54 protein-coding genes and 1 tRNA gene (1 of these 55 running past the window's edge) are annotated in these 56,714 nt (G+C 61.5%); 20 read left to right on the plus strand and 35 right to left on the minus strand.

Annotated elements, in window-relative coordinates; all coding sequences use genetic code 11:
• Positions 1-9: 9 nt before the first annotated feature.
• The 5 genes from EDE08_RS03225 to EDE08_RS03245 form a co-directional block, all read right to left on the minus strand.
• Entirely contained in the window at positions 10-345 is a 336-nt protein-coding gene (locus EDE08_RS03225; RefSeq protein ID WP_131867085.1) for a hypothetical protein, read from the minus strand.
• Complete coding sequence (locus tag EDE08_RS03230) at positions 342-2,381, minus strand: hypothetical protein (RefSeq protein ID WP_131867087.1); 2,040 nt, start codon at positions 2,379-2,381, stop codon at positions 342-344. Before EDE08_RS03230 ends, EDE08_RS03225 begins: the two co-directional genes overlap by 4 nt.
• 482 nt (positions 2,382-2,863) lie before the next feature.
• On the minus strand, positions 2,864-4,555 hold the full coding sequence (locus EDE08_RS03235) for a terminase large subunit (protein ID WP_131867089.1): 1,692 nt from the start codon (positions 4,553-4,555) through the stop codon (positions 2,864-2,866).
• A 205-nt stretch (positions 4,556-4,760) separates the two neighbouring features.
• A complete protein-coding gene (locus EDE08_RS03240) occupies positions 4,761-5,117 on the minus strand; it encodes a hypothetical protein (protein ID WP_131867091.1) in 357 nt (118 codons plus the stop codon).
• 33 nt (positions 5,118-5,150) lie between these two features.
• Positions 5,151-5,513, minus strand: a complete 363-nt coding sequence (locus tag EDE08_RS03245) for a hypothetical protein (protein ID WP_131867093.1) — start codon at positions 5,511-5,513, stop codon at positions 5,151-5,153.
• Between the two features lie 148 nt (positions 5,514-5,661).
• Here EDE08_RS03245 and EDE08_RS03250 point away from each other — a divergent pair, with 148 nt between their 5' ends.
• Positions 5,662-6,399, plus strand: coding sequence for a hypothetical protein (locus tag EDE08_RS03250; protein ID WP_131867095.1), 738 nt, complete (start codon positions 5,662-5,664; stop codon positions 6,397-6,399).
• Positions 6,400-6,462: 63 nt separating this feature from the next.
• On the opposite strand, the gene EDE08_RS03255 is transcribed toward EDE08_RS03250, so the two are convergent.
• The 3 genes from EDE08_RS03255 to EDE08_RS03265 are packed head-to-tail and all read right to left on the minus strand — an operon-like array spanning position 6,463 to position 10,874.
• Positions 6,463-8,076 carry a hypothetical protein gene (locus EDE08_RS03255; protein ID WP_131867097.1) on the minus strand — a complete coding sequence of 538 codons (1,614 nt, stop codon included), beginning with the start codon at positions 8,074-8,076 and terminating at the stop codon, positions 6,463-6,465.
• 13 nt (positions 8,077-8,089) lie between these two features.
• Positions 8,090-9,493, minus strand: a complete 1,404-nt coding sequence (locus tag EDE08_RS03260) for a hypothetical protein (protein ID WP_131867100.1) — start codon at positions 9,491-9,493, stop codon at positions 8,090-8,092.
• Position 9,494: 1 nt separating this feature from the next.
• Positions 9,495-10,874 carry a hypothetical protein gene (locus EDE08_RS03265; RefSeq protein WP_131867102.1) on the minus strand — a complete coding sequence of 460 codons (1,380 nt, stop codon included), beginning with the start codon at positions 10,872-10,874 and terminating at the stop codon, positions 9,495-9,497.
• Between the two features lie 74 nt (positions 10,875-10,948).
• Here EDE08_RS03265 and EDE08_RS03270 point away from each other — a divergent pair, with 74 nt between their 5' ends.
• Entirely contained in the window at positions 10,949-11,455 is a 507-nt protein-coding gene (locus tag EDE08_RS03270) for a hypothetical protein (protein WP_131867104.1), read from the plus strand.
• Here the strand turns inward: EDE08_RS03270 and EDE08_RS03275 are convergent.
• The gene (locus EDE08_RS03275; protein WP_131867106.1) at positions 11,452-13,353 is read right to left on the minus strand and encodes a hypothetical protein; all 1,902 of its coding nucleotides are present in this window, start codon (positions 13,351-13,353) and stop codon (positions 11,452-11,454) included. The genes EDE08_RS03270 and EDE08_RS03275 overlap by 4 nt on opposite strands.
• 94 nt (positions 13,354-13,447) lie before the next feature.
• Positions 13,448-14,410 carry a phage adaptor protein gene (locus EDE08_RS03280; protein WP_131867108.1) on the minus strand — a complete coding sequence of 321 codons (963 nt, stop codon included), beginning with the start codon at positions 14,408-14,410 and terminating at the stop codon, positions 13,448-13,450.
• Positions 14,411-14,618: 208 nt separating this feature from the next.
• Here EDE08_RS03280 and EDE08_RS03285 point away from each other — a divergent pair, with 208 nt between their 5' ends.
• Entirely contained in the window at positions 14,619-14,828 is a 210-nt protein-coding gene (locus EDE08_RS03285) for a hypothetical protein (protein WP_131867110.1), read from the plus strand.
• 225 nt (positions 14,829-15,053) lie between these two features.
• A complete protein-coding gene (locus EDE08_RS03290; RefSeq protein WP_131867112.1) occupies positions 15,054-15,347 on the plus strand; it encodes a hypothetical protein in 294 nt (97 codons plus the stop codon).
• A gap of 53 nt (positions 15,348-15,400) precedes the next feature.
• Here EDE08_RS03290 and EDE08_RS03295 read toward each other — a convergent pair whose 3' ends face one another.
• The 10 genes from EDE08_RS03295 to EDE08_RS03335 form a co-directional block, all read right to left on the minus strand.
• A complete protein-coding gene (locus tag EDE08_RS03295; RefSeq protein WP_131867114.1) occupies positions 15,401-15,763 on the minus strand; it encodes a RusA family crossover junction endodeoxyribonuclease in 363 nt (120 codons plus the stop codon).
• A gap of 1 nt (position 15,764) precedes the next feature.
• Positions 15,765-15,836 (minus strand) — tRNA-Met (locus EDE08_RS03300).
• 24 nt (positions 15,837-15,860) lie between these two features.
• Positions 15,861-16,043: a hypothetical protein gene (locus tag EDE08_RS03305; RefSeq protein WP_131867116.1), complete on the minus strand. Its 183-nt coding sequence runs from the start codon at positions 16,041-16,043 to the stop codon at positions 15,861-15,863.
• A 259-nt stretch (positions 16,044-16,302) separates the two neighbouring features.
• Positions 16,303-16,521 carry a hypothetical protein gene (locus EDE08_RS03310; RefSeq protein WP_131867118.1) on the minus strand — a complete coding sequence of 73 codons (219 nt, stop codon included), beginning with the start codon at positions 16,519-16,521 and terminating at the stop codon, positions 16,303-16,305.
• Positions 16,508-17,224 (minus strand): DUF932 domain-containing protein, encoded by a 717-nt coding sequence (locus EDE08_RS03315; RefSeq protein WP_131867120.1) that lies wholly within the window; start codon positions 17,222-17,224, stop codon positions 16,508-16,510. Before EDE08_RS03315 ends, EDE08_RS03310 begins: the two co-directional genes overlap by 14 nt.
• 384 nt (positions 17,225-17,608) lie before the next feature.
• Positions 17,609-17,779 carry a hypothetical protein gene (locus tag EDE08_RS38210; protein ID WP_165935670.1) on the minus strand — a complete coding sequence of 57 codons (171 nt, stop codon included), beginning with the start codon at positions 17,777-17,779 and terminating at the stop codon, positions 17,609-17,611.
• A gap of 253 nt (positions 17,780-18,032) precedes the next feature.
• On the minus strand, positions 18,033-18,362 hold the full coding sequence (locus tag EDE08_RS03320) for a hypothetical protein (RefSeq protein ID WP_131867124.1): 330 nt from the start codon (positions 18,360-18,362) through the stop codon (positions 18,033-18,035).
• 439 nt (positions 18,363-18,801) lie between these two features.
• Complete coding sequence (locus EDE08_RS03325) at positions 18,802-19,185, minus strand: YopX family protein (protein ID WP_131867126.1); 384 nt, start codon at positions 19,183-19,185, stop codon at positions 18,802-18,804.
• A 495-nt stretch (positions 19,186-19,680) separates the two neighbouring features.
• On the minus strand, positions 19,681-19,977 hold the full coding sequence (locus EDE08_RS03330) for a hypothetical protein (RefSeq protein ID WP_131867128.1): 297 nt from the start codon (positions 19,975-19,977) through the stop codon (positions 19,681-19,683).
• 418 nt (positions 19,978-20,395) lie between these two features.
• A complete protein-coding gene (locus EDE08_RS03335) occupies positions 20,396-21,064 on the minus strand; it encodes a hypothetical protein (RefSeq protein ID WP_131867130.1) in 669 nt (222 codons plus the stop codon).
• A gap of 185 nt (positions 21,065-21,249) precedes the next feature.
• Here EDE08_RS03335 and EDE08_RS03340 point away from each other — a divergent pair, with 185 nt between their 5' ends.
• Positions 21,250-21,462 carry a hypothetical protein gene (locus tag EDE08_RS03340; protein WP_131867131.1) on the plus strand — a complete coding sequence of 71 codons (213 nt, stop codon included), beginning with the start codon at positions 21,250-21,252 and terminating at the stop codon, positions 21,460-21,462.
• 227 nt (positions 21,463-21,689) lie between these two features.
• Here the strand turns inward: EDE08_RS03340 and EDE08_RS03350 are convergent, their stop codons facing one another.
• The 7 genes from EDE08_RS03350 to EDE08_RS03380 form a co-directional block, all read right to left on the minus strand.
• Positions 21,690-22,583, minus strand: a complete 894-nt coding sequence (locus EDE08_RS03350; RefSeq protein WP_131867135.1) for a replication-relaxation family protein — start codon at positions 22,581-22,583, stop codon at positions 21,690-21,692.
• Positions 22,584-22,656: 73 nt separating this feature from the next.
• Positions 22,657-24,672, minus strand: coding sequence for a type IV secretory system conjugative DNA transfer family protein (locus EDE08_RS03355; protein ID WP_131867137.1), 2,016 nt, complete (start codon positions 24,670-24,672; stop codon positions 22,657-22,659).
• 79 nt (positions 24,673-24,751) lie between these two features.
• On the minus strand, positions 24,752-25,603 hold the full coding sequence (locus EDE08_RS03360; RefSeq protein ID WP_131867139.1) for a hypothetical protein: 852 nt from the start codon (positions 25,601-25,603) through the stop codon (positions 24,752-24,754).
• Between the two features lie 643 nt (positions 25,604-26,246).
• On the minus strand, positions 26,247-27,338 hold the full coding sequence (locus tag EDE08_RS03365; RefSeq protein ID WP_165935669.1) for a tyrosine-type recombinase/integrase: 1,092 nt from the start codon (positions 27,336-27,338) through the stop codon (positions 26,247-26,249).
• A 100-nt stretch (positions 27,339-27,438) separates the two neighbouring features.
• A complete protein-coding gene (locus tag EDE08_RS03370) occupies positions 27,439-28,089 on the minus strand; it encodes a sulfite oxidase-like oxidoreductase (protein ID WP_131867142.1) in 651 nt (216 codons plus the stop codon).
• A 33-nt stretch (positions 28,090-28,122) separates the two neighbouring features.
• Entirely contained in the window at positions 28,123-29,343 is a 1,221-nt protein-coding gene (locus tag EDE08_RS03375) for a cytochrome P450 (RefSeq protein WP_131867143.1), read from the minus strand.
• A 50-nt stretch (positions 29,344-29,393) separates the two neighbouring features.
• Complete coding sequence (locus tag EDE08_RS03380; protein WP_028178369.1) at positions 29,394-29,603, minus strand: ferredoxin; 210 nt, start codon at positions 29,601-29,603, stop codon at positions 29,394-29,396.
• Positions 29,604-29,739: 136 nt separating this feature from the next.
• Here EDE08_RS03380 and EDE08_RS03385 point away from each other — a divergent pair, with 136 nt between their 5' ends.
• Positions 29,740-30,387, plus strand: a complete 648-nt coding sequence (locus EDE08_RS03385; RefSeq protein WP_061878162.1) for a TetR/AcrR family transcriptional regulator — start codon at positions 29,740-29,742, stop codon at positions 30,385-30,387.
• On the opposite strand, the gene EDE08_RS03390 is transcribed toward EDE08_RS03385, so the two are convergent.
• The 3 genes from EDE08_RS03390 to EDE08_RS03400 form a co-directional block, all read right to left on the minus strand.
• Positions 30,384-31,034, minus strand: a complete 651-nt coding sequence (locus EDE08_RS03390) for an aspartate/glutamate racemase family protein (RefSeq protein WP_131867144.1) — start codon at positions 31,032-31,034, stop codon at positions 30,384-30,386. The genes EDE08_RS03385 and EDE08_RS03390 overlap by 4 nt on opposite strands.
• A 10-nt stretch (positions 31,035-31,044) precedes the next feature.
• On the minus strand, positions 31,045-32,460 hold the full coding sequence (locus EDE08_RS03395; protein ID WP_131867145.1) for an amidase: 1,416 nt from the start codon (positions 32,458-32,460) through the stop codon (positions 31,045-31,047).
• Between the two features lie 110 nt (positions 32,461-32,570).
• Positions 32,571-33,347: an SDR family oxidoreductase gene (locus EDE08_RS03400; RefSeq protein WP_131867146.1), complete on the minus strand. Its 777-nt coding sequence runs from the start codon at positions 33,345-33,347 to the stop codon at positions 32,571-32,573.
• A 154-nt stretch (positions 33,348-33,501) separates the two neighbouring features.
• Here EDE08_RS03400 and EDE08_RS03405 point away from each other — a divergent pair, with 154 nt between their 5' ends.
• Complete coding sequence (locus tag EDE08_RS03405; RefSeq protein ID WP_131867147.1) at positions 33,502-34,575, plus strand: tartrate dehydrogenase; 1,074 nt, start codon at positions 33,502-33,504, stop codon at positions 34,573-34,575.
• A 204-nt stretch (positions 34,576-34,779) separates the two neighbouring features.
• Here the strand turns inward: EDE08_RS03405 and EDE08_RS03410 are convergent, their stop codons facing one another.
• The 4 genes from EDE08_RS03410 to EDE08_RS03425 form a co-directional block, all read right to left on the minus strand.
• Positions 34,780-35,853: a malate/lactate/ureidoglycolate dehydrogenase gene (locus EDE08_RS03410; protein WP_131867148.1), complete on the minus strand. Its 1,074-nt coding sequence runs from the start codon at positions 35,851-35,853 to the stop codon at positions 34,780-34,782.
• A gap of 11 nt (positions 35,854-35,864) precedes the next feature.
• On the minus strand, positions 35,865-36,776 hold the full coding sequence (locus EDE08_RS03415) for an NAD(P)-dependent oxidoreductase (RefSeq protein ID WP_131867149.1): 912 nt from the start codon (positions 36,774-36,776) through the stop codon (positions 35,865-35,867).
• Positions 36,777-36,788: 12 nt separating this feature from the next.
• On the minus strand, positions 36,789-38,039 hold the full coding sequence (locus tag EDE08_RS03420; RefSeq protein ID WP_131867151.1) for a Zn-dependent hydrolase: 1,251 nt from the start codon (positions 38,037-38,039) through the stop codon (positions 36,789-36,791).
• 142 nt (positions 38,040-38,181) lie between these two features.
• The gene (locus EDE08_RS03425; RefSeq protein ID WP_061878154.1) at positions 38,182-39,099 is read right to left on the minus strand and encodes a LysR family transcriptional regulator; all 918 of its coding nucleotides are present in this window, start codon (positions 39,097-39,099) and stop codon (positions 38,182-38,184) included.
• Positions 39,100-39,219: 120 nt separating this feature from the next.
• Here EDE08_RS03425 and EDE08_RS03430 point away from each other — a divergent pair, with 120 nt between their 5' ends.
• The 6 genes from EDE08_RS03430 (at position 39,220) to EDE08_RS03455 (ending at position 44,798) form a co-directional block, all read left to right on the plus strand.
• Complete coding sequence (locus tag EDE08_RS03430) at positions 39,220-40,035, plus strand: putative hydro-lyase (protein WP_131867153.1); 816 nt, start codon at positions 39,220-39,222, stop codon at positions 40,033-40,035.
• Between the two features lie 89 nt (positions 40,036-40,124).
• The gene (locus EDE08_RS03435; protein ID WP_131867155.1) at positions 40,125-41,369 is read left to right on the plus strand and encodes an ABC transporter substrate-binding protein; all 1,245 of its coding nucleotides are present in this window, start codon (positions 40,125-40,127) and stop codon (positions 41,367-41,369) included.
• A gap of 196 nt (positions 41,370-41,565) precedes the next feature.
• Positions 41,566-42,399 (plus strand): branched-chain amino acid ABC transporter permease, encoded by an 834-nt coding sequence (locus EDE08_RS03440; protein WP_245524680.1) that lies wholly within the window; start codon positions 41,566-41,568, stop codon positions 42,397-42,399.
• Complete coding sequence (locus tag EDE08_RS03445) at positions 42,399-43,382, plus strand: branched-chain amino acid ABC transporter permease (RefSeq protein ID WP_131867159.1); 984 nt, start codon at positions 42,399-42,401, stop codon at positions 43,380-43,382. Before EDE08_RS03440 ends, EDE08_RS03445 begins: the two co-directional genes overlap by 1 nt.
• On the plus strand, positions 43,379-44,110 hold the full coding sequence (locus EDE08_RS03450; protein ID WP_131867161.1) for an ABC transporter ATP-binding protein: 732 nt from the start codon (positions 43,379-43,381) through the stop codon (positions 44,108-44,110). The genes EDE08_RS03445 and EDE08_RS03450 overlap by 4 nt, the downstream gene beginning before the upstream one ends.
• Complete coding sequence (locus EDE08_RS03455; RefSeq protein WP_131867163.1) at positions 44,094-44,798, plus strand: ABC transporter ATP-binding protein; 705 nt, start codon at positions 44,094-44,096, stop codon at positions 44,796-44,798. The genes EDE08_RS03450 and EDE08_RS03455 overlap by 17 nt, the downstream gene beginning before the upstream one ends.
• A 148-nt stretch (positions 44,799-44,946) precedes the next feature.
• Here EDE08_RS03455 and otnC read toward each other — a convergent pair whose 3' ends face one another.
• Complete coding sequence (otnC, locus tag EDE08_RS03460) at positions 44,947-45,621, minus strand: 3-oxo-tetronate 4-phosphate decarboxylase (protein ID WP_165935668.1); 675 nt, start codon at positions 45,619-45,621, stop codon at positions 44,947-44,949.
• Positions 45,622-45,695: 74 nt separating this feature from the next.
• Here otnC and ltnD point away from each other — a divergent pair, with 74 nt between their 5' ends.
• The 7 genes from ltnD to EDE08_RS03495 all read left to right on the plus strand — a co-directional run.
• Positions 45,696-46,640, plus strand: coding sequence for an L-threonate dehydrogenase (ltnD, locus tag EDE08_RS03465; protein ID WP_283810540.1), 945 nt, complete (start codon positions 45,696-45,698; stop codon positions 46,638-46,640).
• 15 nt (positions 46,641-46,655) lie between these two features.
• Positions 46,656-47,438: a 2-oxo-tetronate isomerase gene (otnI, locus tag EDE08_RS03470; protein ID WP_131867169.1), complete on the plus strand. Its 783-nt coding sequence runs from the start codon at positions 46,656-46,658 to the stop codon at positions 47,436-47,438.
• Complete coding sequence (otnK, locus tag EDE08_RS03475; RefSeq protein WP_131867171.1) at positions 47,435-48,706, plus strand: 3-oxo-tetronate kinase; 1,272 nt, start codon at positions 47,435-47,437, stop codon at positions 48,704-48,706. The genes otnI and otnK overlap by 4 nt, the downstream gene beginning before the upstream one ends.
• A gap of 168 nt (positions 48,707-48,874) precedes the next feature.
• Complete coding sequence (locus tag EDE08_RS03480; RefSeq protein ID WP_131867173.1) at positions 48,875-50,566, plus strand: methyl-accepting chemotaxis protein; 1,692 nt, start codon at positions 48,875-48,877, stop codon at positions 50,564-50,566.
• A 292-nt stretch (positions 50,567-50,858) separates the two neighbouring features.
• Positions 50,859-52,547: a methyl-accepting chemotaxis protein gene (locus EDE08_RS03485; RefSeq protein ID WP_131867175.1), complete on the plus strand. Its 1,689-nt coding sequence runs from the start codon at positions 50,859-50,861 to the stop codon at positions 52,545-52,547.
• Positions 52,548-52,776: 229 nt separating this feature from the next.
• A complete protein-coding gene (locus tag EDE08_RS03490) occupies positions 52,777-54,471 on the plus strand; it encodes a methyl-accepting chemotaxis protein (protein ID WP_131867177.1) in 1,695 nt (564 codons plus the stop codon).
• Positions 54,472-54,640: 169 nt separating this feature from the next.
• Positions 54,641-56,714, plus strand: partial view of an efflux RND transporter permease subunit gene (locus EDE08_RS03495; RefSeq protein ID WP_131867179.1) — the 5' portion only. Its footprint extends 1,106 nt past the window's final position; the window shows 2,074 of its 3,180 coding nt (coding positions 1-2,074); it begins with the start codon at positions 54,641-54,643; its stop codon lies off the right edge, out of view.

Below are 56,714 nucleotides of genomic sequence, written 5' to 3' on the forward strand. Positions count from 1 at the left end.
TCATTCTGGCTAACGCGACAGCTCGGCCTCTAGCTCCCGGTCCAACTGGGCCAACTCGCCTGCGTAGTCCTTAGCAACAATCCTGACGAACCATAGCCGCGCGTCTATAACGTGCCACAGCTCGGCGCGCGCTTCCGGCAAAAGAATGCGGTCAGTCGCGAGTATCCGCTGGGCCGCCAAAATATCCTTACGGCACAACGTCAAAAGCTCCTGCGTGACCGGCTGCAGGGCGTAGTCTTGCTTGCGCAAGAGGTCAGATATGGCCTTCTCGTCCTGCTCGATCCGCGCGACATCGTCCGGGTACTGTTTTTTTAGCTCCGCCAGTTTTGGATAGGGGTCAATCATGCGAGGTTTTGCGCGACCTGGCGCACCTGCGCGCCCGGGCTAGGAATCGCGCCGGGCAGCGCGGGGCGCTCGGGAGGGGGCTCAGCACCCTCGTTCGGCTGCTCCGCCGCAGCGGCCGCCGCCTGCTGCCCTGCCTTGCGCAGCATGTTCTCTTGTGCGATCGGGGCATGCGCCATCTCGTACTGAATAAGTGTCTGATAGCGGCGGTCGCCGAGCGTGACGCGGTTATTGATGGCGAAGTCGTGGATGATCTGCATGAAGAGTGTGGTCGCGCCGTAGAAGTACTCCAGCTTCTCGCCGTGCTGCACGGCCTGGATGGCTTGGTGCGCGCGGGCTTCCTCTTCCTTGCTGCCGTAGTTCTTTGTGTCCATAAGGAGCTTCACCTCAGCGTCGTCGAACTCAGCTCCCGACTTCAACAGCTCCGCTGTGATGCCCTGCGGATTCACCTGAGAGATGAGCACCGGGTTGGAGATGATCTTGTCGATGGTGGCGAGCCGCGCCTCCTTCTTCAGCTGGGACTGCTGCATCTCCACTGTCGAGGAAACCACGCGCACGTCCGGCTCGGAGTAGAGGTCGAGGTCCGTGCGGCGGATGACCGGCTCCCATCCTTCCCCCTCGATGCCGAGGCTCTTGAGCGCCTTCTTGGCCGGGAGATGGTCCTTGCACCCTTGGATGAACAGCTTGGCTATTTCCCCCATTGCCTCGGTGTAGGAGCTGGAGCGCAGCAACAGCCGCTTGGAAATGCTCTGCTGCTCGGCAAACACCACGGTCGCCTTCTTGGAGGCCTGCTGCACGCCGCCCATGGACAGGTCGGTGACGCCCACGTCGCGGCCTGCCTCGCCTTGCATCCAATCCAGTAGGTCGATGGTGCCCCGCAGCTCGGCCGTCTCGAACGTGAATATCCCGTCCTCAATGCGCTTGCCGGCGGGCACGTTGACGGGGACCAAGGCATCCGGCCGGGTCTGCGCCTGGTCGAGCTTGGCCACGTCCGGGAACATGCTGATGTCGTAGCCGCGCGCGTTGAAATTCCGCTTCTCGCGGTTGGTCAGTTCTTGATTGAAAAACGTGTGGGTGGCATCGGCGACGCCATAGAGGTCGTCGGCAAAGCTCTTGGAGAGGAAGTTCTTATTGTCCTCGTGCGTGGCCCACGACACCCACGGGTACAGGTTGGAGGAGCAGATATCCTGCAGCTTCCCGAAGCGCAGCCACACCTTGTACCAAGGCGAGAAGACGATGTAGTAGCGGATGCCCTCGATGGTGATGGCCATCTCGACGAGTTTGAACATCTGCTCGCCGATATAGTTGTTTGCCTCGGGTGCGAGACCCATAGCCTTGAACTTGCCGAGCGCGGCCATTGCGCTCTCGCCATCGGCTCCCTCGAACTTCGGCGAATAATCCGTTTTGGCAGCAAGATCCAGGAGCGCCTTTACTTGCTGCTGATCGTAGGAACCTTTCTTCAGGTCGGCCGCCGAGCGCACGATATCTTGGCGCCCGGCATACTGGTGATTTTCCCAGTGGCCGCCGCCGTCCGGCTGGAAGATGGCGTCCTCAAGCTCGAAGATCTCGAAGCAGTTCTTGTACTCCGGCGTGGACACAGCGTAGTTGGCCATGAACCCGCGACCTGAGAAGAGCGCGTTATGGCGGTCTTGGCGGGTCTTGAGGGCGAACTTGGCGTTGGGTGCCCCCGACATCAGCTCCATCTGCCAGAGTGTGTCGAGCTTGCGCACGGCAATATAGTCGGCCGGCTCCTGCTCCTTCAGCTCAACGGACAGGTCGTCGTTGAACGCCGCCGCCAAGGTGTCCATGGCGCCGGAGAAGACGGGCAGCACCACATTGAACGGCTGGCGGTACTTCTTCTTGGTCTTACCTGCGTAGAGGTCGCGGTAAAGCTGGATGCGGTCTAGTCGCGGCTGCTTGAAGCGGTTGCAATTGGCAACGAGGCGCGCGGCGCGCTCGGTAGTCTCGTCAGCGAGCTTGTTGCTCTTAGCTTTAGGATCGACAGACGAATCCTTCTCGTCGTCATTGGAGTATTCCATGCTCTCAGGATACGGAGGCTAGGCGCTTTGTAACGCATGGGCCGTCCTCCAGCGCTTGCGCTCGCCTTTCCGAACAACGTCGCGCTTCTCGGAGGAGAGGCGCAGATAGAACTGCCAGCGCGCGCACGGGCCGCATACGCCGTTGCTATGGATTGGGAAGATGCTGGAGGGCAGGCGGCACGCGCCGCATACGGCCTTTAGCGCCTCGGGATGGCAGTGCGGGCACCTCACGAGTGCGACCACCGCCGCGACCTGGTTAGGATTGCGCGGCCGGCGAACGGAGTAGATGCGCTCGCATTCCCCGCATCGCAGATTAAGAAAGTGCATCGCCATGGCCTTAGTCTAAGCCCGGCGCCTCATACGGCGGCTGTTGATAACCCACGGGCAGGCGCCACGGGTGATGGCACATGCGGCACTCGTCCACGACGGACTGCTTGTAGAAATACCCGCACTTCGGGCAATTCCCCCACTCCTTCGCCTGTTTAGAGGCCTGTTCGTTCATAGGGTTCTTGCTCGTACGTAGAGGTCGGTCCCTTGGCCTTGGCGTGCTTGCGCATCTCCCACGCAATTGCGATGGCCATCAGTAGGTCGAAGTGGTTGGTGAAGTGCCCAACGCGGCTCCGGCCCAGGTCGTCGGCGTCCGTGTGAGTAAAGCTCTTCATCTCGCGCAAAATGCGCTCGTCATTGATTATCAAAAGCCCGTCCTCGACCGCCGTGCGCAGGTCGTTGAGGATGGTGTACTTGGTAGCGCTGTTGGTCTCCCAGCCCAGCTCCCCGCTTCCAAGAGGCTGGTCGCTGATGCGGTCGAGCGGCACCTGCCGATAGATGACGTTCGTGTCGTAGATCATCTTGAGTGTGGTGAGGCATGAGCCGCCGCTCTCGCTGTTCTTCTCGGGCGCGACGAGGCAGGAGCCGAACAGGTCGGCCTGCCGCTTCAGCTCGTAGGCGAACTGGTCGGCCGGGATCATGTTGTTGGCATAGGAGCCGATCTGGCGGGCAGGGACGGTTGAGAAGTCGATGAGGCAGGAGGTCGAGTGGTCTCCCCCGTTGCCCTTGCCGGTGTCCGCGCCGATGGCGTAGCGGTGGGAGGGGTTGTAGTCTGCCCAGATATGAAAGCCTGCTTTTACCTCCTTAGACTCCGTGCATTGGGCGATGAGCCGCTCAATAGCTGCGCGGTCGAAGAAGGGCGAGCCCGCCGCGACCGGGTCGAGCATCATCTCTACCTCATAGATGCGCCGCCCGCCCGCGTTTAACTCCCGCTTCTTGCTCTCGAGGGAAATCTTGCGCTTGCTCGGGTCAGTAATCCCCGCGTTCACCTCAGCGGCCTCCGCGTCGGTCTTCACGTATTTGTCTGGCCATGAGATGTTGCCCTGCTTGTCGACGACCGGGATAAAGCGCACCCGTCCGCCTGCGCCCGCGACCAGCTTCATGATGTAGGCCACCACACCCTGCTCGCTGATGTAGTTGCCGAGTGTGAGGGAGGCTGAGTAGTCGGGCAACCCCGCCTTGCTCTCGCTGAGTACGCGGATGATCTTCTCGGTGACGGCGGGGCTCTCTGCCGTGATGGCGTTCTCCAAGTCGTCGCCTAGCCGGAAATCCGGGCGCTCCGTACCTACTTTGCGCCCGCGGGTCGGGGTGAGGGCGGTATGTGCCTCGAAGCGTACGCCCGAGGTCGTGTTGAACTTCTCGACGCGCTTGAGGTCTTTCTGGTCGGAGGAGCGCGGCGCGTTGAAGAGGTGCCCGAAGTCCGCGATGAGCAGGTCGTTCGTCTGCAGCTCGGTCACGAGATCGAAGAGGATGTTCTCCGCATTGGCCTTGTCGTAGCAATCGACGTTGACGTACCGGCGCACGCCCCAGTGGTCCACGTTCTCGCCCTGGGCGGCGAGCCCGTCGATGACCTTCTTGCGGGCGGCGATCCAGCTGAGCCCCATGTTGGCCGCGATGGAGGTCTTGGCGCTCTCACGGTAGGCGACCCACGCCGCGTCCTTGATGCGGCCGTACACCAGATCTTCGAAGTCCTGATAGAAATCGTCGTGGAACGGGGCCAGCTGGTAGCGGAAGTAGCGGCTGTAATAGAAGACGCAAAAGAGCTTGAAGGATTTAGCGCACGCGTAGACGCGCTCCTCGCGCGTGCCGTTAGTGAGTAGGTCGATTTTCTGCTTGGTAAGTTTCATTCATGGGGCTAACGCTTTCGCATCTTAGAGCATTTGTGCCGTCGCCAAGTGAGTTTCGGGTGGTCCGACGGGTAGATAATGCCTGGTGTTCGTTGAGCTAAATACTCTTCGCCGCCGTGTTCTATCGAAGCTTTCACGATCAACACCCCACAGCCTCGATGGCAGGGGTGCGGTCCATAGTAGATTTTGTCCTGTCGTTTCATGGTCAGTCTTCGATTAGCGCATCAATTCTGTGCCGCACCTCGGCGCTGATGGCGATATTCGCCGTAGGCTTGCCGCCCAACAATTGAATATTGTAGGTGAGCGTGTCCATCGATTTGCGCAGCTCGTCGTATGTCGCATCGTCGATCTTCAGATCCATCTGCGCTTGGACGGCCATGCGGTGCTTCTTCATCCAATCCACGGTGTCGAGCAAATGAGGCTTGATACCTGCCATTACGTTGCTCTGCTGTCTCGCACTCTCGTGGCCAAAACCCGCTTCCAATAGTATTTGCTCGACTGTCTTATTCTCGCCACCGACGACATTCGCCTCGAACAGCTGGATAGCCCGCGCTTGCATCATAGTGGGCTTTGTGCGGGTGCCTCTGGCCATACGCTATTTGGTGGCGCGCTTCTCTTCGATGATCGTCTTGAGGTACTCGGCCTTCGCGTCCTGGCCGTCCATGGCCTCCTGTGTCTGGCGGATGGCATGGTCCAGCTCGTCGAACCTGTCCTTGTTCTTGACGCGATTGAGGCCGGCGATGTCGCGCTTGAGCATGTGCAGCGCGATCCCCTGCTGGAATTTGGCGTTGGTGACGCTCTGCAGAAGCTCCAGAATATCGGCGGCAGGATCGTCCTCGTAGAAGATTACGATAGTGTCGCGGTTGAAGTTGATATTTCCGACTGGCTTATGCGCCTTCAGGAACTCGTTGGCTTTCTCTTGGCCGTCAGGGAGCTGGAACGTAGCGACTTGAAGCATGATTTAAGAGTGAACTTGTAATGCGCCCAGTGTACCATGCGGCGTTACAAAGCAGGGTTGAGGGGTGGGGATAGTGGCAGACGATAGCCCTAGGAACGTAGGGGACAAACTAGAGGATTTTGCGCGGAATCCGCTGTACGAGAAGCGTGTGGTTGTTTTCTATGACGTACTCGGATGGCGAAGCGAGATTGAGAAGGCCGGAGCTGACCAGGAGAAAATCGGTAATCTGCGCCGTATGATCCTATCTCACGCTAGGGTGCTTCGCATGCCGGTGCAGGTGCCAGTTAACGTCAGCACATTCTCGGATAACATAGTGATTTCGACTCCCGTTCTGGACGGAAATGTCCCGTATTTTCTCCGCTCAATCGCCGCTATGCAGCTCATGACTGCCGGAATGCATTTTCTCTTGCGGGGCGGCATCACCATCGGCGATATTTACCATGACGATGAGGTCGTATTTGGGCCAGCATTAAATCGTGCGTATGAATTGGAATCGAAGATAGCGGTCGTGCCGCGGATTGTCTTTGATGCCGAATTGCTTGAGCTGGGAGATGTTAGCTGGTTGAGCGCATGCGAAAACGGCGTGCATTTTCTTGACCCATTCACAAACCAGTTCATGCAGCATTGGTTGGACAATTCGTCCAACCGCAATCACAGTGGGGCGAAGTTCGATGAGGCGGGCATCCCAGCGGCGGGCAAGCTTCCTCCGGTCCCCGCGGACGTTGGTCTGCAGGTGATTTTAAATAGCCTCAAGCCACGACTTCGCGAGCCGCTTTCCGACAAGAACTATGGCAAGGTAACTTGGCTCTTCGACAGAATAGCTCAACGTCTCGGTCAGCCGCTGTCCAGCTCTTATCCTCGCGTTCGGTCGAAGGATGCAGTATAGTGCCGATATGCCGTATATTCTCGCCTTCCTTGCAGCATGCTGGTTCATCAGCCGCTTACGACGCTAATTCTCTTTCTTAGGCGTCGACATAAACGTTTTGATGAATTTGCCCGTCTTGGTGTTTACGCCAGTTGGGCCTTTTGCCGCCGGCACCGAAGTAACCGAAGAGGCGGGTGGAGTGCGCGGACCCATCGGGATCGAGCTGGCCCCAGGGAGAGCCAAGCGAGTATCGCGCTCCATGCCTGCCCGTTTCATGAAATCGAGCACTTGCTGGTAGGCGGCGGGGTCCGCCTTCTGCAGATTGCGGAGAAGGAGAGCGCGTACCGGATTGCTGAAGGTTGAGCGTTGGAGCAACTCAGCGACCATATCGCCGCCAAGTGCACCAAAAAACGTGCCGAGCGGCCCACCCGATGACCCAACAGCGGCGCCGATGATCCGACCCGAATACTTGCCTAGCCTTCCGCCCTTTACCGTTTGGCCATCGAGAGTGCGCAGGAATTTCTCAGCGTCGTATATGTCGCCGATATGCGCATTTAACTCATGTATCCCGAAAGCCTCCTTTGGCACGGTGGCCTCAATGTCATCTTTCATTGCCCGACCGATCGCATAATTGATATCGCTCTGGAGTGGCTTCGAGGCGTCAAAGGGCGTCTTACCCCACTTGCCGCGCTTGATGGCATTAGCCTGGCGCAGCGTTATCTCGTCGCCAAAGCTCTTGCGATACTCGGCGAATTCCCTGCGGATGCCGGCTTCAAAGTCGCCTGCCGAGTTATTTGCAATGTTGCGCTCCGTGCGTACATTCTTGATGGCGCGCTGCTCTAGGTCGGAAAGCTTGCGGCGCGGCGTGGACTGCTCCAGCTCGGCCAAGCCCATATCCAAATGGTCATTGAGGGGGTCCGCGGAGGCGTGCAAGGCATCGGCTTTCTCGGCCGTTACCATCTTGCCGCCTTTTACGTCGGGCTTGATGTTGCGCTCTGCAAGAAATCGCACGGGGTCCTTTCCGCGAGTCTCGGATCTGACCAGCACCTTTTGCGAATTTCCATAAGCGGCCTCCCGGATGTCGCTTTCCAGTGCGGACACCGCTTTGCTTTGAAGCTTGGTCGGCGCAACGGCCCGTGAAGCTGCTTTGGCCGTGTCCATCGCAGCGTCTAGGGTTTTAGGAAGTATCCGTCCCGCGGTTGCCGCACCCTTGGGTCCCGGCGCGAGGTTTAGGTATTCCTGAAAGGCCTTGATGTCGCGCTCAATAGAAAGCTCCGGTGACGCAGCTGCGGCCTCTTGAAAGAGCTTGGTCTTGGAAAGCGCCTCTGCAGGCTTGGTAATGATGGGCGCCGCCGCCTTTGCGCCGACGGCCAGCGCGGACTTCAGCCAGTCGGGCACGGCAGCTTTTACGCCTTGGACGAAGGGGTCTACCGCGGCGCCTACAAACTGGCCGCCCGCTTGAAATGCCGAGCGAGCAAATCCCTGCTCCCCCTTCGTATTCGCGTCAGAGATGCGGTTAAGCTCGGCTGTCCGCGCGGCCGTTGCTTCCTTCATGCCTGTGTCGAACTTCTGCGCGACGCTCGGAGCGGGAGTTCTGCCGTATTTGGCGTCGTACTCGGCCTGGGTCATCCTCACGGGCGCAGCCTTAGCCGCTGCGGGCGGCTTGCCGAACTTCTTCTCGTATTCGGCTCGGGTCATTTGTATGGCCATACTAGTCGATGATTTCTACCTCTTGGCCATCGGGCGCGGTGACAACGTTGCCGCCTCCGCTTGCAGAAGCGCCGGTGCTTTCAAGCTTTTGGATGACGCGGTCCAGCTCAGAATTGAATGCCTTCTCGCTCATGCTGGTGTCGAGCGAGGAGCCGATGCTGTTGAGGAACATGAGGTCCTTATCCGACATCGCGCCCTTGAGGAGTTTAAGGTTGTCGAGCGTCAGGTTGGATTTGAGCGACGCTACCTTGGCCTCGAATGCTGTGCGGTCGCCCTGCCAGCCCAATGCCTGGCCGAACGGGACAAGCTTCGCGGCGCTTGCTCCGACTGCGCTGCCCTTGCCGACTGCAGTGTCTGATCGCAGTTCCTTCGCGAGTTCCAACGCCTCGTTCTTCTGCTGGGCGGCCTGCGAAGCAGCTTGCGTCGTGGCGATCGAGGAGCCCGCATAGATGGTCTTCAGCTTGCTCATGTCGCCGTCCCATCCATCGGGGATGGCCACGATGTTGTCGCCTATCTTTTGGAAATTCTTGTACTCGGTCGGTAGGCCGCCCGGCACCTGCACGGTATCGTAGGCAATCTTGCCGGTGAGGGGGTTTTGGTAGGCCTGTATGAAATGGTCGCCTACACGCACAGGAGAGCCCACCAACTGGTCTTTGGGACGGTTGACCGCGAATAGCCCCTTGAGGGCCTCCTCAGAGCCTCCTACGGCCTCCAGGGCATGGTTATAGACCTCGCTGTTGGCTGCACTGTTCTTAAAGCTGTCGAAATCTACGAGGCCGCCCTGTGCCATAAGCTTGATATTCTCGACGGCCTTACCCTGCGCCGCTGTGCGGCGGGCGACGATGTCGTTCGCGTTGGCAGTGGCGTCTTCCCTCTGTTTCAACGCTTCGTCGCGGGCATCCTTAGAAATCTGCGAGTAGAGGCTCTGCAGGTCCAAAAGCCTCTGATTGTTGACTGCCTGCACCTCCTTATCGTTCTTGTCGATCGTCGCGCCGCGCGTGCGGCCCGCCTCGGTTGAGCCGGTCAGTCCCGAGAGGACCGAAATGGCGTTGTCCTGGGCGAGGCGCTCCTGGCCAATCACGCCCTTCGCCGCAACCTGGTCATCATAGGTCTTGTTGATGGCGTCGATGGCACCTTGCGATCCGCGGCGCATCTCCTCGGCGATCTGGTCGGCGGTCTTGGGTGCAGTAAATGTGCTGAGATAGCTCTCAGCTGCATCTGCGCCGGTGTCAACGGTGCGCTTGACCTTGATAGGCGAGGGAGCGGGGGACGCAGGTGCCGCGCCGGGCACAAGGGCTGCCGCATTCGCAATCGCAGTCTTCTGCGCGTCCGTCGTCGGCGCGAAAGACTCAGTCAGTCCCTTCGATGCCGCCTCGGGGTCCTTGTAAGGGGTCGGAGTCGCCATGTTACCAGCGGACGATCAGGATACCTGATAAGCCAGAGCCGCCCGAGCCGGCTGCGTTGTCGTTGTTCATTTCGCAGCCGCCTGAATGCCCGTTGCCGTACCCCTGCCCGGCGCCGCCGCCTGTGCCTGAGCCGCTCCCCCAAAAGAAGGGCGTTCCGAAGCGCGACGTGCCACTGATGGCCACGCAAAGCGCGCTGCCGACCGCGCCGACCGAGCCTAACGCGCCCGGTATCGCGATGTCGCCTCCTGACCCGGTATTCGCGGCGGCATTGAACCGACCCGAACCAGCTACCATGAACGTACTGAAGCGGGAGGAAGTCCCATCGCTGCTTGCCGTGCCGCCAGTGCCAACCGTCACTGCCACCGACGTGGTAGCGGACACGTCGATAATGCCGGCGCGGTACTCGCCGCTAGATCCCGGGCTTCCTGTGCAGGATGACGAGGTACTGCAGCCGGAAGAGCCACCGCCGCTGCCCACCATCTCGACCGAGACTTTCTTGACGTTCGTCGGCACGAGGAATGTGCCGGAGCCGGTAAATACCTGGACGTTCTTGCCAATATCGACGGCGTTGAAGCTGCCGATGACGGTAGACGACGAGAAGGTGTCCGTGCCTGCGAAGGTGATGTTCTTGCTGATCGTTGTGGGCAAGAAGCCTTGGTCGATAAGGCCGTCATTACCAGTTGAGAGAACACGGCAGGGAGCCGTGGCAGCGTTGTAAGTCGATGTCGCTAGGCTAGCAGGGACAACGAGTGGGCCAGAACCGCCGGTCACAGTCGAGCTTGCGGCTTCGCAGCCAGTTGCAAGCTCCACAACGCCTTTTGAGGCCGTAGTTGCATCGATCACGCCTGCGCCAGCGAAGGCCAAGCTGTCGGCGTACTCTTTGTCCGTCAGGTCGCTGGGCAGCGTCGGCGTGACGCCTGAGGCATAGTGCAGCGTATTGGGATAGGTCTCGGTGCCGTTAGCTTGGTTGCGAAGTATCTGCAGGACCGGGAAATCGGTGATCTTGACGTTGGCGCCGACGCGGTGCGCGAACTTCAGCGCGCTGTTACTGCTGGTGCCCGTCGCCGGGTCTAAGCCGCGCGTAAGGCTGGAGACGCTGGTGCCCGACACCGTGCCGCACATGTACTCAGCGTCGGTCCGGCCCTCGTCCACCGTGAAGCAGTTGTAGCCCGAGAGCGAGCTGCCTCCGCGCACGCTGTTGGCGACGAGGGTGAGGCTCGTGTCAGTTGAGCTAATGCGGCTCTGCAGCGAAGTCTCGAACACGGCCGGGGCAGAGGGGAGCGCCGTACCAAGGCTCGGCTCGTGAGCCTGAGGGGCAGGTTGGACGATGCCGAAGAGGGAGCTGACAAAGGCGGCAACGCCGACGAACACTGAAACCATGGCGTGTAGCATGCCTCACATGGTACGTAGGCACCGGGCTTTGTAACGCTGATCGTCTTGAAGGAGGTTTCGCAATGGCGCTCCTATCTAGTAAGGCCCAGTCGGAAGTTGATAGAGCGAAGGATGGGATTGAAGACCTGCAAGAATGCAGCGGAAATCTAGATGGATTTAGCAATGGTTTGGTCCTTTGGACCTCCGAAAAGGAATTCCACAAGCTTGGTCACTTGATTGATGCGCATGTGGCCGCGATTACCGAAGTAATAGAGGGTTATCTGGGTAAAGACTCGCGCGAAACCAACCTACTATTAGCGCGTATTCAGCTACGGAAGGTTCCATCGAACTTGGATCAGGATGGGCTCGTAAAGGCACTTCGCCAAAACATAGTCAAAGCCCAAGAGGCGCTTAAGGACGCTGTTGACCTCCTTGAAGAGAAGATCGCTCGCATCAAAAGCGAAACTACCGCAGCACCTTCCGCGAAAGATGCGCCGATAAAGAAGGACCCTGTCGTCGTGCTCAAGCCAACGCTTTGGGGGATGAGCATCGACTTAGGCGAGCTGTGGCGCCGGTGGCGTGGACGCTAGACTGTCTTGACCGGCAAGCTCCTGCTGCCTTTGTCGCGAATATCCTTGTACGTGTAGCTGTTGATGGCCGCGTGCCCGATGTTGAGCGCCTGGAAGCGGGCGCTGATGTTCTGAAACACGTCGGTGTGGATCGGGAAGGTCACGTCGAAGGGATGCGCGGTGGCTTCCCCGCCGCCGCCTATCACATGCGTGCCGATCGTCTCGCTGCCGATCGTGGTGTTAATTCCTTGGTCCACGTAGGCGCCGTCGCCTTCGATGGTGAAGACCTCCACGGGCGTACCGTCGTCCAGCACCAGCGATACCGCGATATCCTGATCGCGCTGAATGAGACCCGTCACCCGCATGAGATGCGCGCGCTTAAGCCTGTCGGTCCCGAGATTGAGCTGCCCGTCCTGCCAGTAGTTCTCTATCGCGGCCTCGTCGTCGTCAAAGCCTGAGAAAAGGGTGAAGACGTTGTTGGAAATCGGGTCGCCCGCGATCAGCGCGCCGTTGAATATGTCGAGGCAAGAGGCTCTAAAGTCCAGCCGGTCTATCGCGTGCGAGTAGACGTTCCGCACGTACATGACCGAGTTGTAGGCGTCTGCCACGCCGTTGGTGAATGCCTGGCAGCACACAATCTCGTAGTCGCCCCAGCGGAACGCCACGGCGTAGTCGAAGGCGTGGACGCTGAGGTCTATCGCGTCGAAGATGCTCGTCGGCACTATGGTGAGGTTGTTGGTGTTCTGCCCGATCTCCAGCCGTCGCACCTTCGGGTCGTTAGGGTTCGACACGTCGATGCAGAGTATGCCGTCTGGGGTCTCTTTTGCCGCGCGCGGGTAGGGGATGCCGATGGCGCGGTAGGGCAGGTTGGTCGCAGACGTGTCGTCGATAGTCGTGGTCACAGCCCACGTCTTCAGGAGATGAAAAGCGTACTCCACATCGAGGAACGGAAGCACCGCCATGAACGCGCCGCCGTCGTCCTGGCGGAATATCTTGGCCTTACCCGCGCCGGTCGAGCTGGTATCGAAGTCCAGAGGGCCGTCGCTCGTGGCGTCTTCGGTGTAGTAGCTGCACGTAATGGCGGTAGGGCTGGTCGGGGCTGTTGCGAAAGTCACCGACACTGCGCCGGTCGCGTAGTTGACGGTCCCCGTGCCGCCCGCGCTTCCCACCATGTTTCCATTGCGGTCGTCGGTAAAGGTCTCGGTGCCGTCAGTCACCGCCACGTACATCGCCGTCTTCTTGGTGCCGCTAAGCACGGCGAGAGTATGCGCGAAGGTCTTAGTTGAGCCGTCTCCCGTGCCGTACGCCTCGGCCGTGGTCTGCGTGTACAGCGACAGGTTCGCCTTATCGATGTCGGAGAGGTAGAGGCCGGTTTTGTCGAGGTTGCCCGCCGTTGTGCCGTTGCGCTGGCCCGCGAACGAGCGTCCTTGGCCGAAGCGCAGCACGCCGAAGCGGAAGCTGTTCGTCGCCTGGTCGACCGCGCTCGCGGGATTGGCCACCGGGATCTTGTAAATGCTGCTGTTCGGCGAGCCCGCATACATCATTGAGCCGCCCAAATTGGCGTAAGGGGAGAACCAGCAATCCTCGCCGTCAGCCGCCACGGGAAGGATGTTGCTGCCTACCTCGGCGCGGTCATCGGTCGCCGCGTTGTAGTATTCGATCTTGCGCCCTCGGCTCCAGAACGGGACCTGCACGCCATCGTAGCGCAGGCCGACGCCCAAACCGGTAATCTTGCCCGCGCCATCGACGCGCGTTTGACCGAGCAATGCGCTCCCGCGTCTAAGCTCCATATGGTCGCCGTACTTCCCCGTAAGCCAATTGAGGCTCTGCGTCGCCACGCCGGGCTTGAGCGTCTTCAAGTCTTTGATGAAGGTGTTGATGCCGGAGAACTGCGAAACCGTGTAGTCGGGGATTCTCATACAGCTTGGCGAATGCGTTTAGGTTGCCAATACCCGGAGGTATCCTTACGCCGCCTTCGAGCGCGGTCTCCTTGGTTGTGCCGCTTGTAGTTCATCAGAGATTGATTGCGCCCGGCCTATCGCCATCTCCCTCCTGATAGGGATCTGTGTTCTGTTGAGATTGGAGCTGCTTCTCGTTGTCCCAGCCTTCGAGCATCTTGATGATGGCGTTTGCCTGGGCTCGGTTGTCGGGCGCCATGCGCGCGTTGATATCGTCATAATCCACGCCGCCCTTGTTGATAGCTACCGCGTAGAAGCCCAAGAGCGGATGCACCCAGCTCGGGAACATCCACGATGAGCTGTCGTCGTTCGTTATCTCAGGGCTGTCCTTGATGTGGTCGATATAGAGGGTGCCGGCAAATGAGACCGTGCCGTTGAGGTAAAGCAGCTTGTTCGCCTCATCGTAGACGAAGGTGCCGGACGTGTCCCGATACTCAAGCCGCCTGTCAAAGGGTACTTGTCTGAAGTACTGGATGCCGCTGGTGCCATCGAACAGCTTGATCGGCGTCTCGCCATAGAAGCGGTTAAAGCGTTCGACGGTCGATAGGTCGATAGCGGTCTGCCACGTGCTCGCGGTAGCGACGCTCTTGGTCGTGTCGGTATTGCGTAGGAGCATCCACGGCCGCTGCTGCTCCACCATCGCTTTCGCGAGATTGATGAATTGGAAGATGAGGGTCGCGCCGATCGAAGCGCCGCCGTTTATCTCTGTCGAGAATGTCTCAAGTTCTGGTCCGGTCATGCCGCAATGGTACGCTGGCACGGAGCTTTGTAACGACTGCGGCCGATTGCCTCTCAGGTTGTTTTGCGATAAAGTTATTCCTTTAAATGGAAGGATAATAGCAATGCGCTGTTTTGCTTTGTTACTATTGATAACGGCAAGTCTAACAACCGCGACAGCCCAGCCAATTGGTCGACCCGCTGAGCCCGCTCCGTTTCCGAGCACGCCGCAGAACTCCGCCATATTGCAGCCCTTCACCATTGAAAATGCCGGCCGTGGCACGGTGATAAAGCGGTACAACGTGAATCCTGGGCCGGCACTCTCTGATCGCGTCTTCGACGCAGTCCGCCTCGCAGGTCATCCCTTACAAGGAACGCTTGCACGTGAGGTAAATCAATGGGTGGTCGTTGCCACGCGCAACGCCAATTCGCCTACTGCTACTGTTGGCATAAGTGGAACGTCATTTAACAACCGATGGACTCCGAGGCATCCCCGAAGTGGAGCAATCTTGAGCCGCAATGGATTTGAAGTCCGGATTAAGCAGGGCTTTGTGGTGCTGGCCAGTTTCAATTTAGGCTTTACTGGAAACCTCAACATTTGCCGGCAAGGACCAGACTCGGTTGTTTTTCAGCCGATCCAAATCACTAGCTTCCAATTCGATGTCATGGACAATATTGAAATCTGGAGCAGAGGCGAGCTGTACTACGGCTGTCCATAAAAACCGAATGAGCCGTGCGGAGTCGAACCGCAGCCGCCCCGGATAAGCCAATCAGGCTATGAAAAGCGGAGTTGCACCGCACGCGGGATCGAACTCGCGTTATCCGTTTGCCCTAGTGATGTTCGGACGGGCGCCGAACCCTCCGGCTCCCGCTTGAATTGTATTGCATTATCACGCAAGCTGCAAGCGTGGCGTGATAGGCCACTTTATGCAATGGAGGTATTGATGTTTCCAAAAGTTGTTTGTGCAACCCTGATGTCCGGCTTCTTGTTCACTTCGCCTAGCTTCGCCTGTCCCAGTGATCTAGTGGCCAATATGGTATGGATCAAGGCTAACAATCCCGGAGCAGCCGCAACCATTCGCGCCGGGGTCGCTAGTGGTGCTGTTGGAAATGTAGGCACGAATCAAATCATCAGCGGATTTAAGACGGGTCAAAGCCACGATCAAGGCATCGCGAATTCTATCGACTCCTGCTCGTTGATCGAAGTCCACGATGCTGCGAGACGAGCAGGCTACTAATAGTTTGTTTGACAACGGGGGGAGGCTGCTCATAGGCGCTCGTTAAGTTGCACCTATGAGCAGCTTGCAATCGTGATAGCTATGCGTGGCCTGGGTTTATCGTAAGCCCGCTCAATCGTGAGCTTCGCTATCTGACTGTCGTCTAAGTACGCGATGCCGGCGAGCGCGTCCAAGCTCAGCTTGTTGAAATTGTCGAGGTCAGCCTTTCGCTTTGTGCCGAAGTAGAGCGTGATCTCCACGGCAATATCGCCCTCAAGCGGCTTCCCCTTCCACTGCGCCCGCGCTTCCCACTGGTACTGCTCCTTCAAGGCCTTCCCTGCCGGTGTCATGTAGCGCTGGGGAAATCGGCCGCGGCAGGCTAAGCCGTAGATGTGTTGGGTTGATTTAGGCTCGCCGCTGAGGCGAATTGTCTGCATGTGCCGGAGGCAGGGATCGAACCTGCGGCCTGCGGCTTATGAGGCCGCCGAGCTACCGCTGCTCCACTCCGACCTCCCTAGCGTACCATGGCGTCGCTTAGGCGTTGTCCATCATTGCCTTAGCCTGGAGCCATTGCTCCTTCGAGAGGATATGCTGCGTAGGCTCTCCCTTCTCGAATACTTCCAGGACGTACATATCGCCGGCAGCATCCTTGAGCTTCTTGTAAGCCTCCTGCGGGATATGCTCCCCCACGGTCATGATCTCGTCGCGAGTACCCATAGGACTCACGATGTGCACAGTGCAGGTAATCTTCTTACTGAACCAACCCAAGTTCGTCCCCCTATGTGTCGAGCTAACGTAATTGAAAGGCGGGCGGCGATCAAAGAAAGAAGCCCCGCCGTAGCGGGGCTTTTGGGGGTTTTGGTGGTGGTTTGATGAGGAGCCGAGGCCCCAGTTTAGTGGGCGCGCACGGTCCACTTCGCAGGTCATCAGCTCTCAACGGGCTTCAACCTTCCGATAAAATCGGACGGTTGGTCGTCTACCCCGCCAGCGTGCCTTGCTGCTGCTCCGACGACGGAATCGCAGTCGTGCGTCCGTCGTTCATCGTACCATGCTGCAGGGGGCGGGCTATCGTCGCCCCGTGCATCCTCATGAACAGGTTGACCTGGTGCATGACCGTATAGCCTGCGTCCGGGTCGACCATCTCGTACCTCGCGCTGCCGTCCGGCAGCACGAACTCGTACTCAATGCATCGCATGGCACACGCCGTCGATCACTTGGTGGAGATCCCGCGTAATGGCCGGTTTCTCAGCCACGCGGCCCGCTAGCGCGAACGTAGCGGCATTGAACAGCCTCCACGCGCTACGGTCTCCCCAGTCGTGGGGCGGCTCGTCATAGGCTTTTAGCACCTGGCCGATTGCCTGCACGCCGATCACGTCCTTGCGATACATGGACATGATGGCGTGGTCGACCTGGGCCTCGTCCAGCATCGCCTCCTTATAGGCCAGCAAACGCGTATTCTGCGCCTGCCGCTGTTCCTTGAGAGGCACGATGATGTCGGAGAGCAGGGCCGGCAACTCGCGCTTGGCCTTAACCGTGTGCTTGCGGCGGATGACGTGATCGGCCGCGAACGCGAGGTTGTCGCAGACAAAGACGCGCGAGCCGAACGCAATCCCGATCGGCAGGGACTTGTCGTGGCTGTTGCGCAGTCCCAGCATGTCCGTGTAGTCGCCGTGCGGCGAGCGCAGGCACATGATGCCGAAGTACCGGGCGCCGTCGGGCGTGGTGGCGTGGTGCTCTTCGGCTATCTCGTGCTGATAGAAACCGAGCGTGTAGCGCATCAGCTCCACGATCTCATGGTGCGGGATCGGCACGTGGCTCTCGGTGGGCTCGGGCGTAGCGACGGCCCGCAGTTCGTCATAGGTCACGGCGTTCGCGCCGCTGTGAAGCATCAGCGTCATGATAGGCTCCTGTTGTGGGGGGACAGTCCTGCTTAATCATACCGCACGTTCGAGATGTGGTGGTTTGCGGCCTTGGCAACGAGGAGGGCGCGCATAAACTACGGGCCATGGCCTACATCGTCCGCACACGCAAAGGCTATTACGAAGAGCGAGAGAGCTATCGCGATCCCGTTACGGGTAAGCCGCGTTCTCGCTTCCTCCGCTATCTTGGTCGTAGGTCAGAAGACCTGCAGGTCCGGTACCAACAGATGATTGAGACCGCGGAGCGCAAGGGCGCGGAAATCGACGCTATGCAGCGAGAGAAATACGGAGAGACTGCCGGCGAGCGGCGCGAGCGTGAGGAGACTGAGGCAGCGTTCTCTCAGCATAGATTTTTGGAGGAGACTACAGGCCCAACGCCCGACGAGCCTCAATCTGCGCCAATATCTTCAGCAGACGACGCTCTTTCTTCTTCTGACGCGCCACAAGCAATTGATCCTGACGCTCCTGTTGGCTCAGACGACGCTTTGGGGAGCTAAAGGTCATGCTCGTTTTTAATGCGGCGGATAAGTTCATCGGGTCTGAAATCATGCGAGGGTTTAACTGCCCACCACTCGCCCTTGTCGTTGTGCATCGGTGTGAGTTTCATACGCTTTGGGGAGTTAGTCATTGCGGCCAATCTTTATCTGCTTCTTGCCACATTTGATGCATCGTCGTTCCTCCTGAAACCAGATGCCTACAAATCGTTCGTTGCGCACTATGTCGCCCTTGTCAGTCTCCTGCCATGCGCCCCATTTGTGGATTAAAAAGCAGTTCATATCTCCTTGGATTAGTTAGCGAGTAACTCCTGCCACCATTTCTCCATATCGCCGCCAGTGAGGATGAGGTCGTAGAAGCGGTGGGCATTTTCAGACCAGCCCGCCTCATAGTGGTCTGCCGTACCGATTGAAGTTACACGCATACCTGCTTTCTGTTCCCACCCCAACGCCTTACCCAACGCTTGCCAAAAAGTGCGGTCGAGGGCAATTGTCTGCCAATCCGATAGAGCTAATATGTTGTGAGCGTATAAGGACGCTTCTTTTTTATCGAGGCCTTCAAAGTGTTTCCAACCTCCCTCTATGGCCTTCTCTATCGCAAATTTGTCAATCATGTTTTTCAATGAGGATTTCTACGACAGTCATTAACTCGCCTATCGTCGCCTCCCTGCGAGTAGCGGTGCTTACTTGACCCTCCTTGCGGTACAGCCACCTCTTTAGGTTCTCAATTGTTTGTTCGTGCATCATATTTAATTAGTTAATCGAGTATCTCTGCGAGGAAGGCGATGCACTCGGGGGATTGGAGGGTGAGGTCGTCTGTTTCCCATTTCCAATCCCACATAACTTTCTCACACTTGCTGCTGCTCTTCGGCACGCGGGATTTACCGATCGCCAACAGCACGTCAGTGAGGCGGACAGGCTCCTCTATCATCCCGATGATGGGCGAGTGCACGTGGTCGAAGAACTGCCAATCCCTCTCCGAGTTCGCCTTAATGCAGGCAGCGCGTATCAGTTCTATGTCGTGGTCTCGTTGGGTCAGTAGTGTTTTCATACTTCAGAAAGTTAAGCGAGTAGCTCGGGGTTCTCGTAGATGTTGCCGATGACTAAGATATTTTCATTCCACAAGCCGCCGACGTATCCACCTGGATTATCGTCAAACTGTGCACCTCCAAGCCGATATCCAAGGTTGGGCTTGAACTCGATAGCTCGCACTTCACGAATCATGCCTCCAAGGTTGTTGTCACGGGCGTATTCTAGAATATCCCCTTCGTATATCTCCTTGCCGTTCTTGTCCTTGAGGCCGGTGAATTGCATGATGTCCCAGTTATGAGAATGGTTCACGAAGTCCTCGCCCCTTCCAACCATCGCGGGGTCGTCAAGTCTAAATGGTACAGACATTCTTTTGATGTTTTTGTCCCACGCCCTGAATTTGATTTCGCGTTGCATGTTAGTTGAGGCTAGCGGCTAGTATGTCCAAGCGGACCGCGGCGTAGCACACGAACAGGACTGGGAGGGAGAGCGCTGCGAGGTAAAGCTTTGTGGTCATACAAATGGGGTGCGGATGAGGGCGTTTAATGCTGCGCGTTGCTCGCCTCGGCGCCGGGGACCTGTGTCACATGCTGCTGCTAGAAGCTTGATGGTGCGGAGCGGGTTCGCTATCTGCTTGCTAAGCTGCACGTTCACTTTCTTTAGCTCTGCGGTCTCATGGCGTAGCAGGGCGGCGGGGAGGTCTCCTGCGCGGCCGTGGAAGTAAAAGATGCGGGTCATATTAGTGTTGAGACGGATAATCTGAGGGAGAGGGCGCTTTGTGGTTTACGTTGCAGTACAGTCCACCATGCGGGGCCTCGAATAAGGGAGAGCCGTCGCGGTCGCAATAAAGCTTGTCCTTGTTTTCAACCTTGCTAATCCAACCCGTTTTTGTTCGCAGAGAGATTTCCATATTTATTCTTGGTTAGCTGTTAGCGGCTCGCCCCAACGTGTCTCGTGCTCGGCAATTTCCTCTAAAGCGAGAACTGTTTTCTCTGAGAGGCTCATGCCGTCAGTGCGCTCTACAAACCCTGCCTTCGGATAATCGCTGGGGAGGTGCTTCACCTCTAGCTTGCGCGTGGTGTGGTCGTAGAACTCGCACCAGCCGCACTCCTTCTGGTGATCTACCATGAAGCAGTCGTCGCACTGTTCTTCACGCTGGCAGTTGTAGGTCGATGCTGTGCCATCGTATTCGCAGGTGGTCATTTCCATATTAGTTGGTGTTAGTAGGAGCTTTTAAATACTGGCGGCACTTGGGGCAGGACACCGGGTTCTCGACTTTCGGGGTCCACTGATAGAGGCAGTTAGGATTGGTGCAAGTGGTCATATTAGGCGAGGACAGTTACCTCATCGTAGAGCGAAATCGGATACCCGTTTACTTGAAGGGTGCCATCTTTTTCAGTAACCAGAAAATCATTTGTGCCAGCGTCACGTGCAAACAAACGAGCCCGAACCGTATCTCCAACTTTGACTGCGCGGCCTGTTAAATCTTGGTTCATAAGTAATTCGATAAACTGCTATATCTACATCGTACCTCATCATCATCATCACGCAAGCAATCCAAACACGACGCGACTGCTTGAAGTAAAAGTCAAGAGCGCCCCCGTAGGAGCGCTCTGTTGAGCCATTTTCAGGCTCGTTGCTTCAGAACGACGACATTACCAGCGACATACGGCAGGAGCTTCGAGGGGAGCTTGGCCGCTTCTACTGCGGCAAATCCAGCGATATCCCCATTGTCGTACCGCATGGCGATGTAGACCTTGCCGCGATACATGCCGATACCAAGCAACTCGGCGTCCGACTCGATGATGCCGAGTGCGGCCACCTCATGCGTATATTCCAATTTGGAAGCAAATGCCTGAGGATCGAATTCAGCGCGAGATGAGGCAGGTTGGCTCCTGCCTTCCGACTTCTCGGCTGGGGGCACGGTGGCACGTCCTTTGCTAACTGTAGATACAGTACTGTCACTGGTACTGTTCTTATTGTTTGCAAGCGTCATGCCGAACTGCTGAGCGATGAAGATAGCCGCGTCCTGCTGGCCGATGTCCATTACATGCGCGACCAGGCCGATGCGATCGCCGCCAGTCTTCTCTCGTTGGCAAAAGAATACGCCAAGCGAGCCGCGCTTAGATTTCACCTGCGGGGAGATGCAGAGATCGCGGTGATGGCCCGGATGAGCCGGGCACTCGCACCTCCACTGCGCGCCGCTGCGCCGGATGTCCAGGTTGAGCATTTGAGCGAGGCGTTCGATGGTCGCCAGCTCCTCCACTTCTTCAAACGGGATGAAGTTTGACGCCACTGTTGCCTCCTGTGATGTACGGGGATCTGGCGCAATTCTACCATGGTAAGATTGGGGGAGAGGCGGTTCGGATGTGGATGGGGGAAGTGGCGACATGGGCGTGCAATCTAGCCCAAGGGATTGTTGAAGGCACACAGGCGTCCCCGTTCCCCACCTGCATCTGAGCGGGAGAAAGAGAGTTTCAAATGGCGAACGCGCCAGTCGTTAAGTTTAGAATTGGCTTCGTCACGGCATCGGTCTGGGCCAATGACCGTCACTACAACGTGACCCTCAGCAAGTCCTACAAGGAGAAGGACAGCGACGAATGGCGTGAGACCGACAGTCTCGGGCACGGCGATCTGCTCAACGCGGCGAAGGTGCTGGAGCGTGCGGAGAGCTTCATTGCCGACCAAGTGTGAAAGAAAAAGCCCGGCTCAACTGCCGGGCTTCCCCTTTTCCTGCTCTCTGTATTCCTCAATCAGCCGCAGCAGGCGCTCGGCCTCCCTCAGTAGCTGCTCCTTGAGATTTGGCGGCTTCCACGGGCCTTGTATCACCATTGGCTCCCTCCTTCGGTCTGCGGCTCCATGTCTTCTTCGGCGTCTCCCCGCCGAACAGGCGGGTCAGCTCTTCTTCGCGCTCCCGTATCTCACGCGCCAATTCGTTCGCGCGCTCCAGTTTCTTCAATGCGTCCATGCAACAGCTCCATGAGGTTGAGCGTGCCGTCTTTCCCCTGCCACGGCACGATGAGGTTGTCTGTCGGCAGGAGTTTGGGGGGAATGCTGGCCGCGTAGAAGCGCGTTTTGCCCTTCTCGGGGAACAGGTCGATGAGCGATTTCGTGTCCGGCCTCGTCGTCAAGAACAGTACGCTCGGGGCAACCTGAAAGCCGAAGTGCGTCTTATAGGTTTCCGTCCGCAGGTACTCGCTGTAGCGCTCCACTTTGCTCTTGAGGCTCTGGCGGGCGTTCTGGCTGATGACGGGCTCGGTACCCCGGTCTACCTCAATGTGCAGGAAGATCGTGCGGCTCCCGTTGGAAAAGCCTCGGGTGATGTCGGGTTCAAGCTTGGGGCGCTCGATGCGGAAGGGATAGGATGCGTCTTTGGTGCCTTCGGGGCAGCGGTCGTCGGCTAAGATATGCTCCGGCCCCTTCACCTCGAACGGTGTACGGTCGAGCAGAAATTCAATCTCGCTTCGCAGGAGCCTGTGCTTGAAGTGGTCGTTGCCGCCCTGGGTGACGATGTCCCCGTGCTTGGCGAGGAGCATCCGGCCGCGCGGCTTCAGCTCGAAAACATAGAAGGCGTTGCGCGGGATGTAGGCGAGCTTCTCTTCCTTGGGAAGGTCGGGCAGGCCGATGTAGTGGCCCTTTGCAAGCAGGGTGAGTGCCTTGCGCGTACCCTGGTACTTGCCGAGCGCATGATAGATGAAACTGGAGGGCAGGAGGTCGTAGCGAGCAAGGAGCTTGAGTATCGCGATCTCGCGTTCGTTGCCGGCCGTTTCGTAGGTCGGCTTGCCTATCGTTTTGTAAGCTGAGTGTCGCTCCATAACAGGGAGGATAAGGCGGACAGCCCATTGCTGTCATCGGCACACATCGAACGTGCGCTATGTGGGTATCGTATCACGGGTTTTGCTCGGTCAGCGGCTCGTCGTCTATGTCACGGTTCGGCGGGGGGGCTTGGTAAGGATACTGAATCCCGAGGCGTGCGCGCATGCGCTTGTAGTCGTCGTACTCCATTTTATTCTGCTCCTTGAACTCGAAGCGCTGCACCGGGATGGTGAGCGTGGTGCGCTGGTTTATCGTCACTTCGACATCGCCGACCGCGATGCACTCGGAGTGGATGCTCGCGTTGTTGAGCGCCTTCTCTACGCCGGGGTCTACGCCGTCCTGCCCTTTGTATTGGTACGCCACCGTCATGCCGATGCGGGCTTCCCCGGCTTTAGTGAGTATCTGAATGAAGCTCTTGTCGTAGCGGAGATAGTCGGCCGCTTCGTCGATGTAGACGTAGATGGGCGTTTTATTGTCAAGCTTGGTGCGGCGCTGCATCACCTCGCGCAGCATGGCGATGAACAGGCGGCCCATGAGGTTCGTACCTTCGTCGCCGTTCTTTTCGTTGTCAGTATCAATGAGGAGCACCCTGCCGCCTTTGTGCAATTCGTTAAATAGATCGAATTGTCCGTCTCTATCTCCCCAGCGCCCCGCATTAAGGTTCTTGTAGAAGGGCGTGTGCTGCTGCTCGTTGATAAAGCTCGCCAGCCTTTCATCGAGGCCGCTCTTGGTGCCCGCGTGCAGGCCTTTGCGCGTCGTTCTAAACCAAGTGGCAACGTCGGGCGGGAAGTTCCCAATTTCGCCCGGTATAGTTTCCGCGTCCATCTGCACGTATCGCAAGAGCTGCGCCAAGCTTTTGTCCCGCGAGTGGAGCGTGGCTTCTACGAAGAAGGGCAACGCTCTCTCCTGGCCCGCAGCGGGGTCGAGGTTGCCGAGCATGTACGTGATGAGGGTCTTGGATAAGACCTTCTGCTTGAGGTCGATATAGAACGGGTTGAGCGGGAATCGCACATCGCTGTCGATGACGATAAGCCGCCCATCGAGAGACTGGCCGGGACCGAAGATCGACAGCTCACGCATGTGGTTCACCATACTCTTACTGTCGATGATAACGATCGAACACTCCCCCTTTGCAGCCCGCGCGAGGTCGTCGCGTATGAGGTGCCGCAGGAAGGTGGACTTGCCCTGTTGGTTGCGGCCAATGCACCAGTGATGGGCGCAGCGGTCGTTCTCAGTAAACGGGGCGAACGGCACCAGCACGTCAAGCAAAGTTTTAAGCGGAGTTCCCTTCAAGTAAATCTCGGCCATCTTGTCGGGCGGGCCTGTGTAGTCCTGCGGCTGGATGGGCGGCTGGCCGGGCTTGCTTATGGCATAGACGTTGCGGTTGTACTGGTTGGTGATCCACGTACACAGGCCCAACTCCTTGAGATGCGGAGCGCGGAACGGCTCTAGCATGTCAAAGATCATGGAAGGCGTCGGCTCCATCGCCTTTGAGAACGGCGCGGGTTCGGCTGGCTTGAGTTTGCTGATGTAGCCGGTCATTGACTGAACAATGGCTTCAAAGATGTAGCCGTCGGCCTTCGCCCACTCTGCCGTCTTCCTGTCCCACTCGGCTTGCGTAGGGTCGCCGTCTTGCGGTCTAGGCTGCGTTACTAGCTCGGGCGGCGTTTCCTTGACCGACCATATTGCTCCGGCAGTTGAGAAGATGAGATCCCACTGGGCTTCAGTCGGCAGGACATAGTTGTTGTCCATGATAGCGACTTTGAGACGGCCTTCTAACTGTCTTCGCAGTGGTGTGGGAGAGGGTGGAGCAGGCTGCGGGAGTTGCTGTATCTGGTACTTAGTAGAGTAATAAACCGCTGCAAACGTCGACACGAGCCACAACACAAGGAGGACGAGGATTACGTTGTGGTTCGGAAGAATAAAAGTTAGAGCGAGGCAAAATAGGCTGCCAAACAGAGCAAAAGTGTAAAAGTCTCCTGTTGCTTTGAATATCAGAGCTTCCCGGGGTGGAAGGCTTTCAATAAACTTCTCGTTCTCCACGACGTTGAGCCGGAAGAACGCCCGGACCCATCTCCAATAGGTCATATCTCCCTCCCGTTTTACGGGAGCCTATCGGGCAGCACATCAAGAGTCGAATCGGTCAAGGGGCTGGGGGAAGGGTGAACTAAAGTAGGCCCATGGCCTCTTTAACGAAGGTGTCGTGGCCATCCGTATCGGGCATCTTGCCGGCGTAGCTGGCTAACACTACCGCGTCCTCGTAGGTGCAGCCGTACCCGTACTTGTCAGGAATGGTTAAGAGCACCTGCTGAAGCTCTCTGGACACCTCGGAGAGCGTATTGAGCCCCACGGTCAGGCGTTGTTCCTCTATCAAGGACATGTGTAAAGGACACAGGTAGGCACGGGCATTAGCGACAATGATGTGTCCTTTATGTTGTCCGATTAATAGGCGGGCGAGCATTTTGGCGTCGGTCGGGTGCAGCGCGTCCAGGTCGGCAATAACGCTACGGTCAAAAGTGAAGTTCGGCTTGCGGGTGAGTACGCGCTTTAGCGCTGGGGAGAACAGCAAGTCGTCTACGGTTGCCAGCGCCTCCGCGATCGCGGGATCTTTACGATCGCCAGTGAGCTTGTGGAGAGGTGTAGTGTTGTCTCGCAAGAGTTTGGCGAGTGCACGCTTGCCATTGCGAACAGTGAGTGTGTTGCTTCCCTCGCCAGAGGAATAAAGTATCTCCGCAAAGTCGCGGACAGAGTAAGCGTTGCGCTCGATTGCGAAGGAATGGTTGCGCGGATTGAACCGTACCGCTTCGGGAAACTCAGCAGCAAATTGTTTTGCAAGACCGCCGCCGCAAATGAAAAGGAACGGCTCCTGGGCAGAGTGCAAATAGTTTTGTGTATGGTCGGCTGTACCTAAAAGTAGCATGGGTGGAGTTGTCGCGGTGAGTAGAGCTGTCTGCTTTGCCAGTTGCTCACGGGACTTCTCCACCGCGAAAGGAAGAACAGTCCGCTGTAATTTTATCACGCGGGAGCGGGACTGTAGTGGGTAAAGGACATTGTGCCCGCCAACTGTCCGTCGTGCGCGTAGCGCGCCGACCCAATGGGAGCGTGTCTCGATAGGACTCGAATGACTTTAGAGGCCAACTGGACTCTAATAGGCAAGCGAAGCTGCCATTGGGTCGGGGCGTGAGCCACGCGGACAGTTGGCGGGAAGTGTATGCTGTGTCCCGTTTAATCGCGCACAGAATACTCGCAACGTAGATGAGAGAGCGGATGCGACACGAAAAACCCCCGTCCAGGCGACTGGCGGGGGCTTCGTAGGAACAGCCACGCCCTGGTTACAGGGTGGGGGTGTCAGATGGTAGGAACTGTACCGAAGAAGGCGATAACCTCACTCAGCAAGTAGTGGACGCGGGAAGAGGAAGTTGCTTTCCGAGCGGTAAGCCTCTTCGCCTTTTCCCATCGTCGGTAACTTTCTCCGCAGTACGTGTAACCGTACATCTCGTTTACTTGTCTCCGAGTCACTAGTCTGTCTGTCATTTCGAGCCGTCCTTTCTTTCGAGAGGGCGGGCCGAGTGACGCGCACACTGGCGTCTACTGTGCCAAGTGTAGGTAGTAGTGGCGGTGGGAGTCAACCGCCACATCTCGCACTCATGCAGTGCAGCAATCTACTCCTTTAGCAGTGACCTGAACCAGTTCTCATACTTCTCGACCGCCTCGGTCATCTCTGGAAGATAACCCCAAACGTCATAAATCTGCTCAACCTCATTCTGCACGGCGACATGGTTCACCAGTCGCTCGGCAATGTGCGGCGCGACCCGCAAGCGCCCAAGGTTGGTGCGGTAGGTTCTTCGGAGGTCGTGAAGCGTCCACGGCGCGATCTTGAGCAGCTTGTCGATGTTCTTCTTGCTCTGAGAAAAGCCAGTGAAGGGGTGCTGCCCCTCCCGTTCGGGGAATAGGTAGACCGAGTGGTTGCTCTTTTGGGACAGGATTGCACGAGCCATAGTCCCCAACGGTACGATGTGGTCGCGGCCGTTTTTCGTGATCGTGCCGGGCAGGTTCACCGTGTCGAGCTGAACCCACGAATTCTCGATCGCGGAGCATTCGCCGCGCCGGAAGCCTCGCAGGATCAGGAGCCGAACGATTGAGCCGAAGTGCCCGCCGTACTCGCCGGCAGCGTGCCAGACCGCTACCAGTTCGTCGTCGGTCAGCACTCGCTTGCGGCGCTTAGCTTTGGGGAGCTGTGCCCCGTCCAGCGGGGAGAAGGTCAGGTAGCGACGGCGGACGCACCATTTGAAGAACGTCTTACCGTAGGCGATGCAGTGGGATTGCTCAGTCGGGGTCTTTACCAGTGCATCCGTGATCGCATCCGTCATGTGGCTCGTAATGGCGTCCAGGCGCCGCTTGGCGAGCGTGGGGACGTAATAGCGGTCGAGCACGCGCGTGTAGTCTAATTGCGTCCGCGCCTTGAGGCGGGGGAGGTGGTGCTTCTTGAAGAGGGTGTAAGCATCCTCGAACGTGATGCGTTCGTGGTTGAGTTGGGTGGAGGCCAAGAGCTGCTTGCCCTTGGTCCTCGCTTCCGAAAGGGTCATGGCCGGGTAGTGGCCTACGCGGATGATGCGTCGGTCTGCTCCGCGCTGGACGATGAACGTAAGGCGGTTCTTTCCAACTCTGATGCCGAAGGCTGGCGTGCTTGCGTCGAAATGTTTGCCTATCGGGAGCTTCTTTATGCCTTGGTCTGTAAAAGCGATGCGCGACACTTTTTGACTCCCTGATCGGGTGTGACGGGGTGTTGGAACGTCTTCCAACATCTCGGCACAAAGTTCACGAAACCCCTTTAAATATAGGGTGAAACGCGAACTAGTCTACGTCGTATCGTTCCTCTTTCCAAGGGTCTCCGCGCTTATGATAGCCGCGGACTTCCCAGAAGCCCGGCGCGTCCTCGGTCAGGAATTCGATGGCCTGGAGCCATTTGGCGCTCTTCCAGAAATACAGATGCGGCACCACCAGCCGCACCGGGCCGCCATGCTCCTCGCTCAGGGGCTGGCCCGACCAGCTATGGGCGAGCAGCGCGTCCTCGGCGGCGAAGTCGTCCAGTGGGAGGTTGGTGGTGTAGCCGTCATAGGAATGCAGCACGACGAAGCGCGCATCCTCGCGCGGCCGGCAGGCCGCCAGCAGCTCACGCGTCGCGAGCCCGTCCCACTCGTTGTCATAGCGCGACCAGGTCGTCACGCAGTGAATGTCGGAGGTGAACCGGTCCTGCTTCTGCGCGATGAATTCGTCGAAGGTCCAGAACACGGGGCTCTCGACCGCACCGTAGACGTCGAGCCGCCAGCGTTCGCGCGACACCGGCGGCGTGACGCCGAGATCGAGCACTGGCCAATCCTTCGTGAGGTGCTGCCCCGGCGGCAGGCGCTGATCTTCCGGCCGGATCACCTTGCCGGTGAGGAAGCGGCCCTCGCGTGCCCATCTCTCCTTGGTGCGGGACAGCTTGCTGTCGGGCGGCGCCATGGCCGAGCTTCTCCGTCCTCAGGTTGGAGAGGCCTACATCGCCTTTCCCAGCAAAAATGGCAACTGCCGGGGGCCTCTCACCGTGCCCTGTGACCAGGTCACGGTGCCTGCCGGATCGAGCCGGAAGTCCGGAACTCGCTTCAGCCATTCCTCCAGCGCAACCTGCATCTCCATTCGCGCAAGGTTGGAACCGACGCAGCGATGAATGCCGAGGCCGAAGGCAGCGTGGCGGTTCTCGCGGCGGTCGATCACGACTTTGTCAGCGTCCGGAAACATCTTGGGGTCACGGTTCGCGGCCGGGAACGACAGCAGCACCATGTTGCCGGGCTTCACCGGACAACCCGAGACCGTGGTTTCCTTGACCACCTCACGCGCCATCGTCACCGGTGAATAGGCGCGCAGCAGCTCCTCCACCGCGGTCGGGATCAGTCCGGGCTCGGCGATCAGCCGCGCGCGGTCGGCCGGCGTCTTCGCAAGATGCCAGAGCGAGGAGCCGATCGCGCTCCAGGTGGTGTCGATGCCGGCGATCAGCAGCAGGCGCAGCGAGCCCAGCACATGGGAGTCTTCGAGCGGATTGCCTTGCTTGTCCCGGGCGTTCATCAGATAGGAGATCAGGTCCTCGGTGGGCTTGTTCTTGCGCGCTTCGATGTGGCCACTGAAATAGGCCGTCATCTCCTGCACGGCCTGGAGCAGCTTGCTCTCGTCCTTGATGCCGACCTCGAGGATCATGTGAATCCAGTTGATGAAAAGGTCGCTGTCGCTCTCGGGAATGCCGAGCATGTGCGCGATCGCTCGAACCGGGATGTATTTGCTGTAGCGTGCGGCGGCGTCGACCTTGCCGTCGGCGATGAACTCGTCGATCAGTTCGTTGCAGATGGCGCGAACCCGCGGTTCGAGCTTCTTCATCGCGTCCGGCGTGAAAGGCGGCAGCAGCAATTGCTTGGCCGGCTTGTGCTCGGGCGGGTCCGAGGTGATCGGCGGCGCCGCGTTCCTGGCGACTTCGGGGCGCACATCGCGGACGATGATGCGGCGTGAGGAGAAGTGCTGGGTGTCGTTGGCGATCTCGCGCACGGCTTCATAAGTCGTCGGCAGGTAGCAGCCGAGGAAGCGTTCCGTGTGCACCACGGGACTCGCGGCGCGCAGCTCGTCCCAGATCGGGAACGGGTCCTCCGTCCATTGCGGATCGGTGTGGTCGAAATCATGGACCCAGTCGGTCACGGGCGGATGGGCGATGGGCTGGTTGACGTCGGTCATGGCAGGGAATCCCTCGGCTCGTGTTCGCTGAAAGCACGCAGGTGGCCGCGCTACTCCTCGATCACATCGATTGCGATTTCCGGGCAGTTGGCTTTCGCAAGCCAGGCCTTGTCCTCGAGCCCCGGCGGGACGGCGCCATCGCCGGCTTCGTGCGCGTTGCCATATTCGTCGAGCTCGAAAAGCTCCGGCGCGAGGGCCTTGCAGCGGGCGTGGCCCTGGCATTTCTCCGGATCGACGTGAACCCTTAGTCGCTCTGACATTGCGGCTTCCTCGGTCGTGCGCGCGCGGGGCCCGAAGGGCGGCGCGTTCCTCATCTGGGATTGTTCTAAGTTATATCCTATTACATTCGCGGCGGGCTTCCCCTGTCAAGCGCAAACTCATAGGCTTCGACTCAACATGCGTTCACAATTCGCTCGCAAATCCGAGAAGACCTATCACCATGGCGATCTCCGCGACGCCTTGATCAAGGCCGCATTGCGCGAAGCGGAACGGGGCGGCGCCGAGGCGATCAGCATCAAGGCGCTTGCCAGGCAGCTCGGTGTTTCGCAGCCGGCGCCATACCGGCATTTCGCCGACCGCGAGGCGCTGCTCGCGGCGGTCACGGCGGAGGCGTTCCGGCAACTTACGGCGGTTCTGCGCGAGGCGATGGCGGAGCCGTCGAAGCAGTCAAAGCTCTCGCGACTCGCGCAAGCGACGCTCGATTTCGGTCTGCGCCGTAACGGTATCTACCGCTTGATGTTCGCCTCGCGCACCGTGTCCTGCGCGGCCAAGGGCAGCGAGCTGCACGAGGCGACGCGGGAGACCTTTGCGCTCGTGATCGAGGCGCTGGAGGCCCCGGCGGTCGGCTACTTGCGCGAGCGGCAGGCGCTCAAGATCTGGGCCGCGCTGCATGGGGTGGTGATGCTGGCCGAGCAGGGCCTGTTCACCGGCGAGGCGGCGCATGCCACGCGCGAGGAATTGGTCGAGGATTTCGTCAATGAGACGAAGGCTGCGCTCGCGGTCGCGATCAAGGATGCGCGGCGCCGGACAAAGGCCGGCGCCTAAGCCTTGGCCTTCAGCAGCCTCATCAGCTTGTCGACGGCACTGTCCGGCGTCGTCACGACCGGGCGGCCGGTGGCCTCTGCAACCAGCGGCGCAGTCGCGGCGATGCTGAATTGCGCGAGCGCGATGACGTCGCAATCGCGCAAATCGCGAGATGCTTCCGCGATCAGCCGGTCGTGCGTGGCACGGTCGCCGCGATCGAGCGCGGCCAGCGCGCCCTCGGCCAGTTTCGGCACGATCTGGACGGAGGCAGGGAACTCGGGCGGCATCGAGGCCAGCGTCGGAGGAAAGCTCGAGAGCAGGCCGATGCGCTCACCCATGGTTACGGCACGTTCGATCATGGCCTCGTTCGGCTTCAGCACCGGCATCGAAGCATATGCGCGCGCGACCGCCTCGATGCAGGGGCCGAACGCGGAACAAGTGAACAAAATTCCATCCGCCGCCGTCGCCGCTGCGTAATCGCCCAGCGCGAGGAAGCGCTCGGTCATGGCCTCGGTGAGCGCGCCGTCGCGCGCCAGATCCGCAGACAGGCTGTCGTCGAGCAGGTTCATCAGTCGCGCCTCAGGCCACACCGTCGCGAACGCCGCCTCGATCGGGGCGATGGAGTGCTTGAGGGCGTGGATGAGGGCGATGCGAGGCGGCGTCGTCATCAGGTATATGTCAGTTCTTCACTTTCGGATCGATCGGGGTCGTGCCGCGCAGGTCCAGAATATCCTCCAGCACCTTCGCGCCGGCGATCACCTGTGCGTCGGCCCGCGGTGCGCCGACGACCTGCACGCCGACCGGCAGGCCCGACGCCGTGAAGCCGCACGGCAGCGACAGCGCAGGACAGCAGGCGAGCGTGATGGCGTAGACGATGCCGAGCCACTCGACGTAATTGTCGAATCTCTTGCCGGCGCATTCGGCGACATAGCGGTGTTCGATCGGGAAGGGCGGCACGATCGTCGTCGGCACCAGCAGGAGATCGTAGGACTTGAAGAACTCGACCGCCCGCGCAGTCATGCCGACGCGCTGCGCCTCGGCGCGCGCGAGCTGATCGACCGTGAGCTTGAGGCCTTCCTCGATGTTCCAGATCACCTCGGGCTTGAGCATGTCGCGCTTGGTGCGCAGCAGGTTGGCCTTGGTGATCGCGAAATCGAACGCGCGCAGCACGTGGAAGCATTCATGCGCCTCGCGCCAGTCCGGATGCGCCTCCTCCACGATCGCGCCGGCTTCCGCGAAGCGCTCCGCGGCCTTGCGTGTGATCGCCTTCACTTCTGGATCGACCGGCGTGATGCCAAGGTCGGGTGAATAGGCGATGCGCTTCGGCTTCTTGCCCTGTGCCGCCGAAAGAAACGAGGTCGTCGGCGCCGGCAGCGACAGCGGATCGTCCGCATAGTCGCCGCTCATGGCGTCCAGCAGCAGCGCGAGATCCTCGACGTTGCGCGCCATCGGGCCGACCACGCCGAGATTGCGATCGATACCTGACTTCGGGGTATGCGCGACACGGCCGATGCTCGGCCGCATGCCGACGACGCCGCAGAACGCCGCCGGGCTGCGCAAGGATCCGCCCATGTCGGAGCCCTGGGCGAGCCAGGCCATGCCGGTCGCAAGCGCCACGGCCGCGCCGCCGGAGGAACCCGCTGCCGATTTCGTCGTATCCCAGGGATTGAGGGTCGCACCGAACAGCTCGTTGAAGGTGTTGGCGCCGGCGCCGAATTCCGGCGTGTTGGATTTGGCGTAGACCACCGCGCCGTTCGCCTCGAGGTTCTCGACCATGAGGTCGGACTGCGCGGGGATGTTGTCCCTGAAAATCGGCGAGCCCTGCGTGTTCAACACGCCCGCGACGTCGGTGAGATCCTTGATCGGCACCGGCAGCCCTGCGAGCAGCCCGCGCGCCCCGGCCGGCTTCTGCATCAGCGCCTTGGCGCTATCCCGTGCGCGATCGAAGCACAGTATCGGCAGCGCGTTCACCTTGCCGTCGACCTCACCGATGCGCTTCTCCAGCTCATCCAGGAGCTCGAGTGGCGAGACGTCGCCGGAGCGCAGCTTGTCGACGACGGCGCATGCGGTTTCGCGGATCAGGTCTTGAGACAATTAGTTTACTCCTACCTCTTGATTGTCATTCCGGGGCGCCCGAAGGGCGAACCCGGAATCTCGAGGTTCCGGGTTCGATGCTTTGCATCGTCCCGGAACGACGTGAGCAATTAACCCCACCCCGCGCTGATACCGCCGTCCACCGTATATATCACGCCCGACGTATAGCCGGAGCGATCCGACGCCACGAACGCCATGAGGTCGCCGATCTCGCGCGCATGCGCAGGGCGGCCGAGCGGCAGGGTCTTCTGGAACTCCTTGTAGCGGCTCTCGTCGCCGAACTGGTGCTTGGCCCGCGTCTTGAGCAGGGTGACGTGGCGATCGGTGCCGACGGGACCGGGATTGATGCCGACGACGCGGATGTTGTCGGCGAGGCTCTTGCCGCCGAGCGCGCGCGTGAACGCCATCAGCGCGGCGTTGCCGGCGCTGCCGCAAATGTAGTTGGCGTCGAATTTTTCGCCGGCCGCGCCGATGTCATTGACGATGACGCCGCCGCCCCTGGCCTTCATCTGCGCATAGATGTGCCGCGTCAGGTTGATGTAGCCGAACACTTTCAATTCCCAGGCGTGCCGCCAGATCGCCTCGTCGATCTTGTCGATCGAGCCGCCGGGGATATCGCCGGCATTGTTGACGAGCACGTCGATGTCGGCGGCTTCTTTCGCCAGCCGCGCCACGTCCTCCTCCTTGCGCAGATCGACGATGCTCGTTGCGGCGTCGATCTGGTGTGCGGAGCGCAGCCGGTCGGCCAGCGCCTTCAGCGCCTCGCCATTGCGGGCGGCGAGCAGGAGATGCGCGCCTTCCTCGGCAAACGCCTCGGCGGCGGCTGCGCCAATGCCCTTGGACGCGCCGGTGATCAGGACGCGCTTGCCACGCAGATGCAGATCCATGGGAGTACTCGCGGGATAGGAACAGGATCAAACCAGTAGGCGCTCGGCCGCGCCATGGTCAACATTGCAGTGCAGCGTTGCACCATCAGCGACTTTGGTCCATTGCAGTGCGGTCAAAACGCGGCGGCTGCCGGACCAACCAAGGACGTTCTCGATGAGCAAGAAACAATACCGGATCGCGGTCATTCCCGGCGACGGCATCGGCAAGGAAGTCATGCCGGAGGGCCTGCGCGTTCTGGAGGCGGCGGCGAAGAAGCACGGCGTCTCCGTGCATTTCGACCATTTCGATTTCTCGTCCTGGGACTATTACGAGAAGCACGGCCAGATGATGCCCGATGACTGGAAGGAGAAGATCGGCAAGCACGATGCGATCTATTTCGGCGCGGTCGGCTGGCCGGCCAAGATCCCGGATCACGTCTCGCTGTGGGGCTCGCTGATCAAGTTCCGCCGCGAGTTCGACCAGTACGTGAACCTTCGCCCGGTGCGCCTGATGCCCGGCGTGCCGTCGCCGCTGGCGGGCCGCAAGCCCGGCGACATCGATTTCTGGGTGGTGCGCGAGAACACCGAAGGCGAATATTCCTCGGTCGGCGGCCGCATGTTCCCGGACACCGACCGCGAGTTCGTGACACAGCAGACGGTGATGACCCGCACCGGCGTCGATCGCATCCTGAAATTCGCCTTCGAGCTCGCGCAGTCGCGGCCGAAGAAGCACCTGACCTCGGCGACCAAGTCGAACGGCATCTCGATCACCATGCCCTATTGGGACGAGCGCGTGGAGGCGATGGCCAAGAAGTTTCCGGGCGTGAAGTGGGACAAGTACCACATCGACATTCTTACGGCGAACTTCGTGCTGCATCCGGACTGGTTCGACGTCGTGGTCGGCTCGAACCTGTTCGGCGACATCCTCTCCGATCTCGGGCCGGCCTGCACCGGCACCATCGGCATCGCTCCGTCCGGCAACATCAACCCCGAGGGCGATTTCCCCTCGGTGTTCGAGCCGGTACACGGCTCGGCGCCCGATATCGCAGGCCAGGGCATCGCCAACCCGATCGGCATGATCTGGTCGGGCGCCATGATGTTCGAGCATCTCGGAGAGAAGGAAGCAGGAAAATCGATCGTCGACGCAATCGAGCGCACGCTGGCCGAACGCACGTTGCGGACGAAGGATCTCGGCGGCAATGCCGACACGACCGCCTGCGGCAAGGCGGTCGCGGATATGGTGGATTGACGGGCGACTTTCCCTCTCCCCTTGTGGGACCTTGTGGGAGAGGGTGGCTCGCCGCGGAGCGGCGAGACGGGTGAGGGGTCTGCTTCCGCGAAGACAGACCTCCATCACTGCACGATTGCTCGCGGTGAGAACCCCTCATCCGGCGCTTCGCGCCACCTTCTCCCACAAGGGGAGAAGGAAGGAGCGCATTGCGCGTCGAGCCGTTCAGCCCACGATCTTCTCGATCGCCGCCTGGTCCAGCCCGAACTTCTTCCCGGCCTCGAGAATCTCCTGCCAGGTGGTCGGGTCGACCGGAATGCCTTCGGCGAGGCGCTTCTTCTTGGTCTCGCGCTCTGGCTCGCCCGCGATCTTGACCTTGTCAACGCCGGGGCCGGGCGGCGAGGCCGTGTGCCAGGCCACGAAGCTCTCGACTTCGCGCGCGAGGTTCTCGCCGGTGCCGAGCTTGCCCGGGTCGATGACGATCGAGAGCATGCCGTTGAGGACGTTGTGCTTGCCGTCGGACGGGCCCTTGACCACCTGCCCGCCTGAGAGCGCGCCGCCGAGGATTTCGCACACCAGCGCGAGCCCCGAGCCCTTATGCTCGCCGAACGGCAGGATGGCGCCGTACGGCGGGATCACGGTGTAGCGCGGATTGACGGTGGGTTTGCCTTCATTGTCGATGATGGTACCGGGCTCGAGTTCGACGCCCTTGTTGTGGGCCACGCGGGTCTTGCCCTGCGCGATCCTGCTGGTGGCGAAGTCGAGCACGATCGGCTCCTTGCCCCTGCGCGGGATGCCGACGCAGAACGGGTTGGTGCCGTGGCGAGCATCGCTGCCGCCCCAGGGCGCCACGATCGGCCGCGAGATCACGTTGACGAAATGGATCGAGACCAGCCCATGGTCGATGCACTGCTCGGCCCAGTGACCGATGCGGCCGATGTGGTGCGCGTTGGAAAGGCCGACGAGGCACACGCCGTTGCGCTTTGCGCGCTCGGCCGCCAGTTCCATCGCTTCATGGCCGATCACTTGGCCATAGCCCGTGACGCCGTCGAGGGTGAGAAGCGGGCCGGTGTCGAGCACGATCTTGACGTGCTGGTTCACGGCGAGGCCGCCATTCGTGACGCTCTGGACATAGCGTGGGATCATGCCGACGCCGTGGGAGTCATGTCCCTTGAGATTGGCCTCGACGAGATTGGTGGACACGAGCTCGGCCTCGCGGTCCGAGGAGCCGCCGGCTTTGACGATGGCGCGGACGGCGCTGGTGAGCGCTTCCGCCTGGATGGTGCGATAGTCAGCCATTTGTTGTGCTCTTATCCCTTCACGATCCGGCGGCAGTGGACCCAGGCCGCTTCAATCAGGTTCTCGCTCGCCTCCGGCGTGCGGAAGGCCGAATGCGCCGACAGCGTCACGTTCGGCAGTTTCGTCAGCGGATGATCGCCGGGGAGCGGCTCCGTGTTGAAGACGTCGAGGCCGGCATGGCGGATGTGGCCGGACTTCAGCGCGTCGATCATGGCGGCTTCGTCGACGATCGCAGCGCGGGCAGTATTGACGAGGATGACACCACGTTTCATCGCGAAGATCTTGTCGCGCGTGATCATGCCGCGGGTTTCGTCGTTGAGCAGCAGATGCAGCGACACGACGTCGCTCTTCGCCAGCACCGTATCGAGATCGGTGAATTCGACACCGGGATAGCTCTTCGGCGAGCGATTCCAGGCGATCACCTTCATGCCGCCTCCCGTGGCAATGCGCGCAATTTCCGCGGCGATGCCGCCGAACCCGATCAGGCCGAGCGTCTTGCTGGTGAGCTGCATGCCGTCCTCGCGCAGCCAGTTGCCGGCCCGCATCTCGCGGTCCATCATCGCGATGACGCGGGCGGAGGCCCACATCAGTGCGATCGCGCATTCGGCCACTGCCGTGTCGCCATATCCCTTGATCAGATGCACGGAGATGCCGAGCTCGGCGAGTTCCTCCGGGTTCATGTAGCTGCGCGCGCCGGTGCCGAGGAACACGACGTGCTTCAGCCCCGTGCATTTCCTCGCCACTTCGGTGGGAAGCGCGGTGTGGTCCACGATCGCGATCTCGGCGCCGTCGAGGATTTCCGGGTATTGCTCGGGCTTGATGTCGGGGTCCCTGTGGATCAGCACCTTGGGATCCCCGGGTTTCTCCAGCCGCTCCATGATCACGGCGAGGGCTTCATTGGCGTCGACGAAAACTCCGCGCATGGCTCTCTCCGATCAGGACGCGACGCCGGCAATCGCCAGCACGGTGTGCATGAGCACGTTGGTGCCCGCAGCGCAGTCGGTCTGCGTGGCGTCCTCCAGCTCGTTGTGACTGATGCCATCCTTGCAGGGGACGAACACCATCGCCGCCGGCATGACGGTGTTGAGGTTGCAGGCATCATGGCCGGCGCCGGAGGTGATGCGGCGAGAGGAGTAGCCCAGCGTCTTCGCGGCGTTCTCGACCGCCGCGATCAGCTTCGGATCGAAATGCGTCGGCGGCTTGCGCCAGACGAGATCGATCTTGACCTCGACCTTGCGGCGCGCGGCGATCTCGGCGATCGCCGCACGCAGATCGCGATCGAGCGCATCCATGATGGCGCCATCGGCACTGCGGCAGTCCATGGTGAAGGCGATCTCGCCGGGAATGACGTTACGCGAGGGATTGGCGATCACGGCCTCGCCGATGGTGCCGACGGCGTTCGGTCCGTGCTTCTTCGCAATCGACTCCATCGCCAGCACGATTTCGGACAAGGTCGCCAGCGCATCGCGCCGCAGCGGCATCGGCGTGGAGCCCGCATGGCTCTCGAACCCAGAAATCTTGCCGTCATACCAGAGCACGCCCTGGCCGGAATCGACCACGCCGATGGTCTTGGCTTCCGCTTCCAGAATGGGACCCTGCTCGATGTGCAGTTCGACGAAGCATCCGAGCTTCTGGAAGCCGACCGGCTTGTCGCCGCGATAGCCGATGCCGTCGAGCGCCTGACCGACGGTGATGCCTTCGGCGTCTTTGCGCGACAGAATGTCGTCGGTGGTGAAGTCGCCGACATAGGCGGCGGAGGCCATCATCGCAGGTGCGAAGCGCGATCCTTCCTCGTTGGTCCAGTTGACGACGCAGATCGGAGCCTCGGTCTCGATGCCGGCGTCGTTCAGCGTCCGGATCACCTCCAGCGCGCCGAGCGTCCCCAGGATGCCGTCATATTTGCCGCCGGTCGGCTGGGTATCGAGATGCGAGCCGATGCCGACGGGCAGCTTCGACATGTCGCGGCCCTTGCGCAGGCCGAACTGTGATCCGAGCGCGTCGACGTGGACGTCCAGTCCGGCATCCTCGCAGGCCTTGCGGAACCAGTCGCGCACCTGCTTGTCTTCCGCGCTCAGTGTCAGCCGCCGCACGCCGCCCTTGGCGGTCGCGCCGAACTGTGCGGTCTCGTGGATGGAGCCCCAGAGGCGGGCGGAATCGATTTGCAGATTGGTGGCGGCTCGGCTCATGCGGTCAGTCTCTCAGTTGTCATTCCGGGGCGGCTCGAAGAGCCGAACTATGGTGCGCTCTTGCGCACCTGAGAATCTCGAGATTCCGGGTCTGGTGCTGCGCACCATCCCGGAATGACGTTGAAGGTTGTCCGGCGCTTTTTCAATGACGCGCCTGCGCGGGCGCGTCAACCGCGAGGCTGCTCTGCGCAATCTGCCTTGCCAGCTCGGCGACGCGCTCCACGGCGACGACGTCGGGCGAGGCGAGCCAGCTCGCCGTGAAGGTCAGCGGCGCGATGGCGAGATCGGTGTCGAGCAGTTGCAGCCGTCCGTCGGCGAGCTCGTTCTCGACGATGGCGTCGGGGATCACGGCGATGCCGAGTCCCTCGACCGCCATGTGGATGACGGTCGCCAGCGAGGCGGAGGCATGCAGGCGGATCGGCGGCAGCTCCGGCCGGTCGAACACCTCGCGCACGACCTCGTAGGGCTTGGTCTTGCGCGGGAAGGTGATGATCGGAAACCGCGCGAGCTCCGCCGGCGTCACCGGCCCCTTGCCGAGCCCGAGCGAGGGGCTTGCGAGGAATCCGATCGGATAATCGGCGAGCACACGATTGTGCACGCCGGAAGCCGACAGCGGCCCGACGACGAAGGCGAGCTCGATTTCCTGCGCGAGCAGGCGCGCGGTGAGGTTCGGCGTGATGTCGACCTCGATCTCCAGCGACAGGTTCGGATAGACCTGGTTCACGCTTTTCACGAGACGAGGCAGCCAGGTGTGCACGATGGTCTCGGCGACACCGAGGCGCATCACGCCGCGCATCGCCGACCGGTCGCCGATCTCCGCCATCATCGCGGCACGCAGACCGATCAGCTTCTCGGCGTAGACCATCATCTGCCGGCCGCTCGGTGTCGGCGAGGCGATGCGATGATCGCGATTCAGGAGCTTCACGCCCATCTCGCGCTCGAGCTGTGCAATGCGCTGCGAGATCGCCGGCTGGGTGGTGTTAAGTCGTTGGGCGGCGCCACGGAAGCTGCCGAGCTTCACAACCCAGAGGAACGTCTCGATCGACCTGAAGTCCAGCATTGGAAGGATGTTCCCGATCGATAAATTGAATTTATCGAGATTGATTAGAAACGACGATTAGACTTTATAGCACGCTTGGTGTTGGCTTGTCTTTGTCGAGTTTCTAGGCAGGTCGATCACATGACTGTTTTGGTGGCAGCGCAGCAAACTGAAACAACCGACTCCCTTCCGAGCCGCAAGGCCCGGCTGGCCTACCGCGCGGGGCTGGTCGCCTCCACCGCCGGCGTCGCTCCGGGTTTTGTCCAGGGCAATCTTGCGATCCTGCCTGCCGAATATGCCGGCGCCTTTCACCGCTTCTGCCAGCTCAATCCGAAGCCATGCCCGATCATCGGCATGTCCGATGTCGGCAGCCCGCACATCCCGTCCCTCGGCGCCGATCTCGATATCCGCACCGACGTGCCGCGCTACCGCGTCTGGCGCGACGGCGAGGTCGTGGACGAGCCGACCGATGTGACGAAGTATTGGCGCGACGATCTCGTGACCTTCGTGCTCGGTTGCTCCTTCTCGTTCGAAGAAGCGCTGCTCGAGGAGGGCATGCCGATCCGCCACATCGAGCAGAATGTGCGCGTGCCGATGTACCGCACCAACATCGCCTGCGGCGAGGCCGGGCCGTTCGCCGGTCCGATGGTCGTCTCGATGCGCCCGTTCAAGCCGGCCGATGCGATCCGCGCGGTGCAGATCACCTCGCGTTATCCCGCCGTGCACGGAGCACCCGTGCATCTCGGCCATCCGCATCTGATCGGCATCAAGGACATTGCCAAGCCCGACTACGGCGATCCGGTGCCGGTCGCCGCCGACGAGATTCCGGTGTTCTGGGCCTGCGGGGTGACGCCGCAATCGGTGATCAATGCCGCAAAACTCCCGTTCGCCATCACGCATTCGCCCGGCCTCATGCTGGTGACGGATCTGAAGAACAGAACCATGGCCGTGATTTAGTAGGCAGCGCCTGCTGCTTCTTCAGGCTTTACCGCATCTCTCAATCGCTTCATTCGATCAGCCGAAATTCAGTAACAGGGGACTTTGCCATGACGATCACTCGCCGCGACGTGTTGTTGGGAGCCACCGCCACTGCCGCTCTCGTGCCGCTGGCAGCGCGCGCACAGACCTCGGAAGTCGTGATCGGCGTGATCTATCCGTTTTCCGGCGGCAGCGCGCAGCAGGGCGTCGACGCGCAGAAGGCCTATGAGACTGCGCTCGAAGTCATCAACAAGAAAACCGATTTCGACCTGCCGCTGGCGAAAGGCGAGGGCCTGCCGGGTCTCGGCGGCGCGAAGATCCGTCTCGTGTTCGCCGATCACCAGGCCGATCCGCAGAAGGGGCGCGCCGAGGCCGAGCGTCTGATCACGCAGGAGAAGGTCTGCGCCATCATCGGCACCTACCAGAGCGCCGTCGCCGTCACCGTCAGCCAGATCTGCGAACGCTATCAGGTCCCGTTCGTGTCCGCCGACAATTCCTCGCCCAGCCTGCATCGCCGCGGCCTGAAATATTACTTCCGTGCTGCGCCGCATGACGAGATGTACTCGGCCGCGATGTTCGATTTCTTCGATGCCATGAAGAAGAAGGGCACCAAGATCGAGACGCTGTCGCTGTTCCACGAGGACACCATCTTCGGCACCGACTCCGGCAATGCCCAGACCAAGATCGCCGGCGAGCGCGGCTACAAGATCGTCACCGACATCAAGTACCGCGCCAACTCGCCCTCGCTCTCGGCCGAGGTGCAGCAGCTCAAGACCGCCAATGCCGACGTGCTGATGCCGTCGAGCTACACCACCGACGGCATTCTCCTGGTCAAGACCATGGCCGAGCTCGGCTACAAGCCGAATGCGATCGTGGCGCAGGACGCCGGCTTCTCCGAGAAGGCACTCTATGATGCCGTCGGCGACAAGCTCGAAGGCGTGATCTCGCGCGGCACCTTCTCGCTCGACCTCGCGAAGAAGCGCCCGATGGTCGGCAAGATCAACGACATGTTCAAGGCGAAGTCCGGCAAGGATTTCAACGATCTCACCTCGCGCCAGTTCATGGGCCTGATCATCCTCGCCGACGCCATCAACCGGGCCAAGTCGACCGACGGCGAGAAGATCCGCGACGCGCTGGCTGCCACCGACATCCCGGGCGATCAGACCATCATGCCCTGGAAGCGCGTCAAGTTCGACGAGATGGGCCAGAACAACGACGCCGACCCGGTGCTGTTGCAATATGTCGGCGGCAAGTTCGTCACCATCTTCCCGCCGCAGGCCGCGATCGCCGAGGCGATCTGGCCGATGAAGTAAGAGTAGGAAGCGGGAGCTCAGATGTAGCTCCCGCCCTCATCCTGAGGAGCGGGCGCAGCCCGCGTCTCGAAGGACGAGGGCTGGGCCATCCTTCGAGACGCGCGCTGATGCGCGCCCCTCGGGATGAGGATCTATTTCGGGGGACAGACTTTTGACAGCCCAAGCCATAATCCAAAGTCTCGCGAGCGGCCTCCTCATGGGCCTGCTCTACGGACTGATCGCGGTCGGCCTCGCGCTGATCTTCGGCCTGATGGACGTCACGAACTTCGCCCATGGCGAGTTCCTGATGCTCGCGATGTACCTGTCCTTCTTTCTGTTCGCGTTCTTCGCCATCGACCCCTTGCTGTCGGCGCCCCTGGTCGCCGCGGCGTTGTTCGTTTTCGGAGCGGTGATCTACCTGCTCATTGTTCGCTTCGCCATGCGAGCCAAGGCCAATGCCGGCATGGTGCAGATCTTCACCACCTTCGGCCTCGCCATCGTGATGCGCGGGCTCGCGCAATACTTCTTCACGCCGGACTATCGCAGCATTCCGCAGTCCTGGCTCGGCGGCAAGACCATCTCGATCGGCGGCATCTTCCTGCCGGAGCCGCAGCTGGTCGGTGCGCTGGTGTCGATTGCGGCCTTCGCCGGACTCTACTTCTTCATCCACCGCACCGATTTCGGCCGCGCGATCGAAGCGACCCGCGAGGATCCCGGTGCAGTCGCGCTCGTCGGCATCGACAAGAACCGCGTGTTCGCCTTCGGCTGGGGCCTCGGCGCCGCGCTGGTCGGTCTCGCCGGCGCGATCATGGCGGTGTTCTTCTACATCTACCCCGATGTCGGCGCGTCCTTCGCGCTGATCGCCTATGTCACGGTGGCGCTGGGCGGCTTCGGCAGCGTGTTCGGGGCCTTCGCCGGCGGCATCATCGTCGGCCTCGTCGAGGCGGTCACGGCCTTGGTGCTGCCGCCGTCGCTGAAATCGGTCGGCATCTACGCCGTCTATCTGCTCGTCGTCTTCATCCGGCCGCGCGGCCTGTTCGGGTCGATGTGATGGACAAGAATTTTGCAGCGCGGCGCCGCCGCGACCTCATCATCGCCGCAGGACTGGCCGGGATTGCCGCACTGGCGCCGCTGTTCGTCAAGGACGTCTACGTCCAGAACATCCTGATCCTGACGCTGATGTACGCAGCGCTGTCGCAGAGCTGGAACATCCTGTCCGGCTATTGCGGACAGATCTCGCTTGGACACGCGCTCTATTTCGGCATCGGCGCCTACACCACCGAGCTGCTGTTCACCAAGTTCGGCGTGCTGCCCTGGTTCGGCATGCTCGGCGGCGGCGTGATCGCCGCGCTGATCGCGATGGGGCTCGGCTATCCCTTCTTTCGCCTGCGCGGCCATTACTTCGTGATCGCGACCATCGTCATCGCCGAGATCGGTCTGCTCCTGTTCCAGAACTGGGAATGGGCGGGAGCCGCGATGGGCATCACCATTCCGATCCGCGGCGACAGCTGGCTGAAATTCCAGTTCCTGCGCACTAAACTGCCATACTTCTATTTCGCGCTGGGGCTGTGCTGCCTCGCCTGGTTCGTCACCTGGTGGCTGGAAGATTCCAAATGGGGCTTCTGGTGGCGTGCGGTGAAGGACAATCCCGAAGCGGCCGAAAGCCTCGGCGTCGTCGTGTTCAATTCCAAGATGGGCGCGGCCGCCGTCTCCGCCTTCCTGGTCGCCATTGGCGGCGCCTTCTATGCGCAGTTTCTCGCCTATATTGATCCTGAAAGCGTGATGGGCTTCCAGTTCTCGCTGCTGATGGCGCTGCCGGCCGTGCTCGGCGGCATCGGCACCCTCTGGGGCCCGGTGTTGGGGGCCGCCATCCTGATCCCGATGACGGAGCTGACGCGCTCCTATATCGGCGGCTCCGGGCGCGGCGTCGATCTCATCGTCTACGGCACGCTGATCGTGCTGATCTCGCTGGCCCTGCCGCAAGGTCTGGTGAGCCTGTTCTCCCGTTCGAAGGCAAAGGGAGCAACGCGATGACGGCGCTCCTTGAAACCCGCGGCGTCTGGCAGCGCTTTGGCGGCCTCATCGCCAACAGCGACGTGTCGATCTCGGTCGGCCGCGGCGAGATCGTCGGCCTGATCGGCCCGAACGGCGCCGGCAAGTCGACCCTGTTCAATCTCATCGCGGGCGTGCTGCCGCCGACCCAAGGCTCGATTCTATTCGACGGCAAGGATGTCACCCGCATGCCGGCGGCCGAGCGCTGTCAGCGCGGGATCGGCCGAACCTTCCAGGTCGTCAAGAGCTTCGAGACCATGACTGTCATCGACAACGTCATCGTCGGTGCACTCGTGCGCAACACCGTGATGCGCGAGGCGCGCCGCAAGGCCCATGAGGTGCTGGAATTCACCGGCCTTGCCGCGCGCGCCGACGTGCTCGCCAGCGACCTCGTGCCGGCCGAGAAGCGCCGTCTCGAAGTTGCCCGTGCGCTCGCGACCGAACCGAAGCTGCTGCTGCTCGATGAAGTTCTCACCGGGCTCACGCCGACCGAAGCGCAGACCGGTGTGGCGCTGGTGCGCAAGGTGCGCGATGCCGGCATCACCGTGCTGATGGTCGAGCACGTCATGGAGATCGTGATGCCGCTGGTCGACCGGGCCATCGTGCTCGACCTCGGCAAGGTGCTGGTCGAGGGCAAGCCCGCCGACGTCGTCCGCGATCCCAAGGTGATCAGCGCATATCTGGGAGATCGTCATGCTGTCGGTGCGTGAAGTCACGACGGCCTATCAGGGCCTCGTCGCGATCTCCGCGGTCTCGATCGAGGTCCAGAAGGGCGAGATCGTCTGCGTCGCCGGGGCCAACGGCGCGGGCAAGTCGACGTTGCTGAAATCCATCGCCGGTGCCGAGCGTCCGCGCTCGGGCACGGTGACGTTCGACGGCAAGCGCATCGACGGCATGGCGCAGCACCACATCACCGCGACAGGTATCGCCTACGTGCCGGAGAACCGCCGCCTGTTTCCACGGCTGTCGGTGCGCGACAATCTTCGCCTCGGCAGCTACCTCTACCGTGGCGAAGCCAACCGCGAAGAGCCGCTCGATCTCGTCTTCAAGCTGTTCCCGCGTCTCCAAGAACGTCTCGAGCAGCGCGCCGAAACGCTGTCCGGCGGTGAGCAGCAGATGCTCGCCATCGGCCGCGCGCTGATGACCCGTCCTCGGCTGCTGATGCTCGACGAGCCCTCGCAGGGCATCATGCCGAAGCTGGTTGACGAGATTTTCCAGGCGGTGAAGCTCATCCGCGACTCCGGCATGACCGTCCTCATCGTCGAGCAACGCATGGCCGAGTGCCTGGAGATCGCCGACCGCGCCTACATCCTGCAAACCGGCCGCGTGCTGATGCAGGGCGCCGCAAGCGAAATCAAGGGCAATCCGGACGTGAGGAAAGCGTATCTGGGGCTGTAGGCGAGAAGTATCGGGCACGCCCGCGCAACATACTCAGTGTCATCGCCCGACTTGATCGGGCGATCCAGTAGTCCGAGACGTCAATGATATGCGGAGAAGCCGCGGCGTACTGGATTCCTCGCCTTCGCGGGGAATGACTGGGTTGGAGCTAATGCTCGTGGCTGTGCTCCGGCAACCTCACCCCAAACACCTTCACCAGATCCTTCACCTGCTCCGGCGACAGGTACCGCGGGTTCGTCCCGCGCAGCAGCAGGTACAGCTTCGCCGTCTCCTCCAACTCCTCGGTCGCGAACACGGCGGCCTCGAGCGTGTCGCCGGCAACGACCGGGCCGTGATTGGCGAGCAGCACGGATGAATATTTTCCCGCCAGCCCCTTGATCGCATCCGCGACTGCGGGATCGCCCGGGCGGTAATAGGGCACGAGTGCGGTGGCGCCGCATTTCATCAGGTAATAGGCCGTCATCGGCGGCAGCGTGGCGCGCGGGTCGATCTCGGGCAGCATCGAGAGCGCGACCGAATGGGTGGAGTGCAGATGCACGATCGCCCGTGCGCTTCCGCGGGTGTCGTAGAGCGCCGTGTGCAGCGGCACTTCCTTGGTCGGCGCGTCGCCCGACACCAGCCGGCCCTGATCGTCCAGCCGCGACAGCTTTGCGGGATCAAGAAAGCCGAGGGAGGCGTTGGTCGGCGTCACCAGCCAGCCGCCGCTGTCCAGCCGCACGCTGATATTGCCGGAGGAGCCCGGCGTCAGCCCGCGCTCGAACAGGGAGCGTCCGAAGCGACAGATATCCTCACGCAGCAATGTTTCGTTGCTCATGGCCGTCATGCCTGCTTGTCTCACGCTTTGGCAGCGCGGCCAAGCCGTGATATCGGTTCGCTGAGCCGCCGCAAAGGCGGACCATCCGGGAAACGTTCGCAAGGGTCAGTTGCATGTCCTCTACGTCACCAAATCAGCGCATCGCCGTCGTCGGCCTCGGCTCGATGGGATACGGCATGGCGAGCTCGCTGAAGCGCGCCGGCCACGCCGTGACCGGCTGCGATGTCTCGGCTGACGCGGTGGCGCGCTTCGTGAAGGATGGCGGCGCGGGGGCCAGGACTCCGGCCGAAGCGGCCAAGGAGGCCGATATCGTCGTCAGCGTCGTCGTCAACGCCGCGCAGACGGAGGCGATCCTGTTCGGCAAGGATGGGGCTGCCGAGATCATGCCGAAGGACAGCGTCTTCGTATCCTCGGCCACCATGGATCCCGACGTGGCGCGGCGCCTGGCCAAGCAGCTCGAGGCGACCGGCCGCCACTATCTCGACGCGCCGATCTCCGGCGGGGCGCAGCGCGCAGCGCAGGGCGAGCTGACGATCCTCGCCTCCGGCAGTCCCGCCGCATTTGCGAAGGCGCGGCCCGCGCTCGATGCCATGGCCGCAAAGCTCTACGAACTCGGCGATGCTGCCGGGCAGGGCGCTGCGTTCAAGATGATCAATCAGCTGCTGGCCGGCGTGCACATCGCCGCCGCCAGCGAAGCGATGGCGTTCGCGGCGAAGCAGGGCCTCGACATCCGCAAGGTCTATGAGGTGATCACGGCTTCGGCCGGCAATTCCTGGATGTTCGAGAATCGCATGCCGCACGTGCTCGACGGCGACTACACGCCGCGCAGTGCCGTCGAGATCTTCGTCAAGGACCTCGGCATCATTCAGGACATGGCACGCACTGCCCGATTCCCCGTGCCGGTCTCCGCCGCCGCGCTCCAGATGTTCCTGATGACATCAGCCGCCGGCATGGGCCGTGACGACGATGCTTCGGTGGCGCGGATGTATGCGCAGGTCACCGGCGTCAAGCTGCCCGGCGACAAATAAGCAAGAGGAACTCCGATGCCCCGTTTCGCCGCCAATCTCTCGATGATGTTCACCGAGGTGCCGTTCCTCGACCGCTTCGACGCCGCCGCGCAAGCGGGCTTCACCGCCGTCGAGTTTCTCTTTCCCTACGAGCATCCGGCGGAAGCGATCGGCGAGCGGCTCAAGCGCAACGGCCTGACCCAGGCGCTGTTCAACCTGCCGCCGGGCGACTGGAACGCCGGCGAGAAGGGCTTTGCCGCGCTGCCATCACGCTTCTCCGATCTCAAGGCGAGCCTGGAGACGGCGCTGCCTTACGCCAGGGCGACCGGCGTCAAGCGCCTGCACCTGATGGCCGGCATCGCCAATCGCGGCGAGCGCGTGGCAATCGAGGCGTTCTACAAGTCGGTGGCCTGGGCCGCGGAATTCTTCGCTCCGCACGGTATTGACGTCGTGATCGAGCCGATCAACGCGCGCAACGTGCCCGGCTACTTCCTCAACGATTTCGGCTTCGCGCGCGACCTGATCCAGGAGCTGAGGCTTGCGAACCTGAAGCTCCAGTTCGACATCTATCACTGCCAGATCATCCATGGCGACGTCACCATGCGGCTGCGCGAGATGATGCCGATCATCGGCCACGTCCAGATCGCCAGCATCCCCTCACGCAACGAGCCCGACGGCGAGGAGCTGAATTATCCGTTCCTGTTCGCAGAGCTCGACCGGCTCGGTTATGCCGGCTTCGTCGGCTGCGAGTACAATCCGCGCGGCAAGACCACCGATGGGCTCGGCTGGTTCAAGCCTTATGCGGGAGTGAAGTCGTGACACTTGCGTTGGGCTGCATCGCCGACGACTACACCGGCGCCTCCGATCTCGCCAACACGCTGACGCGCGCGGGCCTGCGCACCGTGCAGACCATCGGCGTGCCCGCCGACGATCTCGCGCTGCCCGAGGTCGATGCCGTTGTGGTATCGCTGAAGAGCCGCTCGATCGAAGCCGGCCTCGCGGTGTCGCGCTCGCGCGCGGCGGAGACATGGCTGCGTGGCCGTGGCACGCGCCACGTGCTGTTCAAGATCTGCTCGACCTTCGATTCCACCGACGCCGGCAATATCGGCCCGGTGATGGACGCGTTGCGCGCCGATTGCGGCGAAGCCGTCGTGCTGGTGACACCGGCGTTCCCCGAGACCGGCCGCACCGTCTACCAGGGCAACCTGTTCGTCGGCGCCGTGCCGCTCAACGAGAGCCCGCTGAAGGACCATCCGCTCAACCCGATGCACGATTCGAACCTGGTGCGCGTGCTGGCGCGCCAGAGCATCACGCAGATCGGCCTCGTCGATCTCGCCACCGTCACGCGCGGCGCGGCGGCCGTGCGGGCGCGATTGGCCGAGCTCGCCGCCAAGGGCATCGGCGCCGCGATCATCGACGCCGTCTTCGACCGTGATCTCGAGACCATCGGTCTCGTCGCCGCCGAACATCGGCTGTCGGTCGGCGCCTCGGGCATCGGCCTTGGGCTCGCACGGGCTCTGGTATCGACTGGAAGGGTCAACGCAGCGGCAACCAGTGATTCAGGCGCTCCGGTCGGCGGACCGGCGGCATGCCTTGCCGGGAGTTGCTCGCAGGCGACGCTTCAGCAGATCGCCAATGCCGAACGCATCATGCCGGTGCTTCATCTCGATCCGGACCGTATCATTGCGGGGGCAGACGAAGTGCAGCGCGCGCTGGACTGGGCAGCACCGCGACTGGCCGAGGGTCCGGTGCTGATCGCATCGAGCTCGACACCGGATCAGGTCGCCGCGTTGCAGGCACGCCACGGTCGCGACGCCGCCGGCCATGCCATCGAGCAGGCGATGGCCGATATTGCAGAGAGCCTCGTAAAATCGGGCGTCCGGCGACTGATCGTTGCCGGCGGCGAGACGTCCGGGGCCGTTGTCGATCGGTTGAAGATTCCCGGATTTCTCGTGGGAGTGGAAATTTCCGCAGGCGTTCCGGTGCTGCGCGCGGTGGGCGCCGAAAGCGACATGCTGCTCGCCCTGAAGTCGGGAAATTTCGGCGGCGGAGAGTTCTTCTCCGATGCGCTTAGGCTCATGCGCTGAGCGCAGGGCGTTTTTAGCTGCCTGTTCATTTCTTTCAGGCTCCGTGCTTGCATGGAGCCGTCGTTAACATCTGCACAAGTGCTCTGGTGTTGGATGTCGGCGCTGCTCCCTTTGATTGATTCGTAGAACTTCGGACGCGCGCCGGCGCCAATACAACGAGACCCGATTATGTTTGCCAAACTCTCCATCCGCACCAAGATCATCAGTGTCGTGGCATTCCTGCTGGTTGCGATGGCCGGCATGGGCCTGCTTGCCGTCATGAAGATGCGATCGATCAACGCCAGCACCGTGGACATCACCACGAATTGGATGCCCAGCGTGCGGACAATCGGGGATTTGCGCGCCAGCGTCATCACCTACCGTAACGTGGTTCGCCAGCACATGCTGGCCGAAGCTCTGGAAGACAAGCTCGCGACGGAGAAGACCGCAGCCACGGTGAGCGAAGCGCTCGCCAAGGTACGCTCCAAGTACGAGGCCATGATCAGCTCCCCGGAAGAGCGGGCGCTTTACAGCCAATGGTCCAGGCTCTGGGACGACTACAAGAAGGGCACCGAGGAGGTCATGGCGCTGTCGCGCAAGGAGGCCGGCAAGCTCCCGCGCGAGGCGCAGGAGCTCAACTCCAAGACCGTCAACAAGATCGGGCTCCAGGCCGACGAGGTTCTGAACAAGGACATCGAGCTCAACACCAAGGGCGGTGATCGGGCCGCTCAGGATGCTGCCGACAGCTACGCCTACGCCTTCATGCTGGTGTCGGTCATTCTCGGCGCCGCTGTCGTGATCGGCCTTGGGCTCAGCTTCTATCTCGTCCGAGACGTCTCCAGCGGCATCGACTCGATCATCGAACCGATGCAGGCGCTGGGTAAGGGTGATCTTTCCGCCGAGGTTCCCCATCGCGGCGAGAAGACCGAGATCGGCGCCATGGCCGACGTGCTCCAGATCTTCAAGGAGGCGCTGGTCGCCAAGAAGGCCGCCGACGAAGCCGCCGCGGCGGACGCCGAAGCCAAGATCGAGCGCGGCCGCCGTGTCGACAACATCACTCGCGAATTTGAAACGATGATCGGCGAGATCGTTCAGACCGTGTCGTCGGCCTCAACTCAGTTAGAGGCCTCCGCCTCGACGCTGACTGCGACCGCGGACCGCTCGCAGCGGCTGGCAACCACGGTGGCCGGCGCTTCGGAGGAAGCTTCGACCAACGTGCAATCGGTCGCCTCGGCGACGGAGGAGATGGCTTCATCGGTCGGCGAGATCAGCCGGCAGGTGCAGGAATCGGCGCGGATGGCAGGCGATGCCGTCGGCCAGGCCCGTGCCACCACCGAGCGCGTCAGCGAGCTCTCCAAGGCCGCCTCGCGCATCGGCGACGTCGTCGAACTGATCAACACCATCGCCGGCCAGACCAATCTGCTCGCGCTGAACGCCACCATCGAAGCCGCACGTGCCGGTGAAGCCGGCCGCGGCTTCGCCGTGGTCGCTTCCGAGGTGAAGGCGCTCGCCGAGCAGACCGCGAAGGCAACCGGCGAGATCGGCCAGCAGATCTCCGGCATCCAGGCGGCGACCAACGACTCGGTCGGCGCCATCAAGGAGATCTCCTCGACCATCGAGCGTCTGTCGGAGATCTCGTCGGCGATCGCGGCGGCGGTGGAGGAGCAAGGCGCCGCGACGCAGGAAATCGCCCGCAACGTGCAGCAGGCCGCGCAAGGCACGCAGCAGGTGTCGTCCAACATCACCGACGTGCAGCGCGGGGCCACCGAGACCGGCACGGCCTCCTCGCAGGTGCTGTCGGCGGCGCAGATGCTGTCGAACGACTCGAACCGGCTCAAGACCGAGGTCGGCAAGTTCCTGACCAACGTCCGTGCGGCCTGACTGGTTGTGATTCAGCGGCCAAGAGAGCGGCGCGGCTCATTCGGCGGCCGCTGACAGCTTGGCTTGGAGCCGTACAGGGGCCCCGAGCCTGTAGTCGAGTGGCCCAACTTCCATTTTCCGATAGTCCGGTAAGAATGCGGGGCCTCGCTCCGCAATATCTCCGTAGGAGTGCGGAGTATGGCTAATGGTTTCATTACATGTTGTTCGCACAATGACAGGGCCGAACTTCGTGCGCACTCGGGGATTCTGTGCGCTCGATGAGCAATTGGTGCACCGGCAAGTGGGGTATCTGATGTCCTGGATCAATAATCTGCGCATTTCCATCAAGGTTTCTGCGGTGTTTGTCGCGATCTGTCTCGTCGTCGCCGGCAGCACCGGGGCGATCTACAATTCGCTGAGCGTGATGAACTCGACGGCGAAGATGACTGTTCACACCTATGAGGTGCTCGAGCAGCTTTCCGGCCTTGTCAGCGCCATGGTCAACCAGGAGACCGGCGTCCGCGGCTATCTCGTGTCGGGCGATGCCGGCTTCCTTGGTCCCTACGAGGCAGGCCAGAAGCAGTTTCAGGCGGCGGCGGCCAAGGTCGGCAGCCTGACCTCGGATAACGCGACGCAGCAGAAGCGCCTTGATCAAGTCAAGGCGTTCGCCAGTGACTGGGCGACCAACATCGCGCAGCGCGAAATCGCGCTAATGAAGGATCCGGCAACTCAGGCAAAGGCCCGCGAGCTCGAAGCATCCGGAGCCGGCAAGAAGGCGATGGATGGTTTGCGCGCCGTGGTGCAGGAAATGGACAAGGAAGAGCGATCACTGTTGTCGGTGCGGGCTGCGGCGGCCGACGCTGCGTCCGGCAACGCAACTCTGTCCATGCTGATCGGCGGCCTCGTCACCCTGCTGCTGTCGCTTGTGGGTGCCTTCGGCGTCGCGATCGCGGTGACCCGCCCAATCCAGCGCATCACCACGGAGATGGGGATTCTTGCGAAGGGTGACACATCGGTGGTCGTATCGGGCACCGAACGCAAGGACGAGATCGGGGCGATGGCCCAGGCGGTTCAGGTGTTCAAGACCAATGCGATCGAGGTCGAGCGGCTCAAGGCGGAACAGGTCGAAGCTGAGCGGCGGAATGCGGAGCAACGCAAGCAAGACATGATCAGGCTCGCAAACGATTTCGAAGGCGCTGTCGGCCAGATCATCGGAACGGTCTCGTCCGCCTCGACGCAGCTCGAGGCGTCGGCCACGACCCTCACCGGTACGGCTGAACGCTCACAACACTTGGCCACTACGGTTGCCGCCGCTTCGGAGGAAGCTTCGACCAACGTGCAATCGGTCGCCTCGGCGACCGAAGAGATGGCTTCGTCGGTCGGCGAGATCAGCCGGCAGGTGCAGGAATCGGCGCGGATGGCGGGCGATGCCGTCGGCCAGGCCCGCGCCACCACCGAGCGCGTCAGCGAGCTGTCCAAAGCCGCCGCGCGCATCGGCGACGTCGTGGAGTTGATCAACACCATCGCCGGCCAGACCAACCTTCTGGCGCTGAACGCCACGATCGAGGCGGCACGCGCGGGCGAAGCCGGCCGCGGCTTCGCCGTCGTCGCTTCCGAGGTGAAGGCGCTCGCCGAGCAGACCGCGAAGGCAACCGGCGAGATCGGCCAGCAGATCTCCGGCATCCAGGCGGCGACCAACGACTCGGTCGGCGCCATCAAGGAGATCTCCTCGACCATCGAGCGTCTGTCGGAGATCTCGTCGGCGATCGCCGCTGCGGTGGAAGAGCAGGGCGCCGCGACGCAGGAGATCGCCCGCAACGTGCAGCAGGCCGCGCAGGGCACGCAGCAGGTGTCGTCCAACATCACCGACGTGCAGCGCGGGGCCACCGAGACCGGCACGGCCTCCTCGCAGGTGCTGTCGGCGGCGCAGATGCTGTCGAACGATTCCGGCCGGCTGAAGACCGAGGTCAGCAAGTTCCTGACCACCGTGCGCGCGGCGTAAAGTGCGGCCTATCCATCAAACCCATGAGCGGCGCTATAAGCGCCGCTCTTTTTTCCGGTAGCATCATGTCGTTCGAAGCAAGCGTCCGAGGCCTTCCCAGTAATCTTACGGGCACGCCGTTTCATGGATAGTTAAACCGGACTTACGAATGTGGGGCGAGGGCAGCCCAGCAAGGGGCGAGGTTCCAATTGGAATGATTTCACACTGAACCGGTCTTTTGGGGGATCCGATGCGCAAGAATTTTCCGGTCACGGCCGTCGAATATCCCGTCAGTGACGAGACGCTGATCGTTTCGCGAACCGATCTCAAGGGCAAGCTCACCTACTTCAATGAGGATTTCATTGCCGCTGCCGGCTTCACGTCGGCGGAACTCATGGGCCAGCCGCACAACATCGTCCGCCACCCCGACATGCCGCCGGAGGCGTTCGATAATCTCTGGGACACGTTGAAGGCCGGCAAGCCCTGGCTCGGCGCGGTGAAGAACCGCCGCAAGAACGGCGACTTCTACTGGGTGCTGGCGACGGCTTCGCCGATCCGCGAGAACGGCGAGGTCAAGGGCTACACCTCGATCCGCACCAGGCTGCCGGCCGACCAGCGCAAGCTCGCCGAAGAGGTCTACGCCGCCATCCGTGAGAAGAAGCCGCACGGCTATCGTATCGACGCCGGCATCATCCGTCGCCGCTCTTGGCTCGACCGCTTCAGCATCTTCACCGGCACGCTGAAGGCTCGCCTGGTCACGACCATGGTGCTCCAGGTGCTGTTCATGCTCGCACTCGGCATCGGCGGCGCCCTCTCCGCCGGCGGTTCGGCCAGCCTGCTCCTGTCGACGCTTGCCGTCGTAGGCGCTGCCATCGTCTGCTTCGCCGGCTTTGCGACCATGCGCGCGATCCAGGAGCCGATGCGGCAGCTCAACGACACTCTGGTCAACATCGTGCAGGACAAGCTCGACAATCGCATCGTGATCGAGCGCGACGACGAGATCGGCGAGGCGCTGCGCAACCTTCAGACCGTGCAAACCCTGGTCCGCTTCAGCCGCGACGAGGTGCAGGCCGTGCAGCGCCGTGCCGAGGCGCAACGCAAGGCCGACATGACCAAGCTCGCCAACGGTTTCGAGGCCGCGATCGGCGAGATCGTCGAGACCGTGTCTTCGGCGGCGACCGAGCTCGAGGCCTCGGCCTCGACGCTGTCCTCGACCGCGGGCCGGGCGCAGGAATTGGCGACGGCGGTCGCAACCGGCTCGGAAGCCGCGTCGACCAATGTCCATTCGGTGGCCTCGGCCGCCGAAGAGATGTCCTCCTCGGTGCGCGAGATCGGCCGGCAGGTGCAGGATTCCTCCCGGATCGCGAGCGAGGCGGTCAGTCAGGCCCACGCGACCACCGAACGTGTCAGCGAATTGTCGCGGGCCGCATCGCGGATCGGCGACGTCGTGGAGCTCATCAACGCGATTGCCGGCCAGACCAACCTGCTGGCGCTCAATGCCACGATCGAGGCGGCGCGGGCGGGCGAGGCCGGTCGCGGCTTCGCGGTGGTGGCCTCCGAGGTCAAGGCGCTGGCCGAGCAGACGGCCAAAGCCACCGGCGAGATCGGCCAGCAGATCGGCGGCATCCAGGCGGCGACGCAGGATTCCGTCAGCGCCATCGGCGAGATCAGCGGCACCATCGCGCGTCTGTCGGAGATCGCCTCGGCGATCGCCGCGGCCGTGGAGCAGCAGGGCGCAGCAACCCAGGAGATCGCCCGCAATGTTCAGGAGGCGGCCAGGGGAACGCAGCAGGTGTCGTCCAATGTCGGCGACGTCCAGCGCGGCGCCTCCGAAACAGGCTCGGCGTCGTCGCAGGTGCTGTCGGCGGCGCAGATGTTGTCGCGCGACTCCAACCGCCTCAAGCTCGAGGTCGGCAAGTTCCTGAACTCGGTCCGCGCCGCCTGAGGCGCGCGGCCGCATTGCTGCGATGTCGATTTCGCAGTGCGGTAGCAGGGAAGTGAATGCGGGATAACGGCCGGGGATTAGCGTTTCCGGCGGTGCTCAGGTAAAGGGGGAAGGGGATCGCCGTGGGGGCGGATTCCATATCCTCACTTGACCTGGAATTGCCTGGCGCATGATTGCTCTGGTCCGTATTGCCCTGAGCCGGCCTTATACATTCGTGGTGCTGGCGCTGCTGCTGCTGATCATCGGACCGCTCGCGGCGCTGCGAACCCCGACCGACATCTTCCCGGATATCCGTATTCCCGTCATCGGCGTGGTCTGGCAGTACACAGGGCTGCCGCCGGACCAGATGTCCGGCCGTATCACCACGCCGTTCCAGCGCGCGCTGACGACCACGGTCAACGACATCGAGCATATCGTCGCCAATTCCTACAACGGCTTTGGCATCATCAAGATCTTCTTCCAGCCCAACGTCGACATCCGCACCGCCAACGCGCAGGTCACCGCGATCTCGCAGACGCTGCTCAAGCAGATGCCGCCGGGCGCGACGCCACCCTTGATCCTGAATTACTCCGCCTCCACCGTGCCGATCCTCCAGGTGGCGCTGTCGGGCGACGGCCTCACCGAGCAGAACCTCGCCGACATCGGCATCAACCAGCTCCGCACACCTCTGGTGACCGTGCCGGGCGCGGCGATTCCCTATCCGTTCGGCGGCAAGCAGCGCCAGGTCCAGATCGATCTCAATCCTACCGCGCTCCAGGCCCGCGGCCTCTCGGGCCAGGACGTCGCCAATGCGCTGGCTGCCCAGAACCTGATCACACCGGTCGGCACCCAGAAGATCGGCCAGTTCGAGTACAACATCCAGCTCAACAACTCGCCGCTCCGGATCGAGGAACTCGGCAATCTGCCGATCAAGACCGTCAACGGCGCCATGGTTTATGTGCGAGACGTCGCGACCGTGCGAGACGGCAATCCGCCGCAGACCAACATCGTTCATGTCGACGGCAACCGCTCGGTGCTGATGATGGTGCTGAAGGCGGGCGCGACATCGACGCTCGATATCATCGCCGGCATCAAGCAGAAGGTCATCGACGTCAAGGATCAGCTGCCCGACGCACTGAAGATCGGCTTCATCGGTGATCAGTCGGTGTTCGTCCGCGGCGCGATCCAGGGTGTCGCCTTCGAGGGCGTGATCGCGGCGTTGCTCACCAGCGTCATGATCCTGCTGTTCCTCGGCAGCTGGCGCTCGACCATCATCATCGCGGTCTCGATCCCGCTGTCCGTTCTGGGCGCCATCATCATGCTGTCGGCGATCGGCGAGACGCTGAACATCATGACGCTCGGCGGCCTCGCGCTCGCGGTCGGCATCCTCGTCGACGACGCCACGGTCACGATCGAGAACATCAACTACCATCTGGAGCAGGGCAAGCCGGTCGAGCAGTCCATCCTCGACGGCGCCAACCAGATCGTGACGCCGGCCTTCGTGTCGCTGCTCTGCATCTGCATCGTGTTCGTGCCGATGTTCTTCCTTTCAGGCGTCGCGCGCTTCCTGTTCGTGCCAATGGCGGAAGCCGTGATGTTCGCGATGATCTGGTCGTTCATCCTGTCGCGCACGCTGGTGCCGACCATGGCGAACTATCTGCTCAAGGCGCATGTCCATCACGAGGGCGGGCCCCCAGCATCGCGCAATCCCTTTGTCTGGTTCCAGCGCGGATTCGAGGCGCGGTTCGAGCGCATCCGTGGTGGTTATCGCGGCCTCCTTGGCCTGGCGCTGGCGCACCGGGCGGTGTTCGTCATCGGCTTCATCTGCATCGTCGGCGCGTCCTTCGCGCTGGTGCCGTTCCTCGGCCGCAACTTCTTCCCAGCCGTCGATGCCGGCAACATCCTGATGCATGTCCGCACGCAAGTAGGCACCCGAGTCGAGGAGACCGCCAACCAGCTCGCCGATGTCCAAAAGGCGGTGCGCAAGCTGATCCCGGGCGAGATCGAGACCATGACCGACAATATCGGCATGCCGATCTCCGGTATCAACATGACCTACAACAACACCGGCGTGATCGGCCCGCAGGACGGCGACATTCAGATCAAGCTGAAGGAAGGCCACAAGCCGACCGAAGAGCATGTCCGCGTGCTGCGCGAGCAGTTGCCGCGGCTGTTTCCAGGCGTGAGCTTTGCGTTCCTGCCGGCCGACATCGTCAGCCAGATCCTGAATTTCGGCGCGCCGGCGCCGATCGACCTGCAAATCC

The organism is Bradyrhizobium sp. R2.2-H (assembly GCF_004346455.1).
GTDB classification, from domain to species: domain Bacteria; phylum Pseudomonadota; class Alphaproteobacteria; order Rhizobiales; family Xanthobacteraceae; genus Bradyrhizobium; species Bradyrhizobium diversitatis.

Excerpts from the sequence above, each read along its gene's own strand:
- EDE08_RS03225 (WP_131867085.1), bottom strand. The coding sequence starts at position 345 with ATGATTGACCCCTATCCAAAACTGGCGGAGCTAAAAAAACAGTACCCG.
- EDE08_RS03230 (WP_131867087.1), bottom strand. The coding sequence starts at position 2,381 with ATGGAATACTCCAATGACGACGAGAAGGATTCGTCTGTCGATCCTAAA.
- EDE08_RS03235 (WP_131867089.1), bottom strand. The coding sequence starts at position 4,555 with ATGAAACTTACCAAGCAGAAAATCGACCTACTCACTAACGGCACGCGC.
- EDE08_RS03240 (WP_131867091.1), bottom strand. The coding sequence starts at position 5,117 with ATGATGCAAGCGCGGGCTATCCAGCTGTTCGAGGCGAATGTCGTCGGT.
- EDE08_RS03245 (WP_131867093.1), bottom strand. The coding sequence starts at position 5,513 with ATGCTTCAAGTCGCTACGTTCCAGCTCCCTGACGGCCAAGAGAAAGCC.
- EDE08_RS03255 (WP_131867097.1), bottom strand. The coding sequence starts at position 8,076 with ATGACCCGAGCCGAATACGAGAAGAAGTTCGGCAAGCCGCCCGCAGCG.
- EDE08_RS03260 (WP_131867100.1), bottom strand. The coding sequence starts at position 9,493 with ATGGCGACTCCGACCCCTTACAAGGACCCCGAGGCGGCATCGAAGGGA.
- EDE08_RS03265 (WP_131867102.1), bottom strand. The coding sequence starts at position 10,874 with ATGGTTTCAGTGTTCGTCGGCGTTGCCGCCTTTGTCAGCTCCCTCTTC.
- EDE08_RS03270 (WP_131867104.1), top strand. The coding sequence starts at position 10,949 with ATGGCGCTCCTATCTAGTAAGGCCCAGTCGGAAGTTGATAGAGCGAAG.
- EDE08_RS03275 (WP_131867106.1), bottom strand. The coding sequence starts at position 13,353 with ATGAGAATCCCCGACTACACGGTTTCGCAGTTCTCCGGCATCAACACC.
- EDE08_RS03290 (WP_131867112.1), top strand. The coding sequence starts at position 15,054 with ATGTTTCCAAAAGTTGTTTGTGCAACCCTGATGTCCGGCTTCTTGTTC.
- EDE08_RS03295 (WP_131867114.1), bottom strand. The coding sequence starts at position 15,763 with ATGCAGACAATTCGCCTCAGCGGCGAGCCTAAATCAACCCAACACATC.
- EDE08_RS03305 (WP_131867116.1), bottom strand. The coding sequence starts at position 16,043 with ATGGGTACTCGCGACGAGATCATGACCGTGGGGGAGCATATCCCGCAG.
- EDE08_RS03310 (WP_131867118.1), bottom strand. The coding sequence starts at position 16,521 with ATGCGATGCATTGAGTACGAGTTCGTGCTGCCGGACGGCAGCGCGAGG.
- EDE08_RS03315 (WP_131867120.1), bottom strand. The coding sequence starts at position 17,224 with ATGACGCTGATGCTTCACAGCGGCGCGAACGCCGTGACCTATGACGAA.
- EDE08_RS38210 (WP_165935670.1), bottom strand. The coding sequence starts at position 17,779 with ATGAACTTATCCGCCGCATTAAAAACGAGCATGACCTTTAGCTCCCCA.
- EDE08_RS03325 (WP_131867126.1), bottom strand. The coding sequence starts at position 19,185 with ATGCAACGCGAAATCAAATTCAGGGCGTGGGACAAAAACATCAAAAGA.
- EDE08_RS03330 (WP_131867128.1), bottom strand. The coding sequence starts at position 19,977 with ATGGAAATGACCACCTGCGAATACGATGGCACAGCATCGACCTACAAC.
- EDE08_RS03340 (WP_131867131.1), top strand. The coding sequence starts at position 21,250 with ATGGCGAACGCGCCAGTCGTTAAGTTTAGAATTGGCTTCGTCACGGCA.
- EDE08_RS03350 (WP_131867135.1), bottom strand. The coding sequence starts at position 22,583 with ATGGAGCGACACTCAGCTTACAAAACGATAGGCAAGCCGACCTACGAA.
- EDE08_RS03355 (WP_131867137.1), bottom strand. The coding sequence starts at position 24,672 with ATGACCTATTGGAGATGGGTCCGGGCGTTCTTCCGGCTCAACGTCGTG.
- EDE08_RS03370 (WP_131867142.1), bottom strand. The coding sequence starts at position 28,089 with ATGGCGCCGCCCGACAGCAAGCTGTCCCGCACCAAGGAGAGATGGGCA.
- EDE08_RS03375 (WP_131867143.1), bottom strand. The coding sequence starts at position 29,343 with ATGACCGACGTCAACCAGCCCATCGCCCATCCGCCCGTGACCGACTGG.
- EDE08_RS03380 (WP_028178369.1), bottom strand. The coding sequence starts at position 29,603 with ATGTCAGAGCGACTAAGGGTTCACGTCGATCCGGAGAAATGCCAGGGC.
- EDE08_RS03385 (WP_061878162.1), top strand. The coding sequence starts at position 29,740 with ATGCGTTCACAATTCGCTCGCAAATCCGAGAAGACCTATCACCATGGC.
- EDE08_RS03390 (WP_131867144.1), bottom strand. The coding sequence starts at position 31,034 with ATGACGACGCCGCCTCGCATCGCCCTCATCCACGCCCTCAAGCACTCC.
- EDE08_RS03400 (WP_131867146.1), bottom strand. The coding sequence starts at position 33,347 with ATGGATCTGCATCTGCGTGGCAAGCGCGTCCTGATCACCGGCGCGTCC.
- EDE08_RS03405 (WP_131867147.1), top strand. The coding sequence starts at position 33,502 with ATGAGCAAGAAACAATACCGGATCGCGGTCATTCCCGGCGACGGCATC.
- EDE08_RS03410 (WP_131867148.1), bottom strand. The coding sequence starts at position 35,853 with ATGGCTGACTATCGCACCATCCAGGCGGAAGCGCTCACCAGCGCCGTC.
- EDE08_RS03415 (WP_131867149.1), bottom strand. The coding sequence starts at position 36,776 with ATGCGCGGAGTTTTCGTCGACGCCAATGAAGCCCTCGCCGTGATCATG.
- EDE08_RS03420 (WP_131867151.1), bottom strand. The coding sequence starts at position 38,039 with ATGAGCCGAGCCGCCACCAATCTGCAAATCGATTCCGCCCGCCTCTGG.
- EDE08_RS03425 (WP_061878154.1), bottom strand. The coding sequence starts at position 39,099 with ATGCTGGACTTCAGGTCGATCGAGACGTTCCTCTGGGTTGTGAAGCTC.
- EDE08_RS03430 (WP_131867153.1), top strand. The coding sequence starts at position 39,220 with ATGACTGTTTTGGTGGCAGCGCAGCAAACTGAAACAACCGACTCCCTT.
- EDE08_RS03435 (WP_131867155.1), top strand. The coding sequence starts at position 40,125 with ATGACGATCACTCGCCGCGACGTGTTGTTGGGAGCCACCGCCACTGCC.
- EDE08_RS03440 (WP_245524680.1), top strand. The coding sequence starts at position 41,566 with ATGGGCCTGCTCTACGGACTGATCGCGGTCGGCCTCGCGCTGATCTTC.
- EDE08_RS03445 (WP_131867159.1), top strand. The coding sequence starts at position 42,399 with ATGGACAAGAATTTTGCAGCGCGGCGCCGCCGCGACCTCATCATCGCC.
- EDE08_RS03450 (WP_131867161.1), top strand. The coding sequence starts at position 43,379 with ATGACGGCGCTCCTTGAAACCCGCGGCGTCTGGCAGCGCTTTGGCGGC.
- EDE08_RS03455 (WP_131867163.1), top strand. The coding sequence starts at position 44,094 with ATGCTGTCGGTGCGTGAAGTCACGACGGCCTATCAGGGCCTCGTCGCG.
- otnC (WP_165935668.1), bottom strand. The coding sequence starts at position 45,621 with ATGACGGCCATGAGCAACGAAACATTGCTGCGTGAGGATATCTGTCGC.
- otnI (WP_131867169.1), top strand. The coding sequence starts at position 46,656 with ATGCCCCGTTTCGCCGCCAATCTCTCGATGATGTTCACCGAGGTGCCG.
- EDE08_RS03480 (WP_131867173.1), top strand. The coding sequence starts at position 48,875 with ATGTTTGCCAAACTCTCCATCCGCACCAAGATCATCAGTGTCGTGGCA.
- EDE08_RS03485 (WP_131867175.1), top strand. The coding sequence starts at position 50,859 with ATGTCCTGGATCAATAATCTGCGCATTTCCATCAAGGTTTCTGCGGTG.
- EDE08_RS03490 (WP_131867177.1), top strand. The coding sequence starts at position 52,777 with ATGCGCAAGAATTTTCCGGTCACGGCCGTCGAATATCCCGTCAGTGAC.